At 62.4% G+C, this 46,940-nt stretch carries 43 protein-coding genes and 2 tRNA genes (1 of these 45 cut by a window edge); 28 read left to right on the forward strand and 17 right to left on the reverse strand.

What is annotated here, in order from left to right; genetic code table 11:
• Both ACWTU7_RS08895 and ACWTU7_RS08900 read left to right on the forward strand, forming a co-directional pair.
• Positions 1-805 carry the 3' portion of a ligase-associated DNA damage response exonuclease gene (locus ACWTU7_RS08895; protein WP_455838348.1) on the forward strand. It extends 206 nt beyond the left edge of the window, so the window shows 805 of its 1,011 coding nt (coding positions 207-1,011); its start codon lies beyond the left edge, outside the window; the stop codon is at positions 803-805.
• A 51-nt stretch (positions 806-856) separates the two neighbouring features.
• Positions 857-2,458 carry a cisplatin damage response ATP-dependent DNA ligase gene (locus tag ACWTU7_RS08900; RefSeq protein WP_455838347.1) on the forward strand — a complete coding sequence of 534 codons (1,602 nt, stop codon included), beginning with the start codon at positions 857-859 and terminating at the stop codon, positions 2,456-2,458.
• An 81-nt stretch (positions 2,459-2,539) separates the two neighbouring features.
• On the opposite strand, the gene ACWTU7_RS08905 is transcribed toward ACWTU7_RS08900, so the two are convergent.
• On the reverse strand, positions 2,540-3,760 hold the full coding sequence (locus ACWTU7_RS08905; RefSeq protein ID WP_455838346.1) for a hypothetical protein: 1,221 nt from the start codon (positions 3,758-3,760) through the stop codon (positions 2,540-2,542).
• 340 nt (positions 3,761-4,100) lie between these two features.
• Between ACWTU7_RS08905 and ACWTU7_RS08910 the strand changes: the two genes are divergently transcribed.
• A tRNA-Thr gene (locus ACWTU7_RS08910) sits at positions 4,101-4,176 on the forward strand.
• A gap of 210 nt (positions 4,177-4,386) precedes the next feature.
• Positions 4,387-4,623 carry a hypothetical protein gene (locus ACWTU7_RS08915; protein ID WP_455838345.1) on the forward strand — a complete coding sequence of 79 codons (237 nt, stop codon included), beginning with the start codon at positions 4,387-4,389 and terminating at the stop codon, positions 4,621-4,623.
• A 323-nt stretch (positions 4,624-4,946) separates the two neighbouring features.
• On the opposite strand, the gene ACWTU7_RS08920 is transcribed toward ACWTU7_RS08915, so the two are convergent.
• Positions 4,947-5,315 carry a hypothetical protein gene (locus tag ACWTU7_RS08920; protein WP_455838344.1) on the reverse strand — a complete coding sequence of 123 codons (369 nt, stop codon included), beginning with the start codon at positions 5,313-5,315 and terminating at the stop codon, positions 4,947-4,949.
• Between the two features lie 102 nt (positions 5,316-5,417).
• Here ACWTU7_RS08920 and ACWTU7_RS08925 point away from each other — a divergent pair, with 102 nt between their 5' ends.
• Positions 5,418-5,549: a recombinase family protein gene (locus ACWTU7_RS08925; protein ID WP_348984084.1), complete on the forward strand. Its 132-nt coding sequence runs from the start codon at positions 5,418-5,420 to the stop codon at positions 5,547-5,549.
• Here the strand turns inward: ACWTU7_RS08925 and ACWTU7_RS08930 are convergent.
• From ACWTU7_RS08930 to ACWTU7_RS08975, 10 genes are all read right to left on the reverse strand, one after another.
• On the reverse strand, positions 5,515-6,747 hold the full coding sequence (locus ACWTU7_RS08930; protein WP_455838342.1) for a TadE/TadG family type IV pilus assembly protein: 1,233 nt from the start codon (positions 6,745-6,747) through the stop codon (positions 5,515-5,517). The genes ACWTU7_RS08925 and ACWTU7_RS08930 overlap by 35 nt on opposite strands.
• Before the next feature lie 448 nt (positions 6,748-7,195).
• Entirely contained in the window at positions 7,196-7,666 is a 471-nt protein-coding gene (locus ACWTU7_RS08935) for a tetratricopeptide repeat protein (RefSeq protein ID WP_455838341.1), read from the reverse strand.
• Positions 7,667-7,800: 134 nt separating this feature from the next.
• Positions 7,801-8,769, reverse strand: coding sequence for a type II secretion system F family protein (locus ACWTU7_RS08940; RefSeq protein WP_455838340.1), 969 nt, complete (start codon positions 8,767-8,769; stop codon positions 7,801-7,803).
• 1 nt (position 8,770) lies between these two features.
• Entirely contained in the window at positions 8,771-9,736 is a 966-nt protein-coding gene (locus ACWTU7_RS08945) for a type II secretion system F family protein (protein WP_095493652.1), read from the reverse strand.
• A gap of 3 nt (positions 9,737-9,739) precedes the next feature.
• A complete protein-coding gene (locus ACWTU7_RS08950; protein ID WP_095521108.1) occupies positions 9,740-11,158 on the reverse strand; it encodes a CpaF family protein in 1,419 nt (472 codons plus the stop codon).
• Positions 11,155-12,366, reverse strand: coding sequence for an AAA family ATPase (locus ACWTU7_RS08955; protein ID WP_455838339.1), 1,212 nt, complete (start codon positions 12,364-12,366; stop codon positions 11,155-11,157). The genes ACWTU7_RS08950 and ACWTU7_RS08955 overlap by 4 nt, the downstream gene beginning before the upstream one ends.
• A 29-nt stretch (positions 12,367-12,395) precedes the next feature.
• On the reverse strand, positions 12,396-12,656 hold the full coding sequence (locus ACWTU7_RS08960) for a hypothetical protein (RefSeq protein WP_455838338.1): 261 nt from the start codon (positions 12,654-12,656) through the stop codon (positions 12,396-12,398).
• A gap of 2 nt (positions 12,657-12,658) precedes the next feature.
• On the reverse strand, positions 12,659-14,095 hold the full coding sequence (locus ACWTU7_RS08965) for a type II and III secretion system protein family protein (RefSeq protein WP_455838337.1): 1,437 nt from the start codon (positions 14,093-14,095) through the stop codon (positions 12,659-12,661).
• Between the two features lie 40 nt (positions 14,096-14,135).
• On the reverse strand, positions 14,136-15,062 hold the full coding sequence (gene cpaB / locus ACWTU7_RS08970; protein WP_287093082.1) for a Flp pilus assembly protein CpaB: 927 nt from the start codon (positions 15,060-15,062) through the stop codon (positions 14,136-14,138).
• A 902-nt stretch (positions 15,063-15,964) separates the two neighbouring features.
• On the reverse strand, positions 15,965-17,092 hold the full coding sequence (locus ACWTU7_RS08975) for a PQQ-dependent sugar dehydrogenase (RefSeq protein ID WP_455838336.1): 1,128 nt from the start codon (positions 17,090-17,092) through the stop codon (positions 15,965-15,967).
• A 305-nt stretch (positions 17,093-17,397) separates the two neighbouring features.
• On the opposite strand from ACWTU7_RS08975, the gene ACWTU7_RS08980 reads away from it, so the two are divergent.
• The 5 genes from ACWTU7_RS08980 (at position 17,398) to ACWTU7_RS09000 (ending at position 20,204) form a co-directional block, all read left to right on the forward strand.
• Positions 17,398-17,823 carry a globin family protein gene (locus tag ACWTU7_RS08980; RefSeq protein ID WP_455838335.1) on the forward strand — a complete coding sequence of 142 codons (426 nt, stop codon included), beginning with the start codon at positions 17,398-17,400 and terminating at the stop codon, positions 17,821-17,823.
• Positions 17,824-17,888: 65 nt separating this feature from the next.
• Complete coding sequence (locus ACWTU7_RS08985; RefSeq protein WP_455838334.1) at positions 17,889-18,215, forward strand: hypothetical protein; 327 nt, start codon at positions 17,889-17,891, stop codon at positions 18,213-18,215.
• Positions 18,216-18,342: 127 nt separating this feature from the next.
• Entirely contained in the window at positions 18,343-18,879 is a 537-nt protein-coding gene (locus ACWTU7_RS08990; RefSeq protein ID WP_455838333.1) for a DUF2380 domain-containing protein, read from the forward strand.
• 45 nt (positions 18,880-18,924) lie between these two features.
• A tRNA-Thr gene (locus ACWTU7_RS08995) sits at positions 18,925-19,000 on the forward strand.
• Positions 19,001-19,598: 598 nt separating this feature from the next.
• Positions 19,599-20,204, forward strand: coding sequence for an FkbM family methyltransferase (locus ACWTU7_RS09000; RefSeq protein ID WP_455838332.1), 606 nt, complete (start codon positions 19,599-19,601; stop codon positions 20,202-20,204).
• A gap of 96 nt (positions 20,205-20,300) precedes the next feature.
• Here the strand turns inward: ACWTU7_RS09000 and ACWTU7_RS09005 are convergent, their stop codons facing one another.
• The 5 genes from ACWTU7_RS09005 to ACWTU7_RS09025 form a co-directional block, all read right to left on the reverse strand.
• On the reverse strand, positions 20,301-21,893 hold the full coding sequence (locus ACWTU7_RS09005) for an indolepyruvate oxidoreductase subunit beta family protein (protein ID WP_455838331.1): 1,593 nt from the start codon (positions 21,891-21,893) through the stop codon (positions 20,301-20,303).
• Positions 21,886-24,039, reverse strand: coding sequence for a thiamine pyrophosphate-dependent enzyme (locus ACWTU7_RS09010; protein ID WP_455838330.1), 2,154 nt, complete (start codon positions 24,037-24,039; stop codon positions 21,886-21,888). Before ACWTU7_RS09010 ends, ACWTU7_RS09005 begins: the two co-directional genes overlap by 8 nt.
• A gap of 45 nt (positions 24,040-24,084) precedes the next feature.
• On the reverse strand, positions 24,085-24,564 hold the full coding sequence (locus ACWTU7_RS09015) for a MarR family winged helix-turn-helix transcriptional regulator (protein WP_127212025.1): 480 nt from the start codon (positions 24,562-24,564) through the stop codon (positions 24,085-24,087).
• A complete protein-coding gene (locus tag ACWTU7_RS09020) occupies positions 24,564-26,135 on the reverse strand; it encodes a phytoene desaturase family protein (RefSeq protein WP_455838329.1) in 1,572 nt (523 codons plus the stop codon). The genes ACWTU7_RS09015 and ACWTU7_RS09020 overlap by 1 nt, the downstream gene beginning before the upstream one ends.
• A gap of 313 nt (positions 26,136-26,448) precedes the next feature.
• Positions 26,449-27,240: a cyclase family protein gene (locus ACWTU7_RS09025; protein ID WP_128345086.1), complete on the reverse strand. Its 792-nt coding sequence runs from the start codon at positions 27,238-27,240 to the stop codon at positions 26,449-26,451.
• 122 nt (positions 27,241-27,362) lie between these two features.
• Here ACWTU7_RS09025 and ACWTU7_RS09030 point away from each other — a divergent pair, with 122 nt between their 5' ends.
• The 18 genes from ACWTU7_RS09030 (at position 27,363) to ACWTU7_RS09115 (ending at position 46,615) form a co-directional block, all read left to right on the forward strand.
• Complete coding sequence (locus ACWTU7_RS09030; protein WP_455838328.1) at positions 27,363-28,937, forward strand: phytoene desaturase family protein; 1,575 nt, start codon at positions 27,363-27,365, stop codon at positions 28,935-28,937.
• Positions 28,938-29,043: 106 nt separating this feature from the next.
• A complete protein-coding gene (locus ACWTU7_RS09035) occupies positions 29,044-30,570 on the forward strand; it encodes an ABC transporter substrate-binding protein (RefSeq protein WP_455838327.1) in 1,527 nt (508 codons plus the stop codon).
• Positions 30,571-30,640: 70 nt separating this feature from the next.
• Positions 30,641-31,648 carry an ABC transporter permease gene (locus tag ACWTU7_RS09040; protein WP_455838326.1) on the forward strand — a complete coding sequence of 336 codons (1,008 nt, stop codon included), beginning with the start codon at positions 30,641-30,643 and terminating at the stop codon, positions 31,646-31,648.
• A complete protein-coding gene (locus tag ACWTU7_RS09045) occupies positions 31,641-32,489 on the forward strand; it encodes an ABC transporter permease (protein WP_455838325.1) in 849 nt (282 codons plus the stop codon). The genes ACWTU7_RS09040 and ACWTU7_RS09045 overlap by 8 nt, the downstream gene beginning before the upstream one ends.
• Positions 32,486-33,373, forward strand: coding sequence for an ABC transporter ATP-binding protein (locus tag ACWTU7_RS09050; protein WP_455838324.1), 888 nt, complete (start codon positions 32,486-32,488; stop codon positions 33,371-33,373). Before ACWTU7_RS09045 ends, ACWTU7_RS09050 begins: the two co-directional genes overlap by 4 nt.
• Positions 33,366-34,196, forward strand: coding sequence for an ATP-binding cassette domain-containing protein (locus ACWTU7_RS09055; RefSeq protein WP_455838323.1), 831 nt, complete (start codon positions 33,366-33,368; stop codon positions 34,194-34,196). Before ACWTU7_RS09050 ends, ACWTU7_RS09055 begins: the two co-directional genes overlap by 8 nt.
• Before the next feature lie 106 nt (positions 34,197-34,302).
• A complete protein-coding gene (locus tag ACWTU7_RS09060; RefSeq protein WP_455838322.1) occupies positions 34,303-34,914 on the forward strand; it encodes a VOC family protein in 612 nt (203 codons plus the stop codon).
• 143 nt (positions 34,915-35,057) lie between these two features.
• Positions 35,058-37,352 carry a bifunctional salicylyl-CoA 5-hydroxylase/oxidoreductase gene (locus ACWTU7_RS09065; RefSeq protein ID WP_455838321.1) on the forward strand — a complete coding sequence of 765 codons (2,295 nt, stop codon included), beginning with the start codon at positions 35,058-35,060 and terminating at the stop codon, positions 37,350-37,352.
• Positions 37,349-38,122 (forward strand): SDR family NAD(P)-dependent oxidoreductase, encoded by a 774-nt coding sequence (locus ACWTU7_RS09070; RefSeq protein ID WP_095521089.1) that lies wholly within the window; start codon positions 37,349-37,351, stop codon positions 38,120-38,122. The genes ACWTU7_RS09065 and ACWTU7_RS09070 overlap by 4 nt, the downstream gene beginning before the upstream one ends.
• A complete protein-coding gene (locus tag ACWTU7_RS09075; RefSeq protein WP_455838320.1) occupies positions 38,116-38,586 on the forward strand; it encodes a MarR family winged helix-turn-helix transcriptional regulator in 471 nt (156 codons plus the stop codon). The genes ACWTU7_RS09070 and ACWTU7_RS09075 overlap by 7 nt, the downstream gene beginning before the upstream one ends.
• On the forward strand, positions 38,583-39,395 hold the full coding sequence (locus ACWTU7_RS09080) for an enoyl-CoA hydratase family protein (protein WP_455838319.1): 813 nt from the start codon (positions 38,583-38,585) through the stop codon (positions 39,393-39,395). Before ACWTU7_RS09075 ends, ACWTU7_RS09080 begins: the two co-directional genes overlap by 4 nt.
• Positions 39,396-39,499: 104 nt before the next feature.
• Positions 39,500-40,648, forward strand: coding sequence for an acyl-CoA dehydrogenase family protein (locus ACWTU7_RS09085; protein WP_455838318.1), 1,149 nt, complete (start codon positions 39,500-39,502; stop codon positions 40,646-40,648).
• 77 nt (positions 40,649-40,725) lie between these two features.
• Positions 40,726-41,121 carry a RidA family protein gene (locus ACWTU7_RS09090; protein ID WP_455838317.1) on the forward strand — a complete coding sequence of 132 codons (396 nt, stop codon included), beginning with the start codon at positions 40,726-40,728 and terminating at the stop codon, positions 41,119-41,121.
• A gap of 344 nt (positions 41,122-41,465) precedes the next feature.
• Entirely contained in the window at positions 41,466-42,194 is a 729-nt protein-coding gene (locus ACWTU7_RS09095) for a GntR family transcriptional regulator (RefSeq protein WP_455838316.1), read from the forward strand.
• A gap of 172 nt (positions 42,195-42,366) precedes the next feature.
• Entirely contained in the window at positions 42,367-43,506 is a 1,140-nt protein-coding gene (locus ACWTU7_RS09100; RefSeq protein ID WP_455838315.1) for an aminotransferase class V-fold PLP-dependent enzyme, read from the forward strand.
• 101 nt (positions 43,507-43,607) lie between these two features.
• The gene (locus tag ACWTU7_RS09105; RefSeq protein ID WP_029357032.1) at positions 43,608-44,405 is read left to right on the forward strand and encodes an ABC transporter substrate-binding protein; all 798 of its coding nucleotides are present in this window, start codon (positions 43,608-43,610) and stop codon (positions 44,403-44,405) included.
• A gap of 193 nt (positions 44,406-44,598) precedes the next feature.
• Entirely contained in the window at positions 44,599-45,273 is a 675-nt protein-coding gene (locus ACWTU7_RS09110; protein ID WP_455838314.1) for an amino acid ABC transporter permease, read from the forward strand.
• Positions 45,274-45,334: 61 nt separating this feature from the next.
• Complete coding sequence (locus ACWTU7_RS09115; RefSeq protein WP_455838313.1) at positions 45,335-46,615, forward strand: cysteine desulfurase-like protein; 1,281 nt, start codon at positions 45,335-45,337, stop codon at positions 46,613-46,615.
• Positions 46,616-46,940: the final 325 nt, after the last annotated feature.

The following is a 46,940-nucleotide window of genomic DNA, read 5'->3' on the forward strand; positions in this document are numbered from 1 at the left end:
GACGACGCAAGCGGCAGCACTTGGCGAGGCGATTGCGCTGAACGGCGTCACCGTAACCTTCCATCCGGCCGGCCATGTGCTGGGCTCGGCGCAGATCGAGGTCGTGCATCAGGGCTCATGCATCGTCGCTTCGGGCGACTACAAGCGCCATAGGGACGCGACTTGCGAGCCGTTCGAACCGGTCAAGTGCGACGTGTTCATCACCGAGGCGACTTTCGGCCTGCCGGTGTTCCGTCACCCGCCCGATACCGAAGAGATCGCCCGCCTGCTGAAATCGACGGCGCAGTTTCCCGAACGCGCGCATCTGGTCGGCGCCTATGCGCTCGGCAAGGCGCAGCGCGTCATGCGGTTGCTGCGCGACGCCGGCTACGACAAGCCAATCTACATCCACGGCGCGCTGGCCAAGCTCAGCGACTACTATCAGAGCCAGGGCATCGACCTCGGGACGCTGGAGCCGGCGACCGTCGAAAGCGGTGGTAAGGACGACTTCACCGGGGCCATCGTCGTTGGCCCGCCCTCGGCCTTCGCCGACCGCTGGGCGCGACGCTTTCCCGATCCGATCTCGTGCTTTGCGTCCGGCTGGATGCGCATCCGCCAGCGCGCCAAGCAGGGCGGCGTCGAACTGCCGCTGATCATTTCCGACCACGCCGACTGGGACGAGCTGACCGCCACGATCAGGGAGACCGGCGCCGGAGAAATCTGGGTGACGCATGGCCGCGAGGAGGCCCTGGTGCGCTGGTGCGAACTCGAAGGCATCGCCGCGCGGCCGCTGCATCTCGTCGGCTACGAGGATGAGGGCGATTGAGCTGATGGAAGGAACAATCGTCAACGCAGCGCTGACGCGGTTCTCACCGCCATGAATCGCTTCGCCGAACTCCTCGATCGCCTTGTCCTGACTCCGTCGCGTAACGGCAAGCTGACGCTGCTGAGCGATTATTTCCGCAGCGTCGAGGATCCGGATCGCGGCCTGGCGCTGGCTGCCATCACCGGCGACCTGACCATCGCGGCAGTCAAGCCGGCTATGCTTCGCATGCTGGTCATGGAGCGCATGGATCCGGTGCTGTTCGGCTATTCCTACGATTATGTCGGCGACCTGGCCGAGACCGTGTCGCTGGTCTGGCCGCAATCGCCCGCGGATATCGCCAACCATGAGCCGACGCTCGCCGAGGTCGTCGCAAAGCTGCAGGCGGCGAGCCGTTCCGACGGGCCGAAGGTGCTGGCCAGACTGCTCGACAGCGCCAGCATCTCGGCGCGTTTCGCCATCATCAAGCTGGTCACCGGCGGGCTGCGCATCGGCGTCTCGGCGCGATTGGCCAAGCAGGCGCTGGCCGATCTCGGCAAGGTCGACATCGCCGAAATCGAAGAACTCTGGCATGGGCTGACGCCGCCCTATGCCGAGCTGTTCGCCTGGCTGGAAGGCAAGGCAGAAAAACCCAGAAAGACGGCGCTGGCGCTGTTCCGGCCGGTGATGCTGTCGAACCCGATCGGTGACGGCGATCTCGAAAAGCTCGACCCGGCCGACTACGCCGCCGAATGGAAATGGGACGGCATCCGCGTCCAGGCCGTATCGGAAGGCGGCATTCGCCGGCTCTATTCGCGCACCGGCGACGACGTCTCCGGGGCCTTTCCGGACCTCGCAGAGGCGATGGATTTTTCCGCCACCCTCGACGGCGAGCTTCTGGTCGGCGATCCCCTGCAGGCGACCGGTACGTTCTCGGACCTGCAGCAGCGGCTGAACCGCAAGAGCGTGACACCGAAGATCCAGCAGCAATACCCAGCCTTCATGCGCTGCTACGACGTGCTTCAGATCGGCGACGAGGACTTGCGCGCGTGCTCTTTCCGCGAGCGGCGCGGCCGCCTCGAAGCCTTCGTGCAGACGCTCGATCCGAGCCGCTTCGATCTTTCGCCGCTGGTCGAATTCACCGACTGGCAGGCGTTGGAGGAATTGCGCCGCAAGCCGCTGCATCCGGTCATCGAAGGCGTAATGCTGAAGCGCTGGGATTCGCTCTATCTCACCGGCCGGCCCAAAGGTCCATGGTTCAAATGGAAGCGCGATCCGCACACGGTCGACGCCGTGCTGATGTATGCCCAGCGCGGCCACGGCAAGCGTTCGAGCTTCTATTCCGATTACACGTTCGGCGTCTGGTCCGGCCCGGAAGGATCGGAGGAACTGGTGCCGGTGGGGAAAGCCTATTTCGGCTTCACCGACGAGGAACTGAGACAGATCGACAAATATGTCCGCGACAACACGATCGAGCGTTTCGGCCCGGTCCGATCGGTGCGGGCCGACCGCAGACAAGGCCTCGTGCTGGAGGTGGCGTTCGAAGGGCTCAACCGCTCGACACGGCACAAGTCCGGCGTCGCCATGCGCTTTCCCCGCATTTCACGGCTGCGCTGGGACAAGCCGGCGGCCGAGGCCGACCGCATCGAGACGCTGCAGGCGCTGCTTGACAGTTAGATTTTTGTTTTGAGCATCGGATTTTCCCAAACCGGTTTCCACCCCGGGTCAAGCCGTGGGCATGCTTTTGGGTCCGATGCTCTACGGAACAATCGAGACGCGGATCTCGTAGATGTCGACCGACTTGCCCTGTTTGTCAAAGTCGGAATTGATGGCGATGGTGCCGGCAGCACCCGGACGCTTGTCGGGAAACCGCACGTCGAACAGATATTCGTTGCGCTCGTGGCCGACCGCGTAGCGCTTGCGGCCGCAGTCGCCGAGTTCGCCGAAGTTGCAGTCGACGGAGATCTGCGTGTCCTTGCCCTCCTCGGAGCGGGCGATGATGTCGAACGTGGCGTGCTTGCCGGCGAGTTTTTCCAGCACGCCTTGCCCGACGTCGAAGCTGATCGCCGAACCGGAGGCGCCCGACCGGATGCGCAGGAAGGAACCGCTGTCGTCCTGCATGACTTCGGCCTTGGCATCCGAAGGTGCACTGACAAGCGCCGGGTCGCTCGGTGAAAACACATTGATCCAGTCGCGCTCCACATCGCCGGAGTCCAACGGCGAGGCGGTGTCGCCTGGTGGCGTGAAATCATCGTCTTCCACCGTCGGTACCGTTTGCGGCGGGGCCGTGTCGAGTTCGGCCGCTGACTTGAAGACTCCGGTCTGCGCAGCGAAATAGAGACCGATACCGACAGCTGCGAGCAGCGTCACGCCGAGGAAGATCGCGGTGAGAGGCAGGCGGGGGCCTCGCACACGCCTGTCGTCGCGGTCGGGCATCACCTCTGCGTCGTCGTCTCCGGTCGACGAGGGGGACGACAAGTCGATCTCCGGCGCACCGGGAAAAGCCGCTTCGGGCATGATATCGGGAACGACCGGCAAGACGCGCGAGCGCGGCGCGTCGGAAGCAGGGGGCGCTTCGGATGCAGGAGGCGCGTCGGATGCAGGAGGCTTCGCCGGACCGTCGATAACGACGTCAGGCGAGGACGCGGGTTCAGCATCGGCGCCGGCATCCGGTTCGGCTTCGGCCTCGGCTTCGGCTTCGCTGTCAGCCGGCTGCTTCACCGCCGGTGCGGCAGCGTCATCATCGGGCGGCCGGCCCACGCCGGAAACCGCCGGCAGGAACTCGGATTCGATTTCGGTGATCTTGGCCTGCACCGCCTTCCGGCGCTTGATGGCGACTTCCACCGTCACGCCCGGGTTGGCCTGCAGGGCACGGTCAAGTGCGGCGAAGGCCGATCGATAGACCCGCTCGCGAAACGCGCGGTCTTCGGCATTGCCTTTCTCGAAGGCATTCCGGATCGCTTTTTCGATCGCGTCCAAACGGGACCCCTCTGCACGTACGGTCACATTGTCATGATCGTTAGCCGTAGGCGATCAATCAATCAACGGGCCAGCGGCCGCATTCTGCCTTGGCGAGGCATCCAAAGCCCATTTCGGCGGTTTTCGGTAAAGGAATCAACATTTTTCGCCGATTTCCCGATGCAGCGGCGACGCGACCGCGCGCAGCCTGCCGGTACGGCATCGCGCCACCGAATGACGGATCGGCGCGGCGGCCGCTTGTAGGCGCGGCATGAGCCCACACGAAATGCCAAGTCCCATCTTGAATTTATGGTGGGTTGCGTCTATCACCCAGCGCATCTTGGAGGCCTCGGCTTCCCGGGCCGCTTTAGCTCAGTTGGTAGAGCACATCATTCGTAATGATGGGGTCAGGTGTTCGAGTCACCTAAGCGGCACCAGAATTTTCTAGGGGATTGCGGTCGCGACATCGCCCTCAGAATCCAGATCAAGACACATTTCAGGACACAAAACCGAGCGTCGGTGGTGTCGATAGTCGCCAGGACCAGCAAGGAGCGCCATGGCTCGCAGCCCCAAGGACGATGCCAATTATGAGTTCGTGGAGCGTGCTGCAAACCCGCATAGCTGGCTGCTTGCAGCCGATAACCTCCATGCTCAAGCGACGTCTTGCCCGCGCAAAAGGAAAAGGGCTGATCGTTCAGATCGACGCGAATGACAAGGTCCTGGGCCACTGGGACGAGGCGAATAAGGCGGTCTTTCTGCTAGGTGGATCGCCCCTTGAGAATGCCATCAAGGCATTCCTCGTTTATGAGAACCCGACATCATGGATCTCGAATGGTGGGCTCGCTCGTCATCTAAAATCACATTCGCCGGTCGGTCGAGGCTGATCCCTTACAAAAATAGGCACCGGCTCGTGCTCGCTACCTTCGAGATCGGGTTAGAATCTTGGGCTCGCTATCCTTGCGCCCTCTCGGTCGAAGCGTCGGCGCCTGAGCCTGCAATGACGAACGCAATCTGAACCGGCTATATTTTCCTGATGCGCGCTATGGCCGTCGGCTTCAGCGGCTGCTTTCGCAGGGTACTGGCAGGGCCCGCACGGGTTCAAAGGCCGATGGACATTTCGTGGCGATTTTCTGATCGCGGCAAGGAAGGTTTAGGCGGGCTGCGCCGGCCACCTTGGACACGTTGGACAGTCACGCGCGCGAGCCCATCAGATCAGCCTCGGCTGCACCAGGCCCCATCGGTGCGCTTCCGGCAGCTTCGGATGCTGGTGGCCGCAGCCTTCCCGGCCGAACTCGTAGATCTCGAGACCGACCTTATCGTGCAGCCACGCGCTGAGACGTAGCCGCGGTGACAGAAAGGTGACAGAGAAATCGGCGTCTCGCGGCCGCTCCCGGCAAAGGAGCGCCGCCGACCGGCCTCGTGCCAGATCCTCGATCCGGCAAACGGTTTCACCTGGATCGAGCCTGGCGAGCTGATCGAGGTAACACCGGCGATATTCGTCGACGTCGACGCTCTTGAACCATTCGCCGGGGGCGAGTTCGCGCAGCGCGGGGATCTCCCGAAGGCGATGCCCCACCGCGCGATCGATATCAGCGCGAACTGCGGCGGGAGCTGGGTAAACTCGGGAGGCTGATCAGTGCGCGTTATCCATCCTGTCCTCGCTCTTCAGGCATCAGGAGTGATTAGCCTCAGAGGCTTGGCCATTGCGCTCAACAACCGTGGGGTCAGAACGGCGTGGGGCGGCCAATGGGAGGTCTCGAACGTTCGCAACTGCCTTACATCGAAAAGTAGAACGGGCCTGCCACTCTAGCTTCGCGTCCCCCCAGTTCCGCACTGCAGTCGGACTTGATGTTCGAATTGCCGCTCATCTTGATCGTGTCGGCAACGATGCGCATGCAGCTGCTGCTAGTTCCGTTGTTGTTACCATTGTAGGTCAGGTCGCCATAGGGGAAGTATAGGACGCCGTTCAGATCAGTGGCGCCATTCCCATTGAACAGGTGGGACGATGCGTTCGCTCGTGCCGACATCATCAGCATGCCGGCATAGTCGCCTGTCTGCGGCGCGCTCAATGACAACGAGCCGTTGCCGTTCACTGTTATGCCGCCATCAGCCATGAAGATGGTCACGCCGGCGCCGGTCACTGTGCCTTTGACGGAAAGAGAACCTTCGACATAATAGAGGCCCGGCTCCAGGGTTTTGTCGCCGCTCAGATCGAGATTTCGATACCGCCCTGGACTGACTGTCAAGTCGCCAGCTTTCGGATTAGGGTACAAGATTGGTGGTACCGGTTCCACCAGGTTACCCCATGGGTCAGGCAGTCGCCACGCATTGACGCGATTTTGCTCACAATCGGTGATCAGTCCGCTGGTCGCCACTATTCCGCCAGATGATTGAATGCAGTCCGCCTCAAGGGACGCGTCGCCGCCAACATAGATGGAATCCGGAGCCGACGAATTGGAAGCGATAACGCAGCCATCCATGATGACTGTGGTGCTCCCGGCCGCCTCGAAGGCGCGCGGCGCGGCCCGGTTGAGGGCATAGACGCACGCAGTATCACCATTGTTGGACGTTATGCGAGACCGGACGAGAATGTTGGTCGATGACGGTCCATCGCCGCCGATTGAGCGCGGAATGAGATAGGTGTAGTTGAGGCTGGATTCAGTCCTGAGGCTCTGGCTTCCGTCGTTTTCCGTCGCCAGACCGTGATAGACGAGCGAGGGTATGTTATCCGCGCTTGCACCGACCGATGCCAAGTTGGCTTTGAGTAGCTTGTCGCCAAGCGCCTGTAGCTCACCGTCGCTCAGGCCCGAGTTGACCTTAACGGCGATCTCCATGCTTGCTGCATCCAGAGCCGATTGAAGCCTGCTCCGCTCGCGGTTCATGTTCGCGAAATCCACCGCGGCGCCGACTGCTGCAATCATAGGAAGCAGCATGACAACGAGACCGGTCGCAAAGTTACCGCGGCTGTCTCGAAAGAACCGTTTCACGAGCAGAATTTGGTGCATCATGCCGGCAAAATGCATCCCTGCGGCGAAGAAGTTGTTTCATTGATCACTAAACTCTTAAGTAGGACGGAATTCATCCTCACAGAAAAGCTGCCGGACGGTCAAACCGCTGTCCGGATGGAGGATGCGGCCGTTCCGTGGCCGCGAATGCAGAGCGCTCTCAGCGAGCGGGTACAGGTATCGCTCGACTGTGCACAGCGCCGAACGGTTACCCGTCGCTAATTCTATTGAAAAATAAACATTCGAAATGGGTGATCGCAGCACGAATCGTGACCTATTCCAGTTTAGAAGGGCAAGTTCTGGCGCTGAACAACACGCCAGATCCGTTCTACGCCACCATTTCGCTCCAGAACCGATCTAGCCAGGCTTTCTACAATTTTTCACGTTGGACCCCGCGGCGGTCTGTAAGCCAATCTGCAATTCGTTGGATCCGGCAACGGTTCGAACGCTGCTACGACTTGTTCATCAGTGCGAGGTTGGCATCGACCACCGAGGTATCGGTCATTCCTGCCTTGGCCTCCAGAAGCAATTCGCGGGCTTTTTTCTTGTTGCCGCGCAACAATTGCGAATACCCCATATTGTTGAGGATGTGGGCCCGGCGGCCGGCAACCACAACAAGCTGATCGTAAGCGCGGTCAGCAAAGTCGAAGCGGCCGAGCTGGTCGTAGGAGGCGGCAAGTCCCAGCCATGCCTCGGCATTGTCGGACCGAAGTTCCACCGCCTTGCGGAAGTGCTTTTCCGCCAACCCATAATTGGCTTCGCGGAACTGCGTCTTGCCAGATACGAGATCAGCCTCGCTGATGTCGGTCGTCGCCGGAGCGATCGACGTGGTCTCGGTGATGTCGACGCTGCTCGTCGTGCATCCCGTCACAATCGTCACGACTGCGACCGCAGCCAACGCGACGAATTTCGATTGCCCCATAACTTGCCCCATCCGGCCGCTTGGCGGGCCGTCTCGTCAAGCACCATAGCGGGTTCGGCTTAAGCTACGGTGGCGGGTTTCGAGCAAATATTAGGAAAGCCGAACATATTGGATTAACTATCGACTGGAGCGGATCAGTCGCCTGCCGTCATTTTCACGATGATCGGGATGATGGCGATCATCAGCACGACTGGCAGGATGCAGATCGTAACCGGCACCGACATCTTTGCCGGCAGCGCGTGCGCCTTTTCCTCAGCTATCGACATGCGTTTGTGACGCATTTCGTCCGAATAAACCCGAAGCGCGCCCGAAAGGCTGGTGCCAAGCTCCTTCGATTGCTGAAGCAGCGTGGCGAAGGAGCGTACCTCGTCGAGACTCAGGCGATCAGCCAACGATTTCAGCGCATCGTCAAGGCTGCGCCCTGCCCTGAGTTCGAGCGAGACAAGCTGAAGGTTCTGGCTGAGCGAGGGATAAGTGATGAAGAGCTCTTTCGACACCCGCTCGATCCCGGCCTCCATGCTCATGCCGGCGTCCGCGCAGACGATCATCAGGTCCATGAAATCGGGAAAACCATTGCGGTATTCCCGCATTTTCGTGCGGACCTGCAAGGTCAATACAAGACCCGGCAGAAAATAACCGGCGCCACCGGACATGATGATGAAAGTCCAGCGGCTCGGAACTGCCGATTCACCACCAAACCAGCGGACGACCAGAAACGCAACAACGGCTCCAGCCAGGAAGCCGACAAAGCGGATGACAAAAAACCTGCCGACCGCGCCTGGATCCATGTGACCAGCCTGGATGAGTTTCATCCGCAGCCGCGCAACGTTTTCCGGATCGCTTTTGGCGTAGAATTCATGGGCGGTTTTCATCGCCTTGTCGCGGACGGCGCTGGCGTTCCGTTTCGGCGCGGCGGTCGGCTTGGGTGCCTCCGCAACTTCGGAGACTTCGACCTTGAGCCGGCGCTTCCAGTCGCCGCGTCCTCCACGCGCGGTACTCCACTGCCAGAGGAGCGCTCCTCCTCCCACGGCGAGCAGCAAAAGCGCCACCGGCGCCAGCGACGTCGGGCGAAGGGAGGCAAGGAGGCCGATCAGGGTTTCCATGTCAGAATTTGAAGTTCGACATCTTGAACATCATGGCGTTGCCCAGCATTAGCCATAAGATCGAACCGCCCAACAGATACCAAGTCATCGGCTCGCCCCAGACGCTCTCGTAGAATTGCGGCATCATGACCATGATGCCGACCATCAGCAGCGCCGGTACGGCGGTCAGGATGTAGGCCGACATGCGGCCCTCGGTCGAGATTGCTCGCACTTTGCGCCGCAGCTTTCCTCGCTCGCGGATGACCGACGACAGACCATCCAGGATTTCGCGCAGATTGCCGCCTGAGCTGCTCTGGATCGACACAGCGGTGACGAACAGCGGCAGGTCCTCGTGTCCGACGCGCTCGAACAGCGAATGCAGCGCCGAAACCAGGTCGGAGCCATAGGTCACTTCGTCGGCGATCACGCCGAATTCGGTGCCGATCGGATCGGCCATTTCACGCGCCACCATCGAGATCGCCACCGGAACCGGATGCCCTGCCTTAAGGCTTCGCGTGATGAGTTCCAGAGCTTCTGGAAGCTGCATTCCGAACATCTTGTGCCGCCGCTTGCGCAAGAACCGCAGGGTCATGATCGGAAAGACCAAACACATGACCGGAAGCACTGCCAGTGCAATGATAAGCGGCAGGCCGTAGGAAACGGCAAACAGGCAGATGCCAAGCGCCAGACCCGACGTGATCAGCAGAAATTTCGGCAGTGGCAGGACCATGCCGGACTGGATCCGCAGCTCCCGAATCCGGTCGAGCGAAAGCATCGAAGCACCGCCTTCCATCCCACGCTCTTTCCGCAATTGGATCAGCACCTGCTCTTGGCTGAGCTTTTTCTCCTGCAGCTTCATTCGCCGATTGATCGCCATGCGGCGATCCCGGTGCCCGGCGTAAAGCAGGTAAAACGCTTCGGCGATCATGATGCCGGTCAGACCGGCGCCGGCATAAATCACATAGATGGCGCTGAATCCCTCGAGCATTGATTATTCCTGCTGTCTGCCAGGCTCGAAATACCGCCCAGGAAATTCGATGCCCATCGCCTTCAGGTCTTCGAGGAAGCGCGGGCGCAGGCCGGTCGCCTCGAAGTGGCCAAGGATCGTCCCGTCCGCTTCTGTGCCGGTGCGTACGAAGCGAAATATCTCCTGCATCTGGATCACGTCGCCTTCCATCCCGGTTACTTCGGCGACGCTCGTGACCTTGCGCTTGCCGTCGGAAAGCCGGGTAAGCTGCACGATGATGTCGAGCGCGCTTGCGATCTGGCTGCGGATCGACTGCACGGTCATCGGCATTCCGGTCATGCCGAGCATCTGTTCGAGACGGGAAATCGCGTCGCGCGGCGTGTTGGCATGAATGGTCGCCATCGAGCCTTCGTGGCCGGTGTTCATCGCCTGAAGCATGTCGAAGGCTTCCTCGCCGCGGCACTCGCCGAGGATGACGCGGTCCGGCCGCATGCGCAGCGCGTTTTTGACCAGATCGCGCTGCTTGAGTTCGCCGTGACCTTCGATATTGGCCGGCCTTGTCTCCATGCGCGCCACATGCGGCTGCTGCAATTGCAGTTCGGCCGCGTCTTCGATGGTGATCAGGCGTTCGTCTTCGGGGATGAAGGCCGACAGCGCGTTCAGCATCGTCGTCTTGCCGGTGCCGGTGCCGCCGGAAATAATCGTCGTCTTGCGGGCATGGACTGCGGCGGCAAGGACTTCGGCCATGTTCTGCGTGACCGCACCGAATTCGACGAGCTTATGCAGACCGAGCTTATTCTTGGAGAATTTGCGGATGGATACCAGCGGCCCGTCGACACCGACCGGTCGGATGGCGGCATTGAAGCGTGAGCCGTCGAGCATGCGCGCGTCGACCATCGGCTGGGATTCATCGACGCGGCGGCCGACGGCCGCAACGATCTTGTTGATGATGCGTATGAGGTGAGCTTCGTCCTTGAACGGAATATGCACCTGCTCGAGCTTGCCATGCCGCTCGACGAAGCAACTGCGATGGCCGTTGATCAGGATGTCGTTGATGGTTGGGTCTTTCAGCAACGGCTCGAGCGGGCCGAGGCCGACCATTTCGTCGACAATGTCATCCACCAGCGCGTCGAGTTCGGCGACATTGACCGCAAGCCGTTCGCCGCGCGCCTTCTCGGAGACGAAATCATGCACCTGCCGCTGCATCTCGTCGCGCGGCAGGCGCTCGAGCGCTACGAGGTTGATCTCTTCGATCAGCATGCGGTGGATGCGCATTCTGGCGTCGAGGACCTTCGTGGGCTTTGCCGGTCCCACCTCGGGTTTCGGCGGGGCCGGCTTGCGTGTCGTCGGGATGACGACCGGCCGATGCTGGATTGGCGCCTGCTCCTGCCGGCTTTCCGGCGTGGCATCGCGTTTCTGGAGCGTCGAAAATCGGCTGATCACCCGGCTCTCCTCAAGAGACTTTTGCCGAGCCCGAACAGTGAACGCTTTTTCCGCGTTTCCGCCACGACTTCGTCAGGCAGGACTATTCGCCTGAGATCGTTGACGACACTCGCGTTGGGGTCGATCTCGTGCAGCGGAACGCCGCGATCGACGGCCTCGCGCACCAGCTTGTAATTGTTCGAGATGCCGCCGACGAAATGCTCGCCGAGGAATGCCTGGACGTCGGCCCGCTTGATGCCGCTTTCGAACAGGCGTTGTTCGAAGCGGTTGACGATGACGTTTGGCTTCACCTCCTTGCCCACCGTCTCATAAACGGCCTGGATCAGCCGCTGCGTATGGCGCAGGCAGGGCACGGTCATTTCGGCGACGATGTAGAGCTTGTTTGAGCCCAGCAGCACGGTCTCCGTCCAGGGAAACCACGTGCGCGGCATGTCGATGACGACATTGTCGTAATAGGCGGAGACGAGGTCCAGCATGCGGACAACCACGTCGGCGTTGAACGTGCGCATCTCCGCTGGCCGCGGAGGCGCAGCCAGCACGCAGAGACCGCTCGCATGTTTCGAGAGCATCACGTCAAGCAGCTGGCGGTCAAGGCGTTCCGGCTGATTCTCGATTTCGTTGATGTCGAAGCGTGGCTCGAGGTCGAGATATTCGGCGCATGAGCCTTGCTGGAAATTGAGATCGACTACGCAGGTCGACGATCCGCGCGTTACCGAATGGTGGAGCTGGAACGCGGTTTGCAGTGTCAGCGTGGTGGTGCCTACCCCCCCGGCGGCGGGCATGAACGTGTAGATTTGCGACTCGGTGTTCTCTTCGCGCCCCGGTCCCTCAAGCGCGCGAACGCAGGAGCGAACAAGATCGGCGGTGGTCAGCGGCTTGACCAGAAAATCGGCGACCTGAAGCTGAACCAGGATGCGCGCGGCGGACGCATTGAATTCCTGAGTCACAACGATGATTGCAGCGCGCCTCTCGAGCCGCCGCGTAATGCGCTGCAGCGCCTCGATCTCGTTGAGCTTGGCCGCATCCATGTCGACGATCACCGCGCTGCAATCAGCCTCCTGGATTTCGCCGCGTAACTCGGTGACGTTCTTCTCGACCGTAACAAGCGCAACCGCCTCCGACGAGGCGAACGCCGTCCTCGTTTTCTGCACAAAGCTCTTGTCGGTGGAAACAAGCACGATCCGCTTGGTTTTTCCGGGATTTGCCATTCTTCTCGCACGCGCGTTTGGTGGCCTGATCAGTAACCGGCCGTGGGTTGCGATGCTTTTTCCTCGACCGCTTTCGCGGCCGCGCTAGGCTGGGCGCCGCGGTTTGCTGGCACCCGAAGCCGGGTGCGTTCGACGCCCTCAGGCCACGGATCCACCATCTGCATCACGGTGTTGGCCGCCATCGCATTGCCCGCGCCCTGGGTCAGCCCGTCGAGACGCATCGTCTCCTCGGTTGCACAACCGCTGGCAGAGGCAAGCATTGCAACGGCGCCGATTGAAAGCGTTCGCATGCTCATTCCTTTGGGAGATCGAGGAAGTGGCCGACTTTTGTGGCTGGAGCGGCAGCGTCGGTTGCGGTCCCGCCATTGTGGGCGGCTTCGACGGTTTTCACCTCCTCCACATTGCCCAGAAAATAATCGACATTGCTTGCCGGCAAGGTGCCGTCAGCCGGCGTCAGCGGCTTCTTCGATGGGTCCATCGGCTTAACGAGGTACGGCGTGACGATGATGACCAGGTCTGTTTCGCGCCGCTGATACGCTCTGGAACTGAACAGCGGGCCGAGCACCGGCAACTTGCCCAGACCTGGAACGCGCTGCTGAACCATGTCGTTCTCGCTTTGCAGCAAGCCTGCCATCATAAAACTCTGACCGCTTTTCAGATCGATCGACGTGTGCGCGCGCCGCACCACAAAACCCGGGATGGAGATATTGCCGATATTGTAGGAAGCCGATCTATCGATCGAGGAGACCTCCGGCTCGATGTCGAGAGCGATCAGGCCGTCGCTTAGCACGGTCGGTGTGAAGTCCAGACTGACGCCGAACTTTTTGTATTCGACTGAGATCTTGCCGTCCTCTTCCGAGACTGGGATCGGAAACTCGCCGCCCGCCAGGAAGCTCGCTTTTTCACCCGAGCGCGCAATTAGGTTCGGTTCGGCAAGGCGTCGCGCGACACCGCGGTCTTCCAGAGCCTTGATGGCGACATCGATTGACACGCCGTTGGAGAGAAGGCCGCCGATGAGCTGTGCCGCGGGAGTCGCCTTAGAAACCGAAGGGGTGGAGTTGAACGAGACGCCGCCATTGCTGCCGATGTATGTCACGCCGATTTTGGTGCCGAGTTCCTGTCCCACCTGCCGGTTGATTTCGACGAAGCGCACATTCAGCTGAACCTGCTGCGACGAGGAAATATTGACCGAGTTGATGACCGTTTCTTCGCCCGAAAAATTGGTGGCGATCCGAGTCGCCTTATCAACCGCCAACGCATCTTCGGCTGAGCCGGACAGAACAAGCCGGCCATTCGCCGAGCTAACCTTTATGTTGGCCCCCGGCACGCTGTCGCGGATGGTGCTGGCCAAACGGTCGGTGTCGAGCGTCACCTCGATGTCCATCGTACCGACCAGTTGCTTGTTTTCGTCGTAGAGAGCGATGCCCGTGGTGCCGAGATTACTGCCGAGCAGGTAGAAGGAGCGGTCCGTCAGCGGATTGACATTGGCGATCTCTGGATCGCCAATGACGATCTCGTAGAACGGCACATCGGTCTTGATCGTTCTGGTCTTTCCCCTGGCGAGCTTGATCGACATGTTTTTGGTCGAGGTAACGTAAACCACGCCGTTGCCGGCCTCAGCGTTTCCAACGCCAACCAGAAAGTGTCCCGCCGCAAACGAGATCGCCAGCAAGGCTATTCCGGCAGCATGCGCGCCGCTCCGATACAAATTGCCCACCCACCCAAACATTGCCTGTCCCCAAAAATCCGGCACCCCTGCCGGTGTCGTGTCACTTGTCCGGCGCAACAACCTGATAGGATTGCGGGTTGGTGCCGCGCGTCACAATCACGGTCTTGAATTTTTGCGCTTCCGGCCCCTCTGCGGCGATTGCCTCGATGACTGCGCCCGCAGCATCCGACGCGCCGGCCGCCACCGAGCCGCCAAATGAAGAGATGGTCGTCAAACCGTCTGTCGAACCACCGCCTTCGCTTGAGGCGCGCAGCGACAGCGACAGCGTGCCCACCGTGCGGGCCAGCGCCACCTTCTGCGCGCCCTCGGCATTGACCTCGATGGTCACAGAATTAGCGATCTGCGGACTGATCTGCCGCTCGTCGGCGCCCTGGCCGACGGTCAGCACCTTGGCGCTCTCGACCACGATCTCGCTGGTCAGCGTCGAACCGGCCGCGCCTTCGGCATTTTTCGCGACTTCGGTGATGGCGCCGGCGTCGCGCGTCAGCACCACGTCGACATGGTCGCCGGGCATAACGAAGCCGCCGACGCCGGCTATTTCGTCGGTGCGGATTGTCACCGCCCGCATGCCGGGCGAAAGCAGGTTCGACAGCGTCGCGCGCCCATTGGGACCCGACAGTTTTGCAAGCAAAAGCGGCTCGTTGATCTCGAGGGGTGAAAGCACGACACGACTTCCCTCGGCCAAAGCTTCGTTGATCGTCGTGAAGGCGCCCTGCGGAAGCGAATCCTGCGGCCACGGAATTTCCGCCAGTTGCGTCCGCTCTAGCGCCATGCCGAAGCGCAGCGGCGCCTTGGCGACAACGATCGTCTGAAACTGCATCGCCGGCGGCGCGGGTGTCGGAACTGCGAGCGAAATCCCTCCGGCACGAGCGTTTGCTTCGCTCTTAATCCAGAGATCGGCGGCAAAGATCGAGGCCGCGCCGAACACCGCGGCGATGCCGATCATTGTAATGGCTTTGCCCTTCACACCCGATACCTCAAAATGCACCCTTCTTGTCTTTTATCTTTGGCCGGACGCTACCGGGCGATTCTGAACAATTAGAAACTTCGCTTATTCGAATTGGAGCTATCGTTGCGTCTGGTTACCGAACCCTTGGACCTTTTTCCGCAATTTGAGTGAGCGCCATTTACTTTTGGGTCGAAATTCACTTGGCTCGACGTTTCCGGCACGCCGTCACGTTGTTGGCACGGTCAATGCGGCCAGAAGCAATCTGCAGTTTTCAGGAACGAGTCCATAGGCCTCTGTGAAATGCTTCGCCATCTAATCTGCGATGGCGTCGCTACCGTGAGCGCCCGGGTCCCCGTTCCGGTGATCGGCCTCTTCAAGACCTAGCGCGCCGGCACCGGCGTCTACATCGCGGCCGGTGGCAGGACTTTCTGGCATTTTATCTCGGCGTGCAGGCTGTTTCGACTACACGGAACATGCAGTTGGATATCTGGGCTGACCCATGGCGAACCCGATCTTGTACGGTTATGGTGACAAGTTGGAACGTACGCTTTCCGTCGCTATATTCTTAATTGTATTTACGTGTCCGATCGTCATCTTGCTTTTCAACATTGATTCTATCAGAATGGAAATACCGTATTCAAAAATTGTTTTCGGACGAGACAAGACTGACGATAGCATCGGACCCTTTTCTAGGCGTACTAGGATTCTTTTCGCTATTCTCTGATTCTGTGCTTTCCATGGTAATGATTCGCTTTTAATTTGGCGCTGCTCTACGAAAGTTGCCCACGTCGTGTCTGAAGTATTCCGCGACGACCGTCCTTAACTCGATCACTTTAGATAGAGCGGCCTTCAAGACGTTGGATGTCACAGCGCGATCAACCCCAACGTTTCAGAAAATCACGTCTGTGGCGCCGCATGGATCACTGCGACGCTGCCGGCGACAGTCGCAATATTCTTGCCGCTGGCTCGTCGGTCAACGCCATTACCGCGCCGTCGGGAGCCTGCACCACGTCCCGGATACGCCTGCCGAGAGCGAGGACTTCCTCGCCGGCGACCTGCTTTCCGTCAATCCTGACACGAACGATGCCTTCCGCCGACAGTCCGCCAATCAGGAGGTCGCCCCGCCAATCGGCAAACATGTCGCCGGTGTAGAAGGTCATGCCGGAAGGCGAGATGACGGGCGTCCAGCTATGGATGGAGCCGGCAAACTCCGGCCTCGTCGACGGATCGGGGATGCGTTTGCCCGAATAGTGCCGGCCCCAGCTGACCACGGGCCAGCCGTAATTCTTGCCTGCTTCCGGAATGTTTAGCTCATCGCCGCCGCGCGGTCCCATTTCCGCCGTCCAGAGCACGCCGGTTTCGGGATGGAGCGCAGCACTTTGCACATTGCGATGGCCGTAGGACCAGATCTCGTCGGCGCCGTCCTTGCCGACGAAAGGATTGTCGTCAGACACAGATCCATCGGGATTGATACGGACGATCGTCCCGAGATGATTGTTCGGGTCCTGCGCCTGTTGCGCCTTGCCGCGATCGCCGAGCGTGACGAAGAGCTTGCCGTCCGGCGCGAATACCAGGCGGGAGCCGTAGTGGTGCCGGCTGGACACGGCTGGTTCCTGCCGGAAGATCACTTCGAAGTTTGAAAGCGCGCCGCCGTTCTCCTCCAGACGTCCACGGCCGACGGAGGTGGCCGCGCCGCCGCCGCGTTCCTCTGAGTAGGAGAGATAAACCGTCCGGTTGTTGGCAAAGTCCGGATCGAGCGCCACATCCAGCAGACCGCCTTGTCCGCTGGCGAGGACGTCCGGCACACCGTCGATCGGATCGGAAACGGCCCCCTCGGTCGAGACGAGCCGCAGGCGCCCCGGACGCTCGGTGACCAGCATTGCGCCGTCGGGCAGGTAGGTCGCGCCCCAGGGATGTTCGAGCCCTTCGGCAAAGGTCTCGACCGCAATGCGGCCGGTCTCGCTCTCGATGCTGCCGTCCTGCGCGAGCGTGGTCGAGGGCGCACCGAAGGCAAGAAGAAAAGACGAAGCAATGAATATCCGCAGCATGATTTCTCCATCCGAACGGGGGCATAGGGGAGGAGCCGCCGGCTCCCCGATATAATGACCGACTGCCGATGCAGTTCCAAGCTGGCGCGCGCGCCTAGGTTTTCAACTATGACCAGGTCCGGATCGAGCGAGATGAGCACGGGGCCTGTGGCACCCTCAGTACGATCTACCTAAAAAGAAGCCAAATGAGCGCGAACTGAAAAACCATCGAGACACAACTGAAACACATCTGCGCGCAGGCGACATGCACGCGAAACGCTCTGGGGCGATGGTCACCCCAAGCCAGGAACGCAGGAGCGTCGCCGATGACACCCGACCAGATCAGACTTGTCCAGGACAGTTTTCGCGAGGTCGTCCCGATTCGCGTGGCCGCCGCCGCGCTGTTCTATGACCGCCTGTTCGCGATCGACGCGGACCTTCGCGCGCTGTTTCCGGTGAGAGACATGACCAAGCAAGGCGCCAAGCTGATGGCGAGCCTGGGCTTCGTCGTGCACGGATTGGGCCGTGCCGACACCATCCTCCCGACCGTGCGCGTGCTCGCCAAGCGTCACGTGACCTACGGCGTCGAGGAGCGTCATTACCCGATCGTCGGGCAAGCGCTCATCGAGACGCTGGCAGTCGGCCTCGGTCGGGCTTTTACACCGGCTGTCCGCGACGCTTGGGAGGCAGCCTACGGGTTGCTCGCGAATGTGATGATCGCGGCTGCCCGCGAGGATCAGCTCGCAGCGTGACTTGGTTGGATGCAGCCGAAGGCGACCATCCAGCCGAACAACAATTCTAAATGGAGAGAAATACGATGTTCAGATACACAGTTCTTGCAGCGCTTTGCGTTGTGGCAGGTTCCGCTTCTGCCGGCGAACTCACGGCCCGTCAGGGTGGGAGCGTCGATCTCGGCAACTTTCACGGCGTCGTCTACTACACGGAGGCGGCTGACGGCTACCGGGTGGTCACCACGATGGCGGCGGGCGAAGAAAGTTTGCCAGTACGCTTCGTCGCGACCCTCACCGAGGGCCAGGCGTTCGTGATCTCGGTCCCGGGCGAGTTGGCAGGGGCCGGCCAGGCACTCGAAATCTCGCGCGCCCAAGGCAAGCTCGTTGTCGCCGAGGTGGAGTCCACCCAGTAACGGGCGGAAAGTTGACGTTGCGACGTAACTGAATAGCCTTGCGCTTGCTTTCCGCGTCTTCCAACAACGCGACGAGACAATCAGCACCGCCAAAGGGATGACTATCGTCCCAACCTCGGAGAACTAGATGCTCAAGGTGCAATGCGCAGAGGTTCGATTTCGACTTTTTGAGTGCGGTCGATTTTTCCTGGCGCTGATCGGCGCTGGCGTGCTTGCGTCGGCCGCCTTTGCCGATGCCGAGCCCACGATCCTTGCCGTCGCGGATTTCGAGTTCAAGGATACATCAGGCGAAGTCAGGGACCAGACCGCCGAACACGAGGCGCGACTGAAGGCATTTGGCGTTGCGTTGCATGATGGTCTTTCGGGCAACCAGAAGATCGACCTCGTCGCACTACCCTGTCAGGCAGAACACTGCACCATTAAGGACCCCGGCCTTGTCGATCTCTCCAAGCGGGCAAGAACAGTCAGCGCGAAATATCTCCTGATCGGTCAGGTGCACAAGATGAGCACGCTGGTTGGCTGGGTGAAGTTCGCAGTGCTGGATTTGAACGACAACAAACCTGTCTGCGATCGATACCTGACCTACCGCGGGGATACCGACGAAGCGCGGCGACGCGCAGCAGAGTTCACGGCCCGCGACATCGAGAAGCACTGCATTCCGTAGCGTTGCGTTTATCACCAGCGCATCTTGGAAGACTTGGCTTCCCGGGCCGCTTTAGCTCCGTTGGTAGAGCACATCATTCGTAATGATGGGGTCAGGTGTTCGAGTCACGCAAGCGGCACCAGTTGTTTCATAGGCTTAGGTGCACTGCCCGCAAGCTCAAAGCCTTTCCATCAAGACGCGTTCCGAGGCACAAATGGCGCCATTCGTGTCAGGCTTCTTCCTCTCTGCCGGTTCGTCCACCTTACGTCTGGCCGGCCCCATCAAGCCACTCTCCATTGATGCGGCGCCGTCATCTCCTTTCTGGACCTCGCCATAACGCTGATGCGTGCGGTCAACCCCCCGGAACCGCTCCGTGTGTCAATGTGATCGTCCAGAAAGGGCATCCCTCGAATGGACGAAGACAGGCCCAGATTTAAGCGTACTTTGCCGTGTTCGTTTTCCAATGGCGCTGCGGGATCGGAAGCTCCGTGCGAGGTTCAAGCCCCTATCGGAACTGAACGGTCCACCCGGGGGCGGGGGCAGGAGGCCGAGGATGTTCATTGCCGCAACGGGGCCGACGGCCCAATTGGCAACAAAGCTCACTAAAGACCCAGAAAGCAAAAGACGTCTTGAGAACCGAGGGGCTTGGGCGGTTTCTCCAACTGTCGGCCTTGTCGCTGAGCGAACCGTTTAGGTCGCGATGGCTCCGTCGTCGCGTTGCGACGGACGCAAGGCAGGCATTGTCCAAGCTCAAGGCAGCAAGGCGAAGTCGCGGATTGTTTATCGATTGTGGTTCGAACATCGGTCAGGGATACAAATACTTTTCTCGGTACTACACACCCGACCGCTACGACTTCGTTCTGGTCGAGCCCAACAAGAATTGCCTGGCGCACCTTTATGCTTTGCGCTCAGAAAAGGCGACTATGGAGATCATCGGCAAGGCGGCAAGCGTGAAAGATGGCTACGCCGAATTATTTGGTCCCCCTCCGGGCCGGTCGGAGCCCACCCACCAAAGTTGCTCGATCGTCCCTGACCACAACGAAAGCTTGTATCAATCGCGGCGATTTGCCCCGGACCTTGTCGAAACGTTTTCGCTGTCACAGATGATCCGAGCGAAGCATGAGCTGTACGACGTGGTCGTTCTCAAACTCGATGTAGAAGGGACAGAGTACGAGATCCTTGATGACTTGATCAGGTCCGGAGTCCATCGCGATCTTTATGCCGCATATGTGGAATTCCACTCTCTCAAAATGCGGAATTCTGAGAGACAAAAGAAACACGTCGTGGAATTGCAAATCAGACATGAATTCCTTGAGGCAGGCACGCGCTTCAGCGAATGGATATAGCGTCGGTGATCGGAAGGATAGGCAGCCTGGTCGATATGACTGGACACTGAATGGTTGCCCGGATCCCTGAGTGGTTCGGTGCCGAACCAGGGCGTTTCAATTTTCCAGATCCGAGCCCAACGACGCCACAGTTTTCAGCGCACCGTCGAGCATCTCGCCCTTCTCGTCCTTCAACGCGGCTTCGCGCAAGCGGCGGATCCAGTCGGCGGCGTCGGCGCGGCCCTTGAGCAGATCGAGTGCCGACAGCACGCGGTCGAATTTCGACTGGGCGCGGGCATGGGTGTCGCTGTAGCCCTTGATCAGGCGGCGACAGTTGAGGATTTCGACGGAGAGTGCGTAGTCCTCCCTGACATGGCCGAGCGCCAGCGCATACCAGCGCTCGAGATGTGCGGTCTCGACCTTGTGGCGCAGCAGGCGACGGCGCCAGCGACGCAGGCCGCCGATGAACCACAGCGCGACGAAGCCGGCGAAACTGTCGGTGCGGATGCGGCGGCCATGGTTGATGCGGCGGTCAAGGAAGGCGGCAAGCTTCGGCCGCGCCTCGATGTAACTGCCGAGGCCGGACGGCAGCGTGCCGCAGAATTCCTCGATGCGCGGATGGAAATATTCGGTCACCTGGAGGATCGTTCCCTCCTTAACACCGACCTCGCGGCGCACCCGCTTGTCGCGCGTCGAACGCGTCTTCAGGTCGGCCACGCGGATCATGTCGTCGTAGCACATGGCGTTGGCCAAATGCTTTGCCGCTGATATCGACAGCGCGTAGTCATGTTCGGTATTGTCCAGAGCGACGGCCCGGTCGAGCCGGTCGAGATACTCGCCGCCATAGGCGATGTCCTGATAGTCGACGACTTTTTTCAGACCGCGAAACGCCATGTCTTGCAGGGGAAGCGGTAGCGCATCGACGCGCGCCGCAAGGTCCTGCCAGCCCTGCAACAGGCTTTCCGGGCCGCTCACCTTTGCCGCCGCGCCCGAGCCGGTTTCAGCAGCTTTCGGCTCTGCGATCTTGTCGCCCAGAGGTGGCGTGTCCGTGATGTCGCGGGCGCGATCAAAGGACGCGCCGAAGGCGGCGAGGCTGGCCTTCACGCCGCGGCCGCCGGCACTGATCGCCTGTTCATAGCTCTCGCGTGTGAACGGCAAGGCATCGGAGCCGGCCAGCGCGCCGAGCAGGCTGGCCGAGATCATCGAGCCGTTGTCGGCGGCGATCTTCTCCATGTCGAAGGCGATGAAGCGCTTGGCCGCCGTTTCAGCCGTGGCATGCACCTTTGAGGACGAGGCGCGGCCATCGCCGGGCTCGATCTTTTCCGAGACCGCGGCGATGCGATGCGACGAGGCAATCAGCGTCGTGCGCTCCGGCGTGACGAAGCCGCGGATGATGGCGCGGCCGGCTTCCATCAGTTCGGCGGCGATCAAGATGTCGACGTCGCCCGGCGAGGGCGACAGCGCAAAGACCGGCAGGCGGCCGGTGTCGCGGCACATTTCGACATAGTAGATCGTGGCGCCGGTGCGCTGGGCGACGCCGGCGACCGAGGTCGATTGCGCGACATAGCCATTGCGTTCGGCGACGTCGGTGATCCAGTCGGCGAGCACGCCGCCGCCCTGGCCGCCGACCGCCAGCACGGCAAGCTTGATGACGCGCTCGCCTTCGGGAGCACCGGCGTTCGAGCGCGATGAGGGAACGGCGTCAAGCATCGGCGAATGTCAGGCGCCGGCTTTCACGGCGCCGCTGCAAGAGGCTGATCGTGGCGCGACGCGCGGCTTCGAGGAAACGGTCCCAGCGGCTGGGATTGTGCACCACGTCGGCGCGGTAGAAGGACGGGCACAGCACCGCCGCATCGGCAACCTCGCCGCAATTGCCGCAGCCGACGCAGCTCTGGTCGATATGCGCCACCGGATCGTCGCGCAGCGGATCGTCCAGCGACTTCACCGACAGCGACGGGCAGCCGGAAAGCCGCATGCAGGCATGGTCGCCGGTGCAGATGTCCTCGTCGACGCCGAATTTCGGCTTGACGATTCTTTTCCCGCCCTTGATCGCCTTGTCGACCAGCGGCTTTTCGCGGCGCTGCCGGTTCAGCATGCATTCGGACGAGGCGACGATGACTTTTGGGCCCTTCTCGTCCGTCGTCAGCGCCTCGCGCAGCGTGTCCTGCATCTTGGTCACGTCATAGGTGCGGTCGATGTGGCGCAGCCATTTGACGCCCATGCCCTTCACCGCCTCGGTGATCGGATGCTTGGTCGATTTCGTCTTGTTGCCGGCGCGGGATGAAAGAATGTCCTGCCCTCCCGTCGCCGCCGAATAGAAATTGTCGACGATGACGATGACGCCGTCGTTCTTGTTGAACACGGCGTTGCCGATCGATGAGGTCAGGCCGTTGTGCCAGAAGCCGCCGTCGCCGACGAAGGAGATCGACCGGCGCTTGGCATCGGGCGAATTGAACGCTGAGGCCGAGGCCGGCCCCAGCCCGTAGCCCATGGTAGTAGCGCCAAGCTCGAAAGGCGGCATGATCGAAAACAGATGGCAGCCGATGTCGGAGGCGATGTGGTGCTTGCCCAGCTCCTGCTCGACCAGCTTGGTGGCGGCGAAGATCGGCCGTTCCGGACAGCCGACGCAGAAGCCGGGCGGACGGCCCGGAACGACGTTGATCAGCTCGGCGGTATCCAGCCCGTCGCCGATCTTGTTCGGCGCGCGGACTTCGCCCGGCAGCAGGTGCGGGATGGTGGCGCGCAGGAACGATCCGATGCCGTCGAGCATGACCTGGCCGGTGTATTCGCCGGCCATCGGCAGGTGCTCCTTGCCGACGAGTTTCGTGCCGCGCCCGGCCTTGTGCAGCATCGATGCGAAAGCCTGCTCGATATAGTTGGGCTGGCCTTCCTCGACGACGAGCACAGCGTCCTTGCCCTCGCAGAAGGACAGGAACTCGTCGTCGACCAAGGGATAGACGGCATTCAGCACGTAGAGCGGCACGTCTGTCACACCATAGGTGTCGGCGAGGCCGAGCCGCTGCAGTGCCCGGACGACCGAATTGTACATACCGCCCTGCATGACGATGCCGACCGAGCCGTGCTCCGGACCGAAGAACTCGTTGATCTTGTTTTTGCGGATGAAATCCACCGCCGCCGGCCAGCGTTTCTGCACTTTTTCCTTCTCGTGCAGGAAAGAGGCGGGCGGCAGCACGATGCGGCCGGTGTCGCGGCGCGGCGCGTCGAGCGCATCGGCCACCGTCATGGTCGGCCGCTTGTTGTCCTTGGCGATGAAACGGCCATGGACATGGCAGCAGCGGATGCGGACCTGCAGCATGACAGGCGTGTTGGAAACCTCGGAAAGCTCGAAGCCGTCCTCCACCGCCTTGACGATCGACGGCAGGTTCGGGCGCGGGTCGAGCAGCCAGACCTGACTCTTCATGGCGAAGGCGTGGCTGCGCTCCTGCATGATCGAAGAGCCTTCGCCATAGTCCTCGCCGACGATGATCAGCGCGCCGCCGGTGACGCCGCCGGAGGCGAGGTTGGCGAGCGCGTCCGACGCGACATTGGTGCCGACGGTCGACTTGAACGTCGCCGCACCGCGGATCGGATAGTGCACAGATGCCGCCAGCATGGCGGTGGCGGTGGCTTCCGAGGCGCTCGCCTCGAAATGCACGCCGAGCTCGCCCAGAATATCCTGCGCATCGGCCAGCACATCCATCAGATGGCTGATCGGCGCGCCCTGATAGCCGCCGACATAGCCGACGCCGCATTGCAGCAGCGCCTTGGTGATGGCGAGAATGCCTTCGCCGGAAAATTCCTCGCCGGCGCCGAGCCTGAGCTTTTCGACTTCCTTGGCAAAAGACCGTTCAGCCATGTCAGCCTCCTTCCGTTGCCGCCGATATCCGGCGGCGGCGTACGTCTAGATGTCGTGCTTGCGAATGTTCTTCAGCATCTTCTGCAGCGTCGCGATCAGGGCGGCATATTCAACATCATCGATGTCATCGAACATCGCCTCGAACGCATCATGCATGGCCGGCCAGGCGCGGCCGAACTCGGCGCGGCCGTCGTCGGTCAGGAACACATGGCGGATGCGGCTGTCGGTGACTCCCTGCTCCCGCCGCACAAACCCTTGCCCTTCCAGCGTGTCGAGCGTCCGGCTCAACGTGGATTGTTCGATGACCGTGTAGACCGAGAGATCGTTGACGGTGACGCCGTCGGCGACCGACAGCACGGCGAGTGTGCGCACCTGTGGGATGGTCAGGCCCTGCTTGCGAAAATCGTCGCGCAAGGTGGCGTTGTAGCGGCCCATGATGCGGTTCATCAGATAGGGCGCGAATTGCTGCAGTCCGATCTGGCCCAGTGTCGAGATGCGCTGGCGCTTTTCAACCTTCTGTTCCATCACAGCCTCCCCGCCAGCAGAAAGCCGGAACCGCCGCCAAGCCCGGCGCCGGGATGGGTCGAGGCTCCGATATGGTAGAGGCCCTTGATCCCGGTGTCGTGATTGCGGCTCGTCTTGAACGGCCGCCATAGGAACGACTGGTCGATGGTCGATGAGCCGCCATAGGGATCGCCGCCGACCAGATTGACGTTGATCGCTTCCAGATCGGCCGGCGAATAGGCGCGGCGTGCAATGACGCTGTCCTTGAACCCGTCGATATGGCTGGCGAGGATCGCTTCGGCACGGTCCGCGTAGGCCTCGCGCAGCGCGTCGGTCCAGCGGCCGTCGGCCGGTGTCTGCAGTTTGCCGGCGGCATCGCCCTTGATATGGCGTGGCGCCTCGGGCAGTTGCAGCCACAGGATCGCCTTGCCTTCCGGACAGCGCGAAGGATCGAGCGCATGCGGCTGGCCGACGCAGATGGTCGGCACCTGCGGCAGCATGCCGCGCGTGGCCTCGTTGCAGGCTTTCGACACGCCGTCGAGCCCCGGTGTCAGATGCAGCAGCGCGACCCTTGCCAGGCCCTCGCCGCGCCATGCGGGCGGCTTGTCCAGGGCATAGTGTATCTGGAAATTGCCCTTGCCGTAGCGATATTTCTGCGCCGCCTCGAGGTCGGCTTTCGGAGCCGCGTCGCCGAGCAGCCGCCCGTAGAGATGGGTCGGCGTGACCGAGCAGATCACGCTCTTCTTCGCGGTGACCGTTTCGCCCGAAGCCAGCCGTACGCCGGTGGCTCGGCCTCCGCTCTGGATGATGGAGGCAACGTCCCCTTCAGTCCGGATCACGCCGCCGCGCTCCTTGATCAGCGCCTCGAAGGCGGACAGCAGATTCCCAGCGCCGCCCTTGACGATCGGCGCGCCGGCAGCTTCCAGCGCAAAGGCGATAACCCTGGCGATCTGGCCGGAGAACGCGTCTTCAGGCCCAAGGCCGGCATGCAGCACCCAGGGCGCCCACAGCGCCCGGGTGATCTCCGACTGGTAAGTGTTCTCCAGCCAGCCGCGCGCCGGCACCAACGCATTGCCGAGAAAGGCGGCAAGGCCGCGCGGGCCGCGCCGCCAGGCTTCGCCCGCCAGCAGCCTGGTCGTGGGGTAAGACCACAGGCTGCCGCCGAGCAGCCCGAACAGCAGGCCGGCATTGCGCTCGATCTCGCCGACGTCGCTGCCGTGCCGGTCGCCATCGCCTGCGGCAAGCGCATTGGCAGCCGCGACATTGGCGGGCCGATCGGTGCGCAGGATGGCATAGCTGCCGTCCGGCCGCAGCACGCCGGTCGGCGTGCCGGTGTTGCAGAATTCCAGGCCGTGCCGCGCCAGATCCTTGCCCAGCGCCGCATAGGCAGGCGAGGTGATGAACAGTACGAAGGTCGTCGCCATCACGTCGTGGATGAAGCCGGGCGCGGTGATCTCCTCAGTGCGCATGCAACCGCCGATGCGGTCGTTGCGCTCGAGCACCAGCACCTTTGCCCCCTTGCCGCCAAGCATCGCCGCGCAGACCAGCGCGTTGATGCCGCTGCCGACGATGATGTGATCGGGCGCGTTCATCTGCGATTGCTCCTCGTCCTCGGGAGGTTGGAGTCAATTGCGCGGGTTGGCGTTCCTTCGCGCCCCCCTCTGTCCTGCCGGACATCTCCCCCACTTGGGGGGAGATCGGCCGTCGCTACGGCCTTCACCAATCTCCAATGTCGCAGGGACAAGCGCCTCGCCGAAGCTGCCAATCTCCCCCCTCGTGGGGGAGATGTCCGGCAGGACAGAGGGGGGCGCCGTAGAGCGACAGCGCTACAAGGCTGCCGCTCCAAATCCGTCACTACAGCATTGCCCACAAGCATGATCTTCTCCCGAAGACCGCCACCTCGTCCTAATGCCTTGGCACCAGAGCCAGTGCGCGGATCGGGCTGCCGGTGCCGTGCTCGATTTTGAGCGGTGCGGCGATCAGGATCGCGCCTTTCGGCGGCAGCCGGTCGAGATTGCACAAGCTGGCGAGGCCGTAGCGGTTGGCTTTGTGCATCAGGCTGTGCGCCGGGAATGGCGGCTCCATTCCCCCTGCTTTGCCAGCATCCGTGCCGATCGTCTCGCTGCCCCAGCCCTTGATGTCTTTGCTGATCAGGTACTGGATGGCCTCGGCCGTCGGTCCGGGCGTGTGCGGTCCGGTCTCGTCGGCGTTGAGGAATTCGGCTTCCGAGCCGTTGCGCTTATACCAGTCGGTGCGCATCACCACCCATTCGCCGGCGTTAATCGGGCCGTGCTCGGCTTCCCACGCCTTAATGTGGTCGACTGTGAGGAGGAAATCGTTGTCGGCGGCGGCTTGCTTCGAGCAGTCGATGACATTGACCGGGCCGACGAAATTCTGAACCGGAATGGTGTCGGTGGCACCGTCCGGATAATCCTTGCCGGTAATCCAGTGCTGCGGCGCGTCGAAATGCGTGCCCGAGTGTTCGCCGAGCTTCAGCCAGTTCCATGCCCACCACGGACCGTTCTTGTCATAGTGGGAGATGGCGTGGATCTCGACCTTCGGCGTGTCCACCGCCAGCTCCGGCGGCAGCTTGATCAGCGGCGTGTTGGGCCCGAGCGGCGCCGTCAGGTCGACCACCTGGATGGTGCCTGAAAGAAGCTGGCCGGCGACCTCGCCGAGGAGTTGTTGCGTGTCCATGGTCTCTATTCCCTCTTTCTTGGTGATGATCAAGGCTCTTCGCGGCCCTTAATATCCTACTAGACTAAAACATATGCATCTGCAATTATCTTTAAGCATTAAGAAAATGGGTTGGGTGGGGTGTGAGCGAGTTTGACGCCATATTCGTTGGGGCAGGCCACAACAGTTTGGCATGCGCCGCGCATCTGGCGCTCAAAGGTTGGAACACCGGGATTTTTGAGCGCAGCGCAACTCTCGGCGGCGCCGTCCAGAGCCGCGAATTCACGCTTCCCGGCTTCCGGCACGATTTCGGCGCGATGAATCTGAGCCTGTTCGCCGGCTCGGCCTTTCACAAGAAATATGCAAATGAATTGAAAAGCCATGGGCTGGAATTTGCGCCGGTCGCCGATTGCTTTGCCAGCGCCTTTCCCGACGGACGGTGGTTCGGCGTCAGCAACGATCTGGAAAAGACCGCGTCGCGCATGGCAACTTTTTCCGCAACCGACGCCGCCACATGGCGCCGGCTGGTCGGCGCCTTCCCGGGGGAAGCCGAGCATCTGTTTCGGCTGCTCGGCTCACAGATGAGCGGGCGGGCGCTGGCCGGCACCGCATGGAACCTGTGGCGCAAGAAGGGCCTTGCCGGCGCGCTCGACACCGGCCGGCTGCTGCTCTCATCACCACGCTCGTGGCTCGAGGAGAATTTCGAGTCGCCGCATGTCAGGGCGACGCTCGCCACCTGGGGCATGCATCTCGACTTCGCCCCTGACATCGCCGGCGGCGCGGTGTTCCCCTATCTGGAATCGATGGCCAACCAGTGCTTCGGCATGGTGCTCGGCAAGGGCGGCGCCGACACCATCATCCGCGCGCTGACCGGCATGGTCACCGTTGCCGGCGGCCAGATTAGCACCGGTGCTGAGGTGGCCGAGATCACGGTGTCCGGCGGCCGAGCGACAGGCGTGCGGCTTGCTTCCGGCGAGACCCATACTGCCACCAAGGCGGTGATCGCCGGCGTTGCACCCGGGGCGCTAACCGGAAAGCTTTTGCCCGATGGTTCCGGCGACGCCGGCTTCGACACGGCGATGAAAAAATTCCGACATGCGCCGGGCACGATGATGATCCATCTGGCGCTTGACGATCTGCCGGACTGGCGCGCCGGCGCCGAGCTTCGGCAATTCGCCTACGTCCATCTTTCGCCGTCGCTCGACGCCATGTCGCGGACCTATCAGCAGGCAATATCCGGCATGCTGCCGGACGAGCCGGTCCTTGTCGTCGGCCAACCGACTGCGGTCGATGCATCGCGGGCGCCGGAAGGCAAGCACGTTCTGTGGGTACAGGTGCGGATGCTGCCCGCCGAAATCATTTGCGATGCGGCCGGCAAGATCGCGCCAGCTCATTGGGATCAGGTCAAAGAACGCTACGCCGAGCGCGTTCTCGACATCATCGAGACCTATGCGCCCAACCTTCGCCGGAATATCCTCGGCCGTGCCGTGTTCTCGCCCCTCGACCTCGAACGCGAGAACCCCAACCTCGTCGGCGGCGACCAGATTTGCGGCAGCCATCATCTGGCGCAGAATTTTCTGTTTCGTCCGGCGCGCGGTTTTGCCGGCTGGAACACGCCGGTTATGAATTTGCATCTCACCGGTGCTGCAACATGGCCGGGCGCCGGCACAGGCGCGGCCTCGGGCTATATGCTCGCCCAACAGCTCGGCGGGAGGTAGAATTCAAAACACTTGCGGGTGAAGGAGAGGGAATGCGCGGTTGCCCAAGGAGCCTGAACCCACTGCATGATAACGACGCGCATAGAAAACCAACAGGGGAACGACCATGACAATCAACAGACGAGAATTGCTCGGATATGGCGCAGCAGCACTTGGCGCCACCGTCATCGGCCTGCCGCAAATAGCCAAGGCAGCCGGCGAACTGACCATCGCCTACAACGTCAACCTGCCGTCCTGGGACCCGACAACCGGGCCTTCGGCGGTCAACCCGACGATCCAGGGCCTCTACCAGTCGGTGTTCGATCAGTTCATCCCGCAGAAGCCGGACCTTTCCTTTGCGCCGGGCCTGCTCACCGAATGGGGCTGGAACGACGACCGCAGCAAGATCATGATGACGGTGCGCGAGGGCGTCACCTGGCATGACGGCTCGCCGTTCACCGCCGAGGACGTGGTGTGGTCGCTGCAGCGGGCGGGCGACGAAAAGACAGGGAATCCGATCCAGTTCGTCTGGAAGAACGTCAACAACTTCAAGATCGCCGGCAACAAGATCACTGGCGACGTCGTGCAGTTCGACCCGGTGTATTTTAAGTGGATGTCGTTCCTCACCGGCTACATCATGCCGAAGGCCTACTACGAGAAGGTCGGCGCCGAAGGCTTCGAACAAGCCCCGATCGGCACCGGCCCCTACATGGTCGACAAGTTCGAGCGCAACGCCTTCCTGCGGCTCAAGGCCAACCCGAACTACTGGGGCGGCAAGCCGGCTTTCGAGAATGTGACGATCAAGTTCGTCACCGACGCGGCGAGCCGCGTTGCCGAAATCGAGTCCGGTGCTTCGCAGGTGACGCTCGAAATCCCCTATGAGGAATATGATCGCCTGATCGCCAAGGACGGGCTTGCCGGCTCGTGCAAGAACGTTTCCGACATCGGCATGATCTTCTTCAACGACATCGATGTGATGCTGGACAAGAACGTTCGCCAGGCCGCGGTGATGGCGGTCGACAAGAAGCTGCTCGTCGAGCGTCTGCTGCGCGGCTACGGCCAGCCGATCGATACGCTGGAGACGCCGGAATACGAGGCCTACGACCCGTCGATCAAGGTCGAGCACAATACGGAAAAAGCTAGGGAATTGCTGGCCGCGTCGGGCTACTCGCCGGAGAAGCCGGTCAAGTTCACGATTCAGACGACTAAGGGCTTCAAGCCCAAGGATTACGAGATGGTCCAGGCGATCGTCGGCATGTGGCGCAAGGTCGGCATCGAGGCGTCGATCGAGGTCTACGAGATCGCCAAGCACTACGAGCTGCGCGCCGCCGACAAGCTGGCCCCGGCCGCCTTCTACAATTGGGGCAACGCCATCGGCGATCCGACCACCTCGACCGGCTTTGCCACCTATGGCCCGAGCCCGCATTCGGTGTGGGACAGCCAGGATCTGATCGACATGATCAACCCGCTATGGGGCGAGAAGGACGAGACCAAGCGCATCGCCGGCTGGAAGGCTGTCGACAAATACATCGCCGAACAGGCCTATGTGCTGCCGCTGATCCAGTATGCGCAGCCGATCGTGCACGCCAAGGGCGTCAATGTCGTGCAGCATGTGTCCGGCGCGCTTTTGCCGGCGCTGATGACCCCGGCCTGACATCGGCCAGGGATCGCCGCGCGCCGTCCGCAATGACGGCGCGCATTTTCCGCCAGGCATACAGGCGACCATGCTGCTGCAAAGATTCCTGATCCGTCTTTTGACAATGGCGATCACGCTGCTCGGCGTCGCCGTCGTGGTCTTTGTCGTCATTCGCGTCGCGCCCGGCGATCCGGTTGCGATGATGCTGCCGCCCGGCGCGACCGATGCCGACATCGCCCGGCTGCGCGCGCTCTACGGGCTCGACAAAACCATCGTCCAGCAGTTCTTTATCTGGCTGTCCGGCGTCATCAGGGGCGATTTCGGCACCTCGATCTCGCTCCGGCAGGATGTGCTGGGCCTGGTCTTCAACCGGCTGCCGGCGACGCTGGAACTCGCCATCGTCGCGCTGTTGATGGCGCTGGCGATCGGCGGCACGACGGCGATCCTCGGCGCACGCGAGCGCGGCACGGCAGTCGAAGCCGGCATCGATATCGCCAGCGGTGCAGCGCTTTCCATTCCCGACTTTTTGTGGGGCCTGGTGCTGATTCTTTTGTTCGGCGTGCTGGTGCCGGTGTTCGACATTTCCGGCCGGGTGTCGCCGCAGCTCGACCTGCCCTTCGTCACCCAGTTCTATCTGTTCGAGAGCATCGTGCGGCTGCGCTTCGACCTGACCAAGGACCTGCTCGGGCACATGCTGATGCCGGCCGTGGCCCTGGCGCTGCCGCTCGCCGCGATCATCTCGCAGATGTTGAAACAGTCGTTGAAGGAAGTGCTCGACCTCGATTACGTCGTGCTGGCGCGGGTGAAGGGCTTTTCGGAAACGCAGGTCATTTTGCGTGAGGCGCTGAAGAACGCCGCCCTGCCGACGCTCACTCTGGTCGGCGTGCAGTTCACCTTCCTGATCGGCGGCACGGTCATCGTCGAACGGCTGTTTTCCTATGAAGGCCTCGGCAACATGGCGATCGACGCCGTCATCAACCGCGATCTGCCGCTGATCCAGGGCATCGTGCTGGTCTTCGCGCTGCTGTTCGTGCTGATCAACCTCACCGTCGACATGATGTATGCGCTGCTCAATCCGAGGCTGCGGCATGGATGAGGGCCGCATTTCAAGACATGGCTCGGGCGCAAGGCTGTGGCTGGCCGGCAGCTGGCTGCTGCTGGCTTTGCTTGCCGCGATCTTCGCGCCGCTGATCGCACCGCAGAACCCGCTGGCGCAAGATCTGATGTTCGAACGCCTGCCGCCCTTTTGGATGAGCGGCGCGGAGCCCGGCTTCTGGCTCGGCACCGACAGCCTCGGCCGCGATCTCCTGTCACGGCTGATCTTCGGCGCCCGCATCGCCTTGATCGTCGCCTTCGCGGCGGCCTTGGCCGCCTGCCTGATTGGCTCGACGCTCGGCCTGATAGCAGGCTATTTCGGCGGCTGGGCCGATCGCATCATCTCGCGCATCGTCGACGTCTGGATGGCTTTTCCGCCGGTGCTGTTCGCCATCCTGCTGGTTGCCGTGCTCGGCACCGGTCTGAGCTCGGTCATCATTGCCATCGCCGTCATCGACTGGACGCGCTTCTGCCGGGTGATCCGCGCCGAGACCATGGGCCAGGCGCGCATGGATTATGTCGAGAACGCCCGCATCGCCGGCTATGGCCGCATCGGTATCATGCTGCGCGAAGTGCTGCCCAATGTGGTGCCGTCGATCGTCGCGTTGCTGTCGCTCGAAATGGGCATCGCCGTGATCGTCGAGGCGATCCTGTCCTTCGTCAACCTGTCGATCTCGACCGACGATCCGACCTGGGGCGGCATCATCGCCGAGGGCCGCCTGTCGATCCATCAGGCGTGGTGGGTGCTGGTGTTCCCGCTGGTCACCCTGATCCTGACGGTTCTGTCGTTCAGCCAATTCGGCGAGGGTCTCAAGGCGCGTTTCGATCCGGTGCTGCGATGAACGCCACGAGACCTTGCCTCGACATTCAGTCCTTGAGCGCCGTGCTGCCGAATGGCGCGCGCGTGCTGCGGTCGGTGTCGCTCTCCGTTCAACCGGGCGAAGTTCGCGCGCTGGTCGGCGAGAGCGGCGCCGGCAAGACGATGATCGGCAAGGCGGTACTCGGCGTGCTGCCACCCAGCGTGCGCGTTGTCGAAGGCAATATGCTGCTCGAGGGCGAGGACCTCGGCCGGCTTCAGCCAAAGGCGAGGCGCACGCTGATCGGAGCGCGCACCGCACTGATCCCTCAAGACCCGCTGACCGCGCTCAATCCGTCGCGCCGCATCGGTCCGCAGATGACCGACCGGCTGGTGCGCATCCTCGGATGGAGTGGGCCGCGAGCCGACGCCCGCATCCGCCAATTGCTCGACGCGGTACAGATCCGCGGCCCGGACCGCGTCCTCAAATGCTATCCGCACGAGCTTTCCGGCGGCATGCGCCAGCGCGTGCTGATCGCCGCAGCCTTCGCCGCCGAACCAAGGTTGATCGTCGCCGACGAGCCGACCACGGCGCTAGACGTAACCGTGCAGAAGCAGATTTTGCGGCTGATCGCGCAATTGCAGCGCGAGCACGGCACGGCGATCCTGTTCGTCACCCATGATCTCGGCGTCGTCGCCAAGATCAGCCAGAAAGTGTCGGTGCTCTATGCCGGCAAGGTGGTGGATGAGGCCGAGACGGCGGCGCTGTTCGCGGCTCCGCAGCACCCCTACACGCGAGCGTTGATGGCGGCAACACCGCGCTACACCGATCCGTTCGCCTCGCTGAAACCGGTGGACGAGGCGGTATTGGCCGGACTGGCCTCGGAGATCGCCGCTGCCGACCAGGCCTGGAGGCGGCCGCATGGCTGATCCGCTGTTTTCCGTGCGCGGGCTGAAAGTCGCGTTGCCCGACATGACGCGCAAACCACTGATCGGCCGGGCGCCGATGGCCGAGATCCTCAAAGGGCTTGATTTCGAGCTGCCCAGGGGATCGGTGACCGGCATCGTCGGCGAATCCGGATCCGGCAAATCGACGCTGGGTCGCGCTTTGGTGCGCCTCTTGGAGCCGAGCGCCGGCAGCATCATCTTCGACGGCCGCGATATCACGCATCTGCCGGAGGCGGAGCTCAGGCCGCTGCGCCGCAACCTGCAGATGATCTTCCAGGATCCGATGTCGTCGCTTAATCCGCGCCGCACCATCTTCAGCATTATCGCCGCCCCACTCAGGCAAAACGGGTTTGGCGACAATCTCAAGGGTCGTGTCGCGGAGGCGCTGCAGCGCGTCGGCCTGCCGCTAAGTTTCGCCAGCCGCTATCGTCACCAGCTGTCGGGCGGCCAACGCCAGCGCGTCGGCATTGCCCGGGCACTGGCGCTGGCGCCGAAATTCGTGCTGGCCGACGAGATCGTCTCCGGCCTCGACGTGTCGACCCAGGCACAGATCCTGACGCTGCTGGAACGGCTGGCCGCCGAAATGGGCCTGACCGTCGCCTTCATCAGCCACGACCTGTCGGTAATCCGGCGGCTTTGCCGGCAAGTGATCGTCATGCGCGAAGGCGTGATTGTCGAGGCAAGCGCCACCGACGCTTTGTTCGCGAACCCGCGGCAGGCCTACACGCGCGATCTTCTCGCAGCCATCCCGCTGCCCGAGATCGATGACGGCTGGCTGCTGCCTGCGGCGAAGGCGCCGGCATGACATCGGTCGCAACGATCATTCACAGCACATCTCATTCGCACGCCGAAGAGCGGGCCTCGGGCGTGCGCCCGGCAAGTCACCCATGTCCCGCGAGAGGATGACTGAGATGAAGAATGCATTCCTAACTGCAACGCTTGCGGCCGCCGTCCTGGGCACTATCGGTGGAACGATCAGCACCGCCTCAGCCGATTCCATTCCCGGCATGCGCGGGCATGATCACACCGGGGTTACAGTCCCCGACATGAAGCAGGCCGTCGACTTCTTCACCGAGGTCGTCGGCTGCAAGAAGGCGATGTCCTTCGGGCCGTTCGCCGATGACAAGGGGACGTTCATGCAGGATCTGCTGGGGGTCGACCCCAAGGCGGTGATCGAGGAGATCACCCTGGTTCGCTGCGGCTACGGGTCGAATATCGAGCTGTTCAAATATACCGCGCCCGATCAGAGAGACCTGCAGGCCCGCAACAGCGACATTGGCGGCTTCCACATCGCCTTCTATGTCGACGATATCGCTGCCGCGAAAGCCTATTTCGATGAAAAGGGCGTCAAGACGCGTATGGGGCCGCTGCCGGTTACCGAAGGGCCGGCGGCCGGCCAGAGCATCCTTTATTTCCAGGCGCCCTGGGGCCTGCAGCTGGAAGCGATCAGCTATCCCAACGGCATGGCCTATGAAAAGGACGCAGAGACGGTGTTGTGGAGCCCGAAGACCCCGGAAAAATGATCCCGCAGGCGCGTGCTTGCGGGTTTGACCGCAGGCACGCCATAGGCACCTGAGACGAATCGCTTCAATTATGAAACTTCAAGCTTGAAATAATATACGTCAGGCGCGATACTGAAGATAGGAAGCGAGAGGAGATCGCACAGATGAAGGTTGCGGTTCTCGGCGGCGGACCGGCCGGCCTCTACTTTGCCATTTCGATGAAGCTCAGGGACGCCGCGCACGAAGTGACCGTGTTCGAGCGCAACCGCGCCGACGACACATTCGGCTGGGGCGTCGTACTTTCGGCCGAAACGCTCGACAATCTGACCAGGAACGATCCGGTCAGTGCCGTTTGGATCAGGAAGCATTTCGCCTATTGGGACGACATCGCCGTCATCCATGATGGGGTGCGCACGGTCTCGACCGGCCATGGCTTCTGCGGCATCGGCCGCAAGCGGCTGCTCACCTTGCTGCAGCGGCGGGCCCGCGAGCTCGGCGTAAAGCTGGTCTTCGAGACCGATATCGCCGAGCCCAAACCCTACATGGAGAGCCACGATCTGGTGGTCGCCGCCGACGGCTTGAATTCGAAGGCACGGAGCGCATTCGTCGACGTGTTCAAGCCCGATATCGACACCCGCAAATGCAAGTTCGTCTGGCTTGGCACCCAGCAGAAGTTCGACGATGCCTTCACCTTCATCTTCGAGAAGACGGAGCATGGCTGGGTGTGGGCGCATGCCTACCAGTTCGACAAGGACACCGCGACCTTCATCGTCGAATGCAGTGAGCAGACCTGGGCGCGCTTCGGCTTCGGCACGATGTCGCAGCAGGAATCGATCGCCGTCTGCGAACAGATCTTCGCCAGGCATCTCGCCGGCCATTCGCTGATGACCAACGCCAACCACATCAGAGGTTCGGCTTGGATCAATTTTCCGCGCGTGCTGTGCGAGCGCTGGTCCTACAAGAATTTGGCGCTGATGGGCGACGCAGCGGCAAGCGCGCATTTCTCGATCGGCTCCGGCACCAAGCTGGCGCTGGAAAGCGCGGTGGCGCTGGCCGACTATCTCGATTCCGAGCCCGGCCTCGAGGCGGCGTTTCGCAAATATGAAGACGCCCGCCGCACCGAAGTGCTGAAGCTGCAGTCGGCGGCGCGCAACTCGCTCGAATGGTTCGAGGAGGTCGAGCGCTATCTCGGCCTCGATCCGGTGCAGTTCAATTATTCGCTGCTGACGCGCTCGCAGCGCATCAGCCACGAGAATTTGCGGCTGCGCGATGCCGAGTGGCTGGCCGGCGCCGAAGAATGGTTCCAGCGCCAGGCCGGCGCCGGCGGCAACAGTCTTCGTCGCGCGCCGATGTTCGCACCGTTCCGGCTGCGCGATATGGCGCTGCAGAACCGCATCGTCGTTTCGCCGATGGCGCAGTACAAGGCCGTCGACGGCTGCCCGACCGACTGGCACTTCGCCCACTATGCCGAACGGGCCAAGGGTGGCGCCGGCCTGCTCTACATCGAGATGACTTGCGTCAGCCCCGAAGGCCGCATCACGCCTGGCTGTACCGGCTTTTACGCGCCCGAGCACGAAGTCGCCTGGAAGCGGCTTGTTGATTTCGTCCACACCGAGACCGAGGCGAAGATCTGCGCGCAGATCGGCCATTCCGGCGCCAAGGGTTCGACCCGGCTCGGCTGGCAAGGAACCGACGTGCCACTGACATCAGGCAACTGGCCTGTCATGGCGGCGTCGGCGGTGGCATGGTCGCCTGAGAATCAGCTGCCGAAGGCGATGGACCGCGCCGACATGGATTTGGTGCGCGATCAATTCGTCGCTTCAGCCGAGATGGCTGAACGCTGCGGCTTCGACATGCTCGAAATCCACGCCGCGCACGGCTATCTCCTGTCCTCCTTCATCACGCCGCTGACCAACCGGCGCACGGACGCCTATGGCGGCTCGCTCGAAAACCGCATGCGCTACCCGCTCGAAATTTTCCATGCCGTCCGCGCCGCCTGGCCTGATGAAAAGCCTGTTTCAATACGCATCTCGGCCAATGACTGGGTCGGCATCGAAGGCGTGACACCGGCCGATGCGGTCGAAATCGCGCGGCTGCTGCATGAGGCCGGCGTCGACATCTGCGACGTGTCGGCCGGCCAGACTTCCGCCGAGGCAAGGCCGGTGTATGGCCGTATGTTCCAGACGCCGTTTTCCGACCGCATCCGCAACGAGGTCGGCATGGCGACCATGGCGGTCGGCAACATCTACGAACCGGACCATGTCAATTCGATCCTGATGGCCGGCCGGGCCGACCTGGTCGCGATGGCACGACCGCATCTCGCCGACCCCTACTGGACGTTGCATGCGGCCGTCACGCTCGGCGACCGCGGCGTCAAATGGCCGGATCCCTATCTGCCTGGCCGCGACCAGATCTACCGGCTGGCCGAACGCGACGCGGCAGCGGGGCTGAAGGTATGAGCGTCGTTGAAACGATGGCGGGACGGCATGCGCTGGTCACCGGCGGCGGCTCCGGCGTCGGCCGCGCCATCGCGCTGGCGCTCGCCGATGCCGGCATCGATGTCACCATCTGCGGCCGGCGCGAGGCAGCGCTGGCCGAGGTCGCCAGGGAAAACGACCGCATTTTCGGCATCGCCGCCGACGTCACCAATGAGGCGGCGATGGCGTCGCTCTACAGCCAGGCCGAGGCGGCGCGCGGGCCGATCGATATCGTTGTCGCCAATGCCGGCATGTCCGGCAGCGCGCCAGCACCGCGGACCTCGCTTGCGGACTGGCAGCGCACGCTCGACGTCAACCTGACCGGCGCGTTCCTGACGGTGAAACCGGTGCTGGCCGGCATGGTCGCGCGGAAGATTGGCAGGATCATCTTCGTTGCTTCGACGGCCGGGCTAAAAGGTTACCCGTATGTCGCCGCCTACGTTGCCGCCAAGCATGGCGTCGTCGGCCTGATGCGAGCGCTGGCGGTCGAGACGGCCAAATCCGGGGTGACGGTCAACGCCGTCTGCCCGGGCTTCATCGAAACCGACATGCTCGAGGAATCCATCCAGCGAATCGTCGAAAAGACCGGCCGCTCGGCCGAAGAAGCACGGACGAGCCTTGCCTCGACCAACCCGCAAGGCCGCTTCATCCAGCCGGAAGAAATTGCAGCCGCGGTGCTGTGGCTGTGCGGCGATGCTGCCCAATCGATCACCGGACAGACGATTTCGATCTCGGGAGGCGAGACATGGTAGCCGGTCCCCTGCCCGCGCCGTCCGGACCCGGCAAGGATCGGCTGCGGCTGTGGGTGCGGCTGCTGCGCGCCTCGCGCAGCATCGAGGCCGAGCTGCGCGAGCGCCTGCGGCAGGAATTCAACACGACGCTGCCGCGCTTCGACGTGATGGCGGCACTCTACCGCGCACCGGAAGGCATGTTGATGAGCGACCTGTCGCGCTTCCTGCTGGTGTCCAACGGCAATGTGACCGGGATCGTCGACCGGCTGGTTTCGGAAGGGCTGGTTACCCGCGCCCGGCGCAATGGCGACCGCCGCACCTCGATGGTGCGATTGACGGAGGAAGGTTCGAAGGCTTTCGCTGTGATCGCCGCCGCGCATGAAAGCTGGATCGGCGAGCTGCTGGGCAACGTGACCGAGGACGAGGCGCGCCGGTTGACCGGCATGCTGAATTCCTTCCGCAGCAATTGGGAGGGACGGGAATGACAAAGATGGCCGGCCGCAAGCCGAAGCATTTCCTCTGGCAGGTCGAAGGCAAGATCGCAAATATCCGGCTCGACCGCCCGGAGCGCAAGAACCCGCTGACCTTCGAAAGCTATGCCGAGCTGCGCGATACTTTTCGCGACCTCGTCTATGCCGAGGACGTCGATGCGGTGGTGTTCCTGCCTAATGGCGGTAATTTCTGCTCCGGCGGCGATGTTCACGACATCATCGGCCCGCTGGTGAAGATGGACATGAAGGCATTGCTCGCCTTCACCCGAATGACCGGCGATTTCGTCAAGGCGATGCTGAACTGCGGCAAGCCGATCATTGCGGCGGTCGACGGTGTTGCGGTGGGCGCCGGCGCCATCATCGCCATGGCGTCCGACATCCGCATCGCCACGCCTGAGGCCAAGACCGCGTTCCTGTTCACCCGCGTCGGCCTTGCCGGCTGCGACATGGGCGCCTGCGCGATCCTGCCGCGTATTATCGGCCAGGGCCGCGCCGCAGAACTGCTTTACACCGGCCGGACGATGAGTGCTGAGGAGGGCGAGCGCTGGGGTTTCTACAACCGGCTGGTCGATGCGGCGGCGCTTGAAGCCGACGCGCTCGACATGGCTACGCGCATCGTTTCCGGCCCGACCTTCGCCCACGGCATCACCAAGACGCAGTTGAACCAGGAATGGTCGATGGGCCTCGACCAGGCGATCGAGGCGGAAGCGCAGGCGCAGGCGATCTGCATGCAGACCGGCGATTTCAAGCGGGCGTACCAGGCTTTCGTCGCCAAGGAAAAACCGGTGTTCGAGGGCAATTAGGATGAGAGCTGCATCCATAAGAACGGACAGATTGGCGGGACAGCGCCCCCCTCTGTCCGACAGAGGGGGGCGCCGTGGAGTGCAGTTCGGGACGAGGCATTCCCATGCCTGACCGCTCCTTCCTCAACTGGCCGTTCTTCGAGGGCCGCCATCGCGAGCTTGCCGAGCGGCTGGACGCCTGGTGCGGAAGAAACCTGCCGGTCGCGCATGACGATGTCGATGCCGCCTGCCGCGAGCTGGTGGCGAAGCTCGGCCAAGACGGCTGGTTAAAACCGACGGCGCTCGACATCGCAAACCCCGGGCCGCTTGATGTGCGCACGCTGTGCATTACGCGCGAGACGCTGGCCCGGCATGACGGACTGGCCGACTTCGTCTTCGCCATGCAAGGGCTCGGGACCGGGGCGCTCAGCCTTTTCGGAACGCCCGACCAGCAGCGCTGGCTGGCGAAGACACGTGCCGGCGAAGCGATTGCGGCGTTCGCGCTGTCGGAGCCACGCTCCGGATCTGACGTCGCCAATTTGGAGATGACGGCCGCGCGCGACGGCGACGACTATGTTCTGTCAGGCGAAAAGACCTGGATTTCCAATGGCGGCATTGCCGATCTCTACGTCGTTTTCGCTCGCACTGGCGAGGCGCCCGGCGCCAAGGGGCTTTCCGCCTTCATCGTGCCTGCAGACAGAGAGGGCCTGACGATCGCCGAGCGGCTGGAGGTGATCGCGCCGCATCCGCTTGCACGCCTGTTCTTCGACAATGTCCGCGTTCCGGCCTCGGCATTGATCGGCAAGCCCGGCGACGGTTTCCGTCTCGCCATGTCGGTGCTCGACGTGTTCCGCTCGACGGTCGGCGCGGCGGCACTCGGCTTTGCCCGGCGCGCGCTGGACGAAAGCATCACAAGAGTGGCCGAGCGCAAACTGTTCGGCGCTGCGATGGCCGAGCTGCAAATGGTGCAGGGCCACATCGCCGACATGGCGCTTGATGTCGATACCGCAGCCCTGCTGGTCTACCGCGCCGCCTGGACCAAGGACATGGGCGCCGCCCGTGTCACCCGCGAAGCGGCGATGGCCAAGCTGTTCGCCACCGACAAGGCGCAAGAGGTGATCGACAAGGCCGTGCAGCTGCATGGTGGTGACGGCGTGCGTAAGGGCCACATCATCGAAAGCCTCTATCGCGAGATCCGCGCGCTGCGCATCTATGAGGGCGCATCCGACGTGCAGAAGGTGGTCATCGCCAGGCAAGTGATGGGAGCGGCCTGAGACCGAGCTTGCGACAGAAAATTGCTGGTTTCGAATTTTGAACATTGCGACCGGATTTGAGTATCGGGAGGCTTGATATGCACACCATCCTGCAGCCGGAAGGCTGGGCGAAACCAATCGGCTACGCCAATGGCGTCGCCGCGCGCGGGCAGCTGATCTTCATCGGCGGCCAGGTCGGCTGGACCGGGCAAGGCCAATTCGAAACCGATGATTTTGTCGGCCAGGTGCGGCAGACGCTTACCAACATCGTCGCGGTGCTCTCCGAGGCCGGCGGCAAGCCTGAGCATATCACCTCGATGACCTGGTACTTTACCGACAAGGCCGAGTATCTGGCCAACCTCAAGGGGATCGGCGAGGCCTATCGCGAGGTCATCGGGCGACATTTTCCGGCCATGGCCGCCATGCAGGTGATGGCGCTGGTCGAGGATCGCGCCAAGGTGGAGATCCAGGCCACGGCGGTGATCCCGGACTGAGGTGAGGCGTGCTTCCCTTCTCCCCTTGTTGTGGGAGAAGGTGGATCGGCGCGTAGCGCCGAGACGGTTGAGGGGTGTTGGACGGAGCGCGGTCGACGCCAAGCTGGACCCCCCTCAATCCGTCCGAGCTTCGCTCGGCCACCTTCTCCCACAAGGGGAGAAGGGAGAGCCACACGCTGGCGCCCTTTTTCTCCCATTCACGGAAGAGGGGGAGGCTGAGAGCGATTGCCCCCAGCGTGCCACCCAGACGGCTTGGCTTAACGCCCGTCTTGTGATCAGATGATCATGCCTGCTTCGGTTTGGGCAATGACCGCACATAGCTTCTGTCGGGAGAAAAGCGAAACGTGGCTCTGGGATTTGAACCGGTATCGGGACGTGTGACCGTCCAGGATGGTGTCTACCAGCAGCTTCGGCACGCCCTGATGGTCGGCAGCTTCGATCCGGCCCAGGTGCTAACCATCGCCTCGCTGGCCGAAGCTTTCGGCACCTCGAACATGCCAGTGCGTGAGGCCTTGCGGCGGCTCGCGGCCGAGAACGCGCTGGAGATATCGCAGAACGGCTCGGCCTGCGTGCCGGTCGTCACCCGCGCGCGGCTCGACGATCTCTGCCGGGCGCGCGTCGCCGTCGAAGGGCTGGCGGCCGAGCTCGGGGCGCCGCGCCTGACCGCTTCCGAGATAGCCACATTGCAGAGGATCACCGCCGACCAGAAGGCGATCGGGCGCAATGGCAGCATCTACGAACTGATCGCCAAGAACCAGCAGTTCCATTTCACCATCTACCGCGCCTCCGGCTCCGACGTGCTGTTTCAGTTGATCGAGACGCTGTGGCTGCGCTTCGGCCCCTATATGCGGCTGTTGTCCAACCATGTCGCGCCTTTGATGCGCGCCGGCACGATGGAGCCGTCCGGGCGGCACACTGCGATCATCGCAGCACTGAAGGATCGCGATTTTGCCCGCGCCCGCGAAGAAGTGATTGCAGACATCAGGACGACGCAGGAGACGCTGCGCGCGATCTGCCCCGACGTGCCGGAAACCAGCCCGGTCGAGTTCGCCGGGTTCGGCACGGCCTCCTGAAGCTCCGCTGCGGATTGAACGCCAAATTGACGCCGGAAAGTGCCGATCCGCGACCACTCGCGGTCGGAAAAAATCGCCCCCGATTTTCCCGATTGAATCGCATTTCTTCGCGGGCAGCGATTGATCCGTATTCGGTTTTGTGATCACATGATCACAAGGGAGCAAAAGCGTCGTGTCTGGTTATTTTCTCTACCATTCGATCGGGACGTTTCCCGGCAAGGCGGAGCGCATGGCTGCTGCCCTGTCGGAATTCTCGGGCGTCTGGTCGGCGGAAGATGACGGCCAGTGGCCGGCGGCCCTTGCCGCGCGGCAGCGCTTCGTCGATGCCTGGGGCCGGCTGATCGATGCCCCGCAAGGCACCCTGACCACCGCCGAGAACGTCACGTCAGCGCTTTATAGTCTGATCGGCGGCCTGCCGTCCGAGCGTCTGGCGGGAAAGCGCCTGCTGGTCGCGGCCGACTGTTTCCCGAGCCTGCACTTCCTGCTTGCCGGACTTGCCGAGCGCTTCAACTTCGTGCTCGACACCGTGCCGCTGCGGCTTGGCGAGAGCTGGGTGCGCGACGAGGATTTCATCGCCCGCTGGCAGGACGATGTCGGTCTGGCATTGCTGACCTTCGTCACCTCAACGGCCTCACACCGCTGCGACGTGGCGCGGCTTGCCGAGCATGGCCGGAACATGGGCAGCATCGTCGGTGTCGACATTACGCAAGGCGTCGGCGTGACGCCCTTCTCGATTGCGAAGACGCCAGTCGATTTCGTCGTCTCGACCTCGTTGAAATGGCTGTGCGGCACTTCGGGCGCCGGCGTCCTGCAGGTGGCGCCCGATCTGCTGTCCGCCTGCCGGCCGGAACTTCGCGGATGGTTCAGCCAACCGAACCCGTTCTCCTGGGATCTCGACAGTTTTTCCTATGCAAGCGATGCGCGACGTTTCGACCATGGCACACCGGCCATCCTGGCCAGCGTCGCATCGCTGCCCGGCCTCGAATGGGTCGCCGAGACAGGCGTCGACGCCATCCGCTCACAGAATGCCAACATGACCGAGCGCATCATAAGTTACGCGCTGGACAATGGCTGGGCGGTCCGCTCGCCGCTCGATCCAGACAAGCGCGGCGGCAGCGTTATGCTGGCCTTGCCGAAAGGCGTCGACCCGGTGAAGACGGTGTCGACGCTGCGCAGTGAGCGACTTTACTGCGACGCGCGCGGGGCGACGCTCAGGCTGTCGCCAGGCATGGTCACCACAGACGACGCGGTGGACGCACTGCTGGAGCGTCTGCAGCAGTTGATCGGCTCGCGGCAACGCCGCGCATCCTGACCTTCAGGCGCCGCCTCGCCTGCAGTGTCCGGAAATACGGCGCTGAAAAGGGGCGGAAGTGAAAAGCGCCACAGGGAGTGGCCGAACCAGAGGGAACGAAAATGAGCTTCACTCGCCGTAATCTGCTTCTTCTCGCTGCCGCCATCGGCATTGCCGCCGGCCCAGTCGCCGCCTATGCCGCGGACGTGCTGAATGTCGGCGCCTATCCGACCAATCCGCCCTTCGAATACAAGAACGAAAGCGGCACCTTCGAGGGTTTTGAAGTCGACATCGTCAACGAGGCGGCCAAGCGTATCGGCATGACCACGGAAATCGCCGATCTCGGATTTCAGGCCCTGTTCGCCGCCACGACCTCGAAGCGCATCGACGTTGCCATCTCGTCGATCACGATCACCCCGGAACGGCTGAAGTCGCAGTCGTTCACGCAGCCCTATTACGATTCCGACATGGGCATCGCCGCCAAGGCCGACAGCCCGATCAAGTCCGAGGCCGACCTCAAGGGCAAGATCATCGGCGTGCTGTCCGGCTCGACCGGCGAAGCCTGGACCAAGCAGCACCAGGAGGCCGGCGGGTTCAGCGAGGTGAAGGGTTACGACACGCAGCAGAACCTGCTGCTCGATCTCAGCGCCGGTCGCGTCGACGCCGCGGTCAGCGACATTCCGGGCCTGGAATACTCCTTCACCAGGATGAAGGACCTCGCCGTAAAAGAGCGTATCAAGACCGGCGAGCAGTACGGCCTGATGATGGCCAAGGACCACCCGCTGCTCGGCAAGCTGAACGACGCGCTGACGGCGATGAAGAAGGACGGCACGCTGGCCGCGATCCACAAGAAGTGGTTCGGCAGTGACGCCCCCGCCGATTCTTCGACCGTCAAGGAAATGCCTATCCCGAAGGCCTGAGCGGCAGCGGCTGAAATCGAGCCGGCTTTCCACACCGGCACGATTTCACGGACAGCGTTGCGCGTCTCCTGGACGTGCAACGGACGCCGTAGCCCTTCGACTTTCACGCATGATCCGCTCCGAAACCCGATTTCGGGGTTTCGGCAGCATGCTTTAGCGTCGCGGGACGCCAAATCTTTCGGGAATGCTCCCCATGTCGCTGATCGAGACCTTCTTCAACGCCGATGTCATGATCTCCAGCCTGCCGGCGTTGCTGCGCGGCTTCCTGAACACGCTGCTGCTCGGGCTCTTGAGCATCGGCATCGGTATTCCCGCCGGCCTGGCGATCAGCCTGATACGGCTCTACGCGCCGAAGCCGCTGCGGCTGCTGGCGGTCGGCTATATCGATATTTTCCGGGCGATGCCGGTGCTGGTCGTGCTGATCCTGATCTACTACGCGCTGCCGTTCCTCGGCATACGCCTGTCGTCCTGGACCTCCGCGGTGACGGCATTCGCCATCATCATGGCGGCTTACTCGGCCGAGGTGTTCCGCTCCGGCATAGAAAGCATTCCGCGCGGCCAGTTCGAGGCGGCGCAGGCACTCGGCCTGCCGTTTTTACTGACCTTGCGCAAGGTGGTGCTGCCGCAGGCGATCCGTGTGGTCATTCCGCCGATGACCAGCAACTGCGTTTCGATGTTCAAGGACACGTCGCTCGCCTCGACAGTGGCTCTGCCCGAACTGCTGAAGGAAGCGACCAACGCGCAGTCACTCTATGCCAACCCCTCGCCGCTGATCGGCGCGGCGCTGGTCTATCTCATCTTTCTCTGGCCGATGGTCCGTCTCGTCAGCCTGCTGGAACGCCGCTTCAAAACCGAAAAGACCCGCTGACGTCGCCGATTTCCCCATCTGCCAATCTTCATATTTGTCAGGAACTTCGCAGGAGACAATCTTGAACAAGCATCAGCCCCACAATGCGAGCAACGTCTCCGCAGTCTTCCCGGTCGACACGATCCGCGCCATGTTTCCAGCCGTGCAGCAGGCCGGCGACTTCATCTTCATGGACAATGCCGCCGGCGCGCAGATCCCGCAAAGCGTGCTCGACGCGGTAACCAACCATCTGGTCGCGCACAATGTGCAGCGCGGCGGCCGCTACGGCCGCAGCGTCACCGTCGACCAGGCGATCGCCGACGCGCGCGAAAGCGTGGCGCTGCTGATCAATGCCTATAGTCCTGCGGAAATCTGCTTCGGCATGAACGCGACCTCGTTCATCCGGCTCGTCAGCCTCGGCATCGGCCAGATGCTTGGAGAACGGGACGAAATCGTCATCACCGATATGGACCATGACGCCAACATCGCCACCTGGCTGGCACTGGCGCCCGCCGGCGCCAAATTCAAATGGTGGCGGATGCGCGACGACGGCAATCTCCACGTCGACGATTTGCGCCCGCTTATCTCCGACCGCACCCGGCTTGTCGCCTGCACCGTCACCGCGCATTCGATCGGCTCGATCGTCGATGTTGCTGCAGTGGCTGACATCGCGCATGCGGCCGGCGCCGAAGTGTTCCTCGATTGCGTGCATTACGGGCCGCACGGGCCGATCGACGTGCAGGCCTGGGATTGCGACTATCTGGTCTGCTCCGGCTACAAGAATTTCTCGCCGCATATGGGCTTCCTGTGGGGCCGCTTCGAGACGCTGAAGCGGCTGCCGACCTTCCGCGAGGACTTCATTCCCGACGAGCCGCCCTACAAGGTCGAGGCCGGCACCTTCATCTACGAGAATGTCTCGGGCATGGACGCGGCGGTGCGCTATCTCGAGTCGATTGGCCGCAACTTCCTGGCCGAGAACAACCGGTCGCGGCGCGACAACCTCGTCGCCGGCATGAATGCCATCCGCGACTATGAGCTGCTGCTGGCGCGCGAAATGCTCGGCGTGCTCAAGGAGTGCGGCGCAACGATCTATGGCGTCGCCGACGAAGCCCGCCTGAACGAGCGCGTGCCGACCTTCTGCTTCAACATCGGCACGCTGTCGCCGCAAATGATCGTCGAGGCGATGGCCGAGATGCAGATCGGCATCCGCGACGGCCATATGTACGCGCCGCGGCTGATGAAGCGCCTGAACCTCAGCATGGACAGCGGCGCCATCCGCGCCTCGCTAGTGCATTACAACACGATCGGGGAAGTCCGTCGCTTCGGCGAGGCGCTGCGCGCCGTCATCGCAAAGCTGTCCTGATTGGCGTCTAGAGCAAGATGCATTTAGGTTGAACCGGGCATCTCGCTCTAAATGTTTTAGCCGCATTTGTGCGACGCCAAAGTGATTCCGCTTGGCTGCAAAACGCTCGAGGTCAAAACTCGATCATCTTGCAGCCGCCAATGGCTGAGAGAAATGGACGTCAGGAATGCGCCAGATGCGGACAAATCGAGTCCGATTTATGTGATGACCGCAATGGGGCCGTGTATGGACGGCTCTCCGTTGGCAAGGGTTTATTTGAGCGTTTTGCAGTTGCTGGTTGGTGCGGCCATGTATCCGACCTGTAAGTGCGGCTTTTCACGCGCCG

Source organism: Mesorhizobium sp. BHscii, from assembly GCF_053848065.1.

Excerpts from the sequence above, each read along its gene's own strand:
- ACWTU7_RS08900 (WP_455838347.1), top strand. The coding sequence starts at position 857 with ATGAATCGCTTCGCCGAACTCCTCGATCGCCTTGTCCTGACTCCGTCG.
- ACWTU7_RS08915 (WP_455838345.1), top strand. The coding sequence starts at position 4,387 with ATGCTCAAGCGACGTCTTGCCCGCGCAAAAGGAAAAGGGCTGATCGTT.
- ACWTU7_RS08930 (WP_455838342.1), bottom strand. The coding sequence starts at position 6,747 with ATGATGCACCAAATTCTGCTCGTGAAACGGTTCTTTCGAGACAGCCGC.
- ACWTU7_RS08935 (WP_455838341.1), bottom strand. The coding sequence starts at position 7,666 with ATGGGGCAATCGAAATTCGTCGCGTTGGCTGCGGTCGCAGTCGTGACG.
- ACWTU7_RS08940 (WP_455838340.1), bottom strand. The coding sequence starts at position 8,769 with ATGGAAACCCTGATCGGCCTCCTTGCCTCCCTTCGCCCGACGTCGCTG.
- ACWTU7_RS08945 (WP_095493652.1), bottom strand. The coding sequence starts at position 9,736 with ATGCTCGAGGGATTCAGCGCCATCTATGTGATTTATGCCGGCGCCGGT.
- ACWTU7_RS08955 (WP_455838339.1), bottom strand. The coding sequence starts at position 12,366 with ATGGCAAATCCCGGAAAAACCAAGCGGATCGTGCTTGTTTCCACCGAC.
- ACWTU7_RS08960 (WP_455838338.1), bottom strand. The coding sequence starts at position 12,656 with ATGCGAACGCTTTCAATCGGCGCCGTTGCAATGCTTGCCTCTGCCAGC.
- ACWTU7_RS08965 (WP_455838337.1), bottom strand. The coding sequence starts at position 14,095 with ATGTTTGGGTGGGTGGGCAATTTGTATCGGAGCGGCGCGCATGCTGCC.
- ACWTU7_RS08975 (WP_455838336.1), bottom strand. The coding sequence starts at position 17,092 with ATGCTGCGGATATTCATTGCTTCGTCTTTTCTTCTTGCCTTCGGTGCG.
- ACWTU7_RS08980 (WP_455838335.1), top strand. The coding sequence starts at position 17,398 with ATGACACCCGACCAGATCAGACTTGTCCAGGACAGTTTTCGCGAGGTC.
- ACWTU7_RS08985 (WP_455838334.1), top strand. The coding sequence starts at position 17,889 with ATGTTCAGATACACAGTTCTTGCAGCGCTTTGCGTTGTGGCAGGTTCC.
- ACWTU7_RS08990 (WP_455838333.1), top strand. The coding sequence starts at position 18,343 with ATGCTCAAGGTGCAATGCGCAGAGGTTCGATTTCGACTTTTTGAGTGC.
- ACWTU7_RS09005 (WP_455838331.1), bottom strand. The coding sequence starts at position 21,893 with ATGCTTGACGCCGTTCCCTCATCGCGCTCGAACGCCGGTGCTCCCGAA.
- ACWTU7_RS09010 (WP_455838330.1), bottom strand. The coding sequence starts at position 24,039 with ATGGCTGAACGGTCTTTTGCCAAGGAAGTCGAAAAGCTCAGGCTCGGC.
- ACWTU7_RS09015 (WP_127212025.1), bottom strand. The coding sequence starts at position 24,564 with ATGGAACAGAAGGTTGAAAAGCGCCAGCGCATCTCGACACTGGGCCAG.
- ACWTU7_RS09020 (WP_455838329.1), bottom strand. The coding sequence starts at position 26,135 with ATGAACGCGCCCGATCACATCATCGTCGGCAGCGGCATCAACGCGCTG.
- ACWTU7_RS09025 (WP_128345086.1), bottom strand. The coding sequence starts at position 27,240 with ATGGACACGCAACAACTCCTCGGCGAGGTCGCCGGCCAGCTTCTTTCA.
- ACWTU7_RS09035 (WP_455838327.1), top strand. The coding sequence starts at position 29,044 with ATGACAATCAACAGACGAGAATTGCTCGGATATGGCGCAGCAGCACTT.
- ACWTU7_RS09040 (WP_455838326.1), top strand. The coding sequence starts at position 30,641 with ATGCTGCTGCAAAGATTCCTGATCCGTCTTTTGACAATGGCGATCACG.
- ACWTU7_RS09045 (WP_455838325.1), top strand. The coding sequence starts at position 31,641 with ATGGATGAGGGCCGCATTTCAAGACATGGCTCGGGCGCAAGGCTGTGG.
- ACWTU7_RS09050 (WP_455838324.1), top strand. The coding sequence starts at position 32,486 with ATGAACGCCACGAGACCTTGCCTCGACATTCAGTCCTTGAGCGCCGTG.
- ACWTU7_RS09055 (WP_455838323.1), top strand. The coding sequence starts at position 33,366 with ATGGCTGATCCGCTGTTTTCCGTGCGCGGGCTGAAAGTCGCGTTGCCC.
- ACWTU7_RS09060 (WP_455838322.1), top strand. The coding sequence starts at position 34,303 with ATGAAGAATGCATTCCTAACTGCAACGCTTGCGGCCGCCGTCCTGGGC.
- ACWTU7_RS09065 (WP_455838321.1), top strand. The coding sequence starts at position 35,058 with ATGAAGGTTGCGGTTCTCGGCGGCGGACCGGCCGGCCTCTACTTTGCC.
- ACWTU7_RS09070 (WP_095521089.1), top strand. The coding sequence starts at position 37,349 with ATGAGCGTCGTTGAAACGATGGCGGGACGGCATGCGCTGGTCACCGGC.
- ACWTU7_RS09075 (WP_455838320.1), top strand. The coding sequence starts at position 38,116 with ATGGTAGCCGGTCCCCTGCCCGCGCCGTCCGGACCCGGCAAGGATCGG.
- ACWTU7_RS09080 (WP_455838319.1), top strand. The coding sequence starts at position 38,583 with ATGACAAAGATGGCCGGCCGCAAGCCGAAGCATTTCCTCTGGCAGGTC.
- ACWTU7_RS09085 (WP_455838318.1), top strand. The coding sequence starts at position 39,500 with ATGCCTGACCGCTCCTTCCTCAACTGGCCGTTCTTCGAGGGCCGCCAT.
- ACWTU7_RS09090 (WP_455838317.1), top strand. The coding sequence starts at position 40,726 with ATGCACACCATCCTGCAGCCGGAAGGCTGGGCGAAACCAATCGGCTAC.
- ACWTU7_RS09105 (WP_029357032.1), top strand. The coding sequence starts at position 43,608 with ATGAGCTTCACTCGCCGTAATCTGCTTCTTCTCGCTGCCGCCATCGGC.
- ACWTU7_RS09110 (WP_455838314.1), top strand. The coding sequence starts at position 44,599 with ATGTCGCTGATCGAGACCTTCTTCAACGCCGATGTCATGATCTCCAGC.